General features: G+C 66.1%; 49 protein-coding genes, 1 other RNA gene and 3 pseudogenes (2 of these 53 running past the window's edge). 29 read left to right on the top strand and 24 right to left on the bottom strand.

Annotation, left to right across the window (positions count from 1 at the left end):
• Together ASE52_RS10135 and ppa are read right to left on the bottom strand one after the other, a co-directional pair.
• On the bottom strand, positions 1-365 hold part of the coding region annotated (locus ASE52_RS10135; RefSeq protein ID WP_140426207.1) for an MCP four helix bundle domain-containing protein (this coding region is incomplete at its 3' end). Its footprint begins 538 nt before the window's first position; 365 of 903 annotated nt are visible.
• Positions 366-644: 279 nt separating this feature from the next.
• Positions 645-1,181, bottom strand: coding sequence for an inorganic diphosphatase (gene ppa, locus ASE52_RS10130; protein WP_010458012.1), 537 nt, complete (start codon positions 1,179-1,181; stop codon positions 645-647).
• 265 nt (positions 1,182-1,446) lie between these two features.
• Between ppa and ASE52_RS10125 the strand changes: the two genes are divergently transcribed.
• On the top strand, positions 1,447-3,528 hold the full coding sequence (locus ASE52_RS10125; protein WP_057225827.1) for a sodium-translocating pyrophosphatase: 2,082 nt from the start codon (positions 1,447-1,449) through the stop codon (positions 3,526-3,528).
• A 106-nt stretch (positions 3,529-3,634) separates the two neighbouring features.
• A complete protein-coding gene (locus tag ASE52_RS10120) occupies positions 3,635-5,998 on the top strand; it encodes a DUF1631 family protein (RefSeq protein ID WP_057225825.1) in 2,364 nt (787 codons plus the stop codon).
• Positions 5,999-6,307: 309 nt separating this feature from the next.
• Here ASE52_RS10120 and ASE52_RS10115 read toward each other — a convergent pair whose 3' ends face one another.
• Genes ASE52_RS10115 through ASE52_RS10105 form a run of 3 tightly spaced genes read right to left on the bottom strand, consistent with a single transcriptional unit; the run spans position 6,308 to position 8,817 of the window.
• Positions 6,308-7,735 carry a sensor histidine kinase gene (locus ASE52_RS10115; RefSeq protein WP_057225823.1) on the bottom strand — a complete coding sequence of 476 codons (1,428 nt, stop codon included), beginning with the start codon at positions 7,733-7,735 and terminating at the stop codon, positions 6,308-6,310.
• Positions 7,732-8,415 (bottom strand): response regulator transcription factor, encoded by a 684-nt coding sequence (locus tag ASE52_RS10110; protein WP_057225821.1) that lies wholly within the window; start codon positions 8,413-8,415, stop codon positions 7,732-7,734. Before ASE52_RS10110 ends, ASE52_RS10115 begins: the two co-directional genes overlap by 4 nt.
• A gap of 6 nt (positions 8,416-8,421) precedes the next feature.
• A complete protein-coding gene (locus ASE52_RS10105) occupies positions 8,422-8,817 on the bottom strand; it encodes a PepSY domain-containing protein (RefSeq protein WP_057225819.1) in 396 nt (131 codons plus the stop codon).
• Positions 8,818-8,929: 112 nt separating this feature from the next.
• Between ASE52_RS10105 and ASE52_RS10100 the strand changes: the two genes are divergently transcribed.
• From ASE52_RS10100 to ASE52_RS10080, 5 genes are all read left to right on the top strand, one after another.
• Positions 8,930-9,334 (top strand): DUF1924 domain-containing protein, encoded by a 405-nt coding sequence (locus tag ASE52_RS10100; protein WP_140426206.1) that lies wholly within the window; start codon positions 8,930-8,932, stop codon positions 9,332-9,334.
• 11 nt (positions 9,335-9,345) lie between these two features.
• Positions 9,346-9,870, top strand: coding sequence for a diheme cytochrome c (locus ASE52_RS10095; RefSeq protein ID WP_057225817.1), 525 nt, complete (start codon positions 9,346-9,348; stop codon positions 9,868-9,870).
• Positions 9,871-9,915: 45 nt separating this feature from the next.
• Positions 9,916-10,683: a cytochrome b/b6 domain-containing protein gene (locus ASE52_RS10090; RefSeq protein WP_057225815.1), complete on the top strand. Its 768-nt coding sequence runs from the start codon at positions 9,916-9,918 to the stop codon at positions 10,681-10,683.
• Between the two features lie 32 nt (positions 10,684-10,715).
• Positions 10,716-10,880 (top strand): rubredoxin, encoded by a 165-nt coding sequence (locus ASE52_RS10085; protein ID WP_082606832.1) that lies wholly within the window; start codon positions 10,716-10,718, stop codon positions 10,878-10,880.
• A 383-nt stretch (positions 10,881-11,263) separates the two neighbouring features.
• Positions 11,264-13,780, top strand: coding sequence for a cation-translocating P-type ATPase (locus ASE52_RS10080; protein WP_057225811.1), 2,517 nt, complete (start codon positions 11,264-11,266; stop codon positions 13,778-13,780).
• Here the strand turns inward: ASE52_RS10080 and ASE52_RS10075 are convergent.
• A complete protein-coding gene (locus tag ASE52_RS10075) occupies positions 13,777-14,391 on the bottom strand; it encodes a TetR/AcrR family transcriptional regulator (protein ID WP_057225809.1) in 615 nt (204 codons plus the stop codon). The genes ASE52_RS10080 and ASE52_RS10075 overlap by 4 nt on opposite strands.
• Before the next feature lie 136 nt (positions 14,392-14,527).
• On the opposite strand from ASE52_RS10075, the gene ASE52_RS10070 reads away from it, so the two are divergent.
• Positions 14,528-15,349, top strand: coding sequence for a metal-dependent hydrolase (locus tag ASE52_RS10070; protein ID WP_057225807.1), 822 nt, complete (start codon positions 14,528-14,530; stop codon positions 15,347-15,349).
• Positions 15,350-15,376: 27 nt separating this feature from the next.
• Here ASE52_RS10070 and ASE52_RS10065 read toward each other — a convergent pair whose 3' ends face one another.
• The 3 genes from ASE52_RS10065 to ASE52_RS10055 form a co-directional block, all read right to left on the bottom strand.
• Complete coding sequence (locus ASE52_RS10065) at positions 15,377-16,387, bottom strand: MBL fold metallo-hydrolase (protein WP_158004152.1); 1,011 nt, start codon at positions 16,385-16,387, stop codon at positions 15,377-15,379.
• Positions 16,388-16,395: 8 nt separating this feature from the next.
• The gene (locus tag ASE52_RS10060) at positions 16,396-17,277 is read right to left on the bottom strand and encodes a bile acid:sodium symporter family protein (protein WP_057225803.1); all 882 of its coding nucleotides are present in this window, start codon (positions 17,275-17,277) and stop codon (positions 16,396-16,398) included.
• A 147-nt stretch (positions 17,278-17,424) separates the two neighbouring features.
• Positions 17,425-17,949, bottom strand: a complete 525-nt coding sequence (locus ASE52_RS10055; protein WP_057225801.1) for an Mpo1-like protein — start codon at positions 17,947-17,949, stop codon at positions 17,425-17,427.
• A gap of 176 nt (positions 17,950-18,125) precedes the next feature.
• On the opposite strand from ASE52_RS10055, the gene ASE52_RS10050 reads away from it, so the two are divergent.
• The 6 genes from ASE52_RS10050 to ASE52_RS10025 all read left to right on the top strand — a co-directional run bounded on the left by ASE52_RS10050 (position 18,126) and on the right by ASE52_RS10025 (position 23,913).
• Positions 18,126-18,830, top strand: coding sequence for a Crp/Fnr family transcriptional regulator (locus ASE52_RS10050; RefSeq protein WP_057225799.1), 705 nt, complete (start codon positions 18,126-18,128; stop codon positions 18,828-18,830).
• Between the two features lie 104 nt (positions 18,831-18,934).
• Complete coding sequence (locus ASE52_RS10045) at positions 18,935-20,368, top strand: aldehyde dehydrogenase family protein (protein WP_057225855.1); 1,434 nt, start codon at positions 18,935-18,937, stop codon at positions 20,366-20,368.
• Between the two features lie 88 nt (positions 20,369-20,456).
• Positions 20,457-21,086 carry a DUF2889 domain-containing protein gene (locus tag ASE52_RS10040; RefSeq protein ID WP_057225797.1) on the top strand — a complete coding sequence of 210 codons (630 nt, stop codon included), beginning with the start codon at positions 20,457-20,459 and terminating at the stop codon, positions 21,084-21,086.
• Between the two features lie 55 nt (positions 21,087-21,141).
• The gene (locus tag ASE52_RS10035; RefSeq protein WP_057225795.1) at positions 21,142-21,903 is read left to right on the top strand and encodes an SDR family oxidoreductase; all 762 of its coding nucleotides are present in this window, start codon (positions 21,142-21,144) and stop codon (positions 21,901-21,903) included.
• 355 nt (positions 21,904-22,258) lie between these two features.
• The gene (locus ASE52_RS10030) at positions 22,259-23,233 is read left to right on the top strand and encodes a polymer-forming cytoskeletal protein (RefSeq protein ID WP_082606833.1); all 975 of its coding nucleotides are present in this window, start codon (positions 22,259-22,261) and stop codon (positions 23,231-23,233) included.
• Positions 23,230-23,913, top strand: coding sequence for a hypothetical protein (locus ASE52_RS10025; protein ID WP_057225792.1), 684 nt, complete (start codon positions 23,230-23,232; stop codon positions 23,911-23,913). Before ASE52_RS10030 ends, ASE52_RS10025 begins: the two co-directional genes overlap by 4 nt.
• 27 nt (positions 23,914-23,940) lie before the next feature.
• Here ASE52_RS10025 and ASE52_RS10020 read toward each other — a convergent pair whose 3' ends face one another.
• A complete protein-coding gene (locus ASE52_RS10020) occupies positions 23,941-24,792 on the bottom strand; it encodes a type IV pili methyl-accepting chemotaxis transducer N-terminal domain-containing protein (protein ID WP_057225790.1) in 852 nt (283 codons plus the stop codon).
• A gap of 169 nt (positions 24,793-24,961) precedes the next feature.
• On the opposite strand from ASE52_RS10020, the gene moaA reads away from it, so the two are divergent.
• The 6 genes and pseudogenes from moaA to ASE52_RS09990 all read left to right on the top strand — a co-directional run bounded on the left by moaA (position 24,962) and on the right by ASE52_RS09990 (position 29,694).
• Entirely contained in the window at positions 24,962-26,101 is a 1,140-nt protein-coding gene (gene moaA, locus ASE52_RS10015; protein WP_057225851.1) for a GTP 3',8-cyclase MoaA, read from the top strand.
• Between the two features lie 126 nt (positions 26,102-26,227).
• Positions 26,228-26,585 (top strand): annotated as a pseudogene (locus ASE52_RS26460) (DUF6713 family protein); the annotation flags it as partial.
• Between the two features lie 25 nt (positions 26,586-26,610).
• Complete coding sequence (gene mobA / locus ASE52_RS10005) at positions 26,611-27,258, top strand: molybdenum cofactor guanylyltransferase MobA (RefSeq protein WP_057225785.1); 648 nt, start codon at positions 26,611-26,613, stop codon at positions 27,256-27,258.
• 17 nt (positions 27,259-27,275) lie between these two features.
• Positions 27,276-27,842 (top strand): GNAT family N-acetyltransferase, encoded by a 567-nt coding sequence (locus ASE52_RS10000; protein WP_057225783.1) that lies wholly within the window; start codon positions 27,276-27,278, stop codon positions 27,840-27,842.
• Positions 27,839-29,194 carry a gephyrin-like molybdotransferase Glp gene (glp, locus tag ASE52_RS09995; RefSeq protein WP_057225781.1) on the top strand — a complete coding sequence of 452 codons (1,356 nt, stop codon included), beginning with the start codon at positions 27,839-27,841 and terminating at the stop codon, positions 29,192-29,194. The genes ASE52_RS10000 and glp overlap by 4 nt, the downstream gene beginning before the upstream one ends.
• Positions 29,195-29,361: 167 nt before the next feature.
• Positions 29,362-29,694 carry a thioredoxin family protein gene (locus tag ASE52_RS09990; RefSeq protein WP_057225779.1) on the top strand — a complete coding sequence of 111 codons (333 nt, stop codon included), beginning with the start codon at positions 29,362-29,364 and terminating at the stop codon, positions 29,692-29,694.
• An 85-nt stretch (positions 29,695-29,779) separates the two neighbouring features.
• On the opposite strand, the gene ASE52_RS09985 is transcribed toward ASE52_RS09990, so the two are convergent.
• The 4 genes from ASE52_RS09985 to ASE52_RS09970 form a co-directional block, all read right to left on the bottom strand.
• Complete coding sequence (locus ASE52_RS09985) at positions 29,780-32,935, bottom strand: efflux RND transporter permease subunit (protein WP_057225777.1); 3,156 nt, start codon at positions 32,933-32,935, stop codon at positions 29,780-29,782.
• 22 nt (positions 32,936-32,957) lie between these two features.
• Positions 32,958-34,403 (bottom strand): efflux RND transporter periplasmic adaptor subunit, encoded by a 1,446-nt coding sequence (locus ASE52_RS09980; RefSeq protein WP_057225775.1) that lies wholly within the window; start codon positions 34,401-34,403, stop codon positions 32,958-32,960.
• Between the two features lie 204 nt (positions 34,404-34,607).
• The gene (gene rnhA, locus ASE52_RS09975; protein ID WP_010457945.1) at positions 34,608-35,057 is read right to left on the bottom strand and encodes a ribonuclease HI; all 450 of its coding nucleotides are present in this window, start codon (positions 35,055-35,057) and stop codon (positions 34,608-34,610) included.
• Positions 35,054-35,923 carry a methyltransferase domain-containing protein gene (locus tag ASE52_RS09970; protein ID WP_241776973.1) on the bottom strand — a complete coding sequence of 290 codons (870 nt, stop codon included), beginning with the start codon at positions 35,921-35,923 and terminating at the stop codon, positions 35,054-35,056. The genes rnhA and ASE52_RS09970 overlap by 4 nt, the downstream gene beginning before the upstream one ends.
• Between ASE52_RS09970 and gloB the strand changes: the two genes are divergently transcribed.
• Positions 35,922-36,698 (top strand): hydroxyacylglutathione hydrolase, encoded by a 777-nt coding sequence (gene gloB, locus ASE52_RS09965; RefSeq protein ID WP_057225772.1) that lies wholly within the window; start codon positions 35,922-35,924, stop codon positions 36,696-36,698. The two genes, ASE52_RS09970 and gloB, sit on opposite strands and share 2 nt — an antisense overlap.
• Positions 36,695-38,230, top strand: a complete 1,536-nt coding sequence (locus tag ASE52_RS09960; protein WP_057225770.1) for a transglycosylase SLT domain-containing protein — start codon at positions 36,695-36,697, stop codon at positions 38,228-38,230. Before gloB ends, ASE52_RS09960 begins: the two co-directional genes overlap by 4 nt.
• 42 nt (positions 38,231-38,272) lie before the next feature.
• Here the strand turns inward: ASE52_RS09960 and ASE52_RS25055 are convergent, their stop codons facing one another.
• The 7 genes and pseudogenes from ASE52_RS25055 to dnaX form a co-directional block, all read right to left on the bottom strand.
• Positions 38,273-38,425: a DUF3096 domain-containing protein gene (locus ASE52_RS25055; RefSeq protein WP_010457938.1), complete on the bottom strand. Its 153-nt coding sequence runs from the start codon at positions 38,423-38,425 to the stop codon at positions 38,273-38,275.
• Between the two features lie 199 nt (positions 38,426-38,624).
• Positions 38,625-39,677 (bottom strand): ABC transporter substrate-binding protein, encoded by a 1,053-nt coding sequence (locus tag ASE52_RS09955; protein ID WP_029412782.1) that lies wholly within the window; start codon positions 39,675-39,677, stop codon positions 38,625-38,627.
• A gap of 176 nt (positions 39,678-39,853) precedes the next feature.
• Positions 39,854-40,050, bottom strand: a pseudogene (locus ASE52_RS26275) (MAPEG family protein); the annotation flags it as partial.
• Between the two features lies 1 nt (position 40,051).
• A pseudogene (locus ASE52_RS26270) lies at positions 40,052-40,240 on the bottom strand (glutathione metabolism protein); the annotation flags it as partial.
• Between the two features lie 100 nt (positions 40,241-40,340).
• Positions 40,341-40,931 carry a recombination mediator RecR gene (recR, locus tag ASE52_RS09945; protein ID WP_010457933.1) on the bottom strand — a complete coding sequence of 197 codons (591 nt, stop codon included), beginning with the start codon at positions 40,929-40,931 and terminating at the stop codon, positions 40,341-40,343.
• 292 nt (positions 40,932-41,223) lie between these two features.
• On the bottom strand, positions 41,224-41,556 hold the full coding sequence (locus tag ASE52_RS09940; protein ID WP_010457931.1) for a YbaB/EbfC family nucleoid-associated protein: 333 nt from the start codon (positions 41,554-41,556) through the stop codon (positions 41,224-41,226).
• A gap of 68 nt (positions 41,557-41,624) precedes the next feature.
• The gene (gene dnaX, locus ASE52_RS09935) at positions 41,625-43,643 is read right to left on the bottom strand and encodes a DNA polymerase III subunit gamma/tau (RefSeq protein ID WP_057225767.1); all 2,019 of its coding nucleotides are present in this window, start codon (positions 43,641-43,643) and stop codon (positions 41,625-41,627) included.
• 98 nt (positions 43,644-43,741) lie between these two features.
• Here dnaX and ffs point away from each other — a divergent pair.
• Both ffs and ASE52_RS09930 read left to right on the top strand, forming a co-directional pair.
• Positions 43,742-43,838, top strand: an RNA gene (gene ffs / locus ASE52_RS25050) — signal recognition particle sRNA small type.
• Between the two features lie 230 nt (positions 43,839-44,068).
• Positions 44,069-44,770, top strand: a complete 702-nt coding sequence (locus ASE52_RS09930; RefSeq protein ID WP_241776972.1) for a hypothetical protein — start codon at positions 44,069-44,071, stop codon at positions 44,768-44,770.
• Positions 44,771-44,888: 118 nt separating this feature from the next.
• Here the strand turns inward: ASE52_RS09930 and ASE52_RS09925 are convergent, their stop codons facing one another.
• From ASE52_RS09925 to ASE52_RS09915, 3 genes are read right to left on the bottom strand one after another with little or no spacing between them, the layout of a single operon-like run.
• Positions 44,889-46,244 (bottom strand): TIGR03862 family flavoprotein, encoded by a 1,356-nt coding sequence (locus ASE52_RS09925; protein ID WP_057225765.1) that lies wholly within the window; start codon positions 46,242-46,244, stop codon positions 44,889-44,891.
• A 39-nt stretch (positions 46,245-46,283) separates the two neighbouring features.
• Entirely contained in the window at positions 46,284-49,754 is a 3,471-nt protein-coding gene (locus tag ASE52_RS09920; protein WP_057225764.1) for a UvrD-helicase domain-containing protein, read from the bottom strand.
• A complete protein-coding gene (locus tag ASE52_RS09915; protein ID WP_057225763.1) occupies positions 49,751-52,297 on the bottom strand; it encodes a PD-(D/E)XK nuclease family protein in 2,547 nt (848 codons plus the stop codon). The genes ASE52_RS09920 and ASE52_RS09915 overlap by 4 nt, the downstream gene beginning before the upstream one ends.
• 109 nt (positions 52,298-52,406) lie before the next feature.
• Between ASE52_RS09915 and trxA the strand changes: the two genes are divergently transcribed.
• The 5 genes from trxA to ASE52_RS09890 form a co-directional block, all read left to right on the top strand.
• Positions 52,407-52,739 (top strand): thioredoxin TrxA, encoded by a 333-nt coding sequence (gene trxA / locus ASE52_RS09910; RefSeq protein ID WP_008906761.1) that lies wholly within the window; start codon positions 52,407-52,409, stop codon positions 52,737-52,739.
• A 261-nt stretch (positions 52,740-53,000) separates the two neighbouring features.
• Positions 53,001-54,263, top strand: coding sequence for a transcription termination factor Rho (gene rho, locus ASE52_RS09905; RefSeq protein WP_010457918.1), 1,263 nt, complete (start codon positions 53,001-53,003; stop codon positions 54,261-54,263).
• A 261-nt stretch (positions 54,264-54,524) separates the two neighbouring features.
• Positions 54,525-54,779 (top strand): type B 50S ribosomal protein L31, encoded by a 255-nt coding sequence (locus ASE52_RS09900; protein WP_008906759.1) that lies wholly within the window; start codon positions 54,525-54,527, stop codon positions 54,777-54,779.
• 106 nt (positions 54,780-54,885) lie between these two features.
• Positions 54,886-56,586: a hypothetical protein gene (locus ASE52_RS09895; protein ID WP_057225762.1), complete on the top strand. Its 1,701-nt coding sequence runs from the start codon at positions 54,886-54,888 to the stop codon at positions 56,584-56,586.
• A gap of 21 nt (positions 56,587-56,607) precedes the next feature.
• Positions 56,608-56,649, top strand: partial view of an MATE family efflux transporter gene (locus tag ASE52_RS09890; RefSeq protein WP_057225761.1) — the 5' portion only. It continues 1,326 nt past the right edge of the window; the window shows 42 of its 1,368 coding nt (coding positions 1-42); the start codon lies at positions 56,608-56,610; its stop codon lies off the right edge, out of view.

Genomic DNA, 56,649 nt, shown 5'->3' with positions numbered 1-56,649 from the left:
TTGCGCTGCTTGTACAGATCGAAGGCCTCGCGCTCGCGGGGCGTATCGACCAGGGGCGCCAGGGTCCCCTCGACCCGCTCCACATCCTTGTGCCGCGCCAGCACCTGTTCGGAAAACGCCTTCACCTCGGGGGCATTTCGCGCCGTGGCCAGGCCTCCCTCTGAGCGGCGCATGCGGTTGAGCAGCACCCGCAGCTCGCCCACCTGCGCGACGGTGGGCAACAGGTTCGTGGCCAGGTTGTCCGCGTTGCTGTGAATGCGCGACATCTGGACGAGCGCGGTCACGCCCAGCAGCGTGGTGAACAACACCATCAACAGAAAACCCGCCCCCAGCTTGACGCCGATGCGCATATCGGAAACTTTCATGAATCACCCTTCACATTGCGTTGCCCACACAAGGCACTTCGACGCATGCCAATCCGTATTGCTCAGCACCACATATTTGTAACCAAATGCAGTCTAACAGTGTCACAAGTCCTGCAAAGCGGGCTTTCCCCCTACAGCGAGGCACCACGCGGCCATAAAAAAAGCATGCGGGTTGTGACCCGCATGCTTTTTCGAGGGAACCCCTTGATGCTATATTATTTATAGCTACAAATTAACTCCCGTCAAGCCATAGAGGCTATTTTTTATGCCAAACCACCTTCAGGCGTGGGCCTTCTTGTAGCTTTCAATGCCGTCGACGATTTCCTTCTTGGCGCCGTCAATGCCTTCCCAGCCCAGCACCTTGACCCACTTGCCCTTTTCCAGGTCCTTGTAGTGCTCGAAGAAGTGGGCGATGGCGTTGCGGCGCATGGCGTTCACGTCGTCAATGGTCTTCCAGTGGTCGTACATGGGCAGGATCTTGGACGTGGGCACGGCAATCACCTTGCCATCCACACCGGCCTCGTCTTCCATCATCAGGATACCCAGGGGGCGGCAGGTCACGACCACACCGGGGTGCAGGGGGTAAGGCGTGATCACCAGCACATCCACTGGGTCGCCGTCGCCCGACAGCGTCTGCGGCACGTAGCCGTAGTTGGTCGGGTAATGCATGGCCGTGGTCATGAAACGGTCCACAAAAATGGCGCCCGATTCCTTGTCCACTTCGTACTTGATCGGGTCGGCGTTCATCGGGATTTCGATGACGACGTTGAAGGCATCGGGAACGTTCTTACCTGGGGGGACGTTGTTGAGGGACATGTCTTTGGAGAGTGGTTTGTTGACGGTAACCCGCGAGGCATCCGGCGCTGATGCAGCGCAATGAAGCGTCGGGATTAACCCTGATTTTAGGCGCACGCCCCTTTCTGCCCGCTTGCAAACCAGCGTTTGCCTGTAAATTGGGCCTGTTGGCCAATCGACTCCTGCCGCGAAATGCACAGGGAGCACGAGGAAGCAACGCAACGGAAGCACCACCGTCCTGCGTTGTGTTTCCTTCCGTGCAACTGAATATTTCAAGGAGTGACGAATGGCTGGAAATACAGCGCTGACTGCCCCCCTGATACTGGCTCTGGTTTGCGGATTGATTGCGGTGGCCTACGGCATCTGGGCGCGGGGATGGATCCTCGCCAAGGACCCCGGCAACGCCCGCATGCAGGAGATTGCCGCCGCCATCCAGGCCGGTGCCGCCGCCTACCTCGCCCGCCAATACAAGACCATCGCCATCGTTGGCGTGGTGCTGGCGGTTCTCATCGGCATCTTTCTCGACGGCACCACGGCCGTGGGCTTTGTGGTGGGCGCGGTGCTCTCGGGCGCCTGTGGCTTCATCGGCATGAACGTATCGGTGCGCGCCAATGTGCGCACGGCACAGGCAGCCACACAGGGCATTGGCCCCGCGCTCGATGTCGCGTTTCGCGGCGGGGCCATCACCGGCATGCTGGTGGTGGGGCTGGGGCTCCTGGGCGTCACGGGCTTTTACTGGTTCCTGGCGGGCAATGGCAACCTCACGCCCACGGCCAACCTGGCCAATCTGCTCAACCCGCTGATCGGCTTTGCGTTTGGCTCGTCGCTCATCTCGATCTTTGCGCGGCTGGGCGGCGGCATCTTCACCAAGGGCGCCGACGTGGGTGCCGACCTGGTGGGCAAGGTGGAGGCCGGCATCCCTGAAGACGATCCGCGCAACCCCGCCGTGATCGCCGACAACGTGGGCGACAACGTGGGCGACTGCGCCGGCATGGCGGCCGACCTGTTCGAGACCTATGCGGTGACGCTGATCGCCACCATGGTGCTGGGCGCGCTGCTGGTGGTGAGCGCGCCGGTCAACGCCGTGGTGTACCCGCTGGCGCTGGGCGCCGTGTCCATCGTGGCGTCCATCATCGGCTGCTTCTTTGTGAAGGCCTCGCCCGGCATGAAGAACGTGATGCCGGCGCTGTACAAGGGCTTGGCGATTGCGGGCGTGCTCTCGCTGATCGCGTTCTACTTCGTCACGATGTGGATCATGCCGGACAACTCCATCCTGGCCAGCGGCAGCCAGATGCGCCTGTTTGGCGCCTGCTTCACCGGGTTGGCGCTGACGGCTGCGCTGGTCTGGATCACCGAGTTCTACACCGGCACACAGTATTCGCCCGTGCAGCACATCGCGCAGGCATCCACCACCGGGCACGGCACCAACATCATCGCGGGCCTGGGCGTGTCCATGCGATCCACCGCCTGGCCGGTGATCTTCGTGTGCCTGGCCATCCTCTCGGCCTACCAGCTCGCGGGCCTGTACGGCATTGCGGTGGCGGCCATGTCGATGCTGTCCATGGCGGGCATCGTGGTGGCGCTGGATGCCTATGGCCCCATCACCGACAACGCCGGCGGCATTGCCGAGATGGCCGAGCTGCCCAGCAGCGTGCGCGACATCACCGACCCGCTGGACGCCGTGGGCAACACCACCAAGGCTGTGACCAAGGGCTACGCGATTGGCTCGGCCGGCCTCGCCGCCCTGGTGCTGTTTGCCGACTACACGCACAAGCTCGAGAGTTACGGCCGCGCCATCACGTTCGACCTGTCCGACCCGCTGGTCATCGTGGGCCTGTTCATCGGCGGCCTGATCCCCTACCTGTTCGGTGCCATGGCCATGGAGGCCGTGGGCCGCGCCGCCGGTGCCGTGGTGGTGGAGGTGCGCCGCCAGTTCCGCGACATCCCCGGCATCATGGAAGGCACGGCCAAGCCCGAGTACGGCAAGGCCGTGGACATGCTGACCACCGCCGCCATCAAGGAGATGGTGATCCCCAGCCTGCTGCCCGTGGTGGTGCCCATCGTGGTGGGCCTGGCCCTGGGGCCCAAGGCACTGGGCGGTTTGCTAATGGGCACCATCGTCACCGGCCTCTTCGTGGCCATCAGCATGTGCACTGGCGGCGGCGCCTGGGACAACGCCAAGAAGTACATCGAAGACGGCCACCACGGCGGCAAGGGCAGCGAGGCCCACAAGGCCGCAGTGACCGGTGACACCGTGGGCGACCCCTACAAGGACACGGCCGGCCCCGCCATCAACCCGCTGATCAAGATCATCAACATCGTGGCCCTGCTGATCGTGCCGCTGGTGGTCAAGTTCCACGGCGGATGAAGCGCACGGACCCGGCCTGACAAGCCGGAAATCCAGGTAAACAAGGGGCCTCAGGCCCCTTTTTGCCGCGTACCATGGCAGGCACCGGTTCCCGTCCTCCCAGAAGATGGCCTTGAAACACACCACACCGTCGGCCCCCGCGCCCTCCGCCAGCCATACCACGCCCTACCAGCACATCGTGCACGACGTGCTGGCACAGGCCCGGCCCTTGATGGAGCGCGTCGCCGAGGCCACGCGCATGGCCCTGCAGGCGCGCCAGGACCAGGCCCGCACACCGGGCGAACACCACGCCATGCAGGAAGCGCGGCAACAGCTGTCGCGGCTCACGTCCGTGATGGGCGAGCGTTACCCCGACGCACTGCGCAAGGCACTCGACCAGGAAGCAGCACAGAACGAGGAAAAACCCACGCGCTCCCTGTTCAGCATCCATTTCGACGACCTCGAACTGATGGACGAGGCACAGATCAACGACAGCGTGGAGCGCGCCCGCGCCCGGCAGGTACTGATCTCTGCAGTGGAGGGGCCACTGGCCGACCTCGACGCCCTGGTGTGCGCGGCCCTGGGCCTGCCCCGCGTGCAGCCCGAGCACAACCCCCTGCGCCCCGAAGTTTTCCTGCAGGCATTGCAGACCGTGGTGTCACAGATGCAGGTCACAGACCAGGTTCGGCACGACTGGATGGGACCCATGGCCCAGGCGCTGGGCGCTGAGCTGCGTGGGCTCTACCTGGCGCAGACGGATCGGCTCAAGCTCAGCGGCGTGCAGCCTGTGGGCTATGCGATGCGCCAGGCCGACGGCCAGGTGGTCTACGTTGCGCCGGCCGAAGGCGGCGTATCCCCCGGCTTTGCATCTGACAACGACCTGTCCACAGCGGAAGCCCACGCCGACCCCCTGCTCACACTCGACCGCCTGCGCCGCCTGCTGCTGGGCGAGTTCAGCGAGAACCCCGCGCTGGCGCAAGCATCTGCCACGACATCGACACCCGAGTCCGAAGAGAACTTCGCGGACCGGTTTGCCCGCGAGTTCGAGAACCCGGACCAACTTCCCCGCATCGACCCGCCCGCCACGGATTTCGCAGCCACCGTGCCCGCCGCCTTTGAGGCGCTGCAGGAGATGAACCAGGTTAGCCACATGATGGAGCGACTGGGAGGCCAGCGCTCCCAGGCAAGCGGCAATGCAGGCGCCAACCCCGCAGCCCCGCCACGCAAACATTCCGGCGGGCTGGGAGAAGCCTTGAGCATGGAGGTGGTGGCGCTGATGGTGGACAACATCGCGCGCGACAGCCGGCTGCTGTGGCCCGTGCAGCAATTCATCCGCGCGCTGGAGCCCGCCTTGATGCAGCTGGCACTGGCCGACCCCCGGTTCTTCAGCCACAAGGAGCACGCCGCGCGCCGCTTGCTGCAGGACATCACCGACCGCAGCCTGGCCTTCAGCAGCACCGAGGCCCCCGGTTTCCAGAGCTTCATGCGATCGCTCATGAACATTGCAGGCCCGCTGGCCACGGCCACCATCGAGGGGCCCGACGACTTCGAGCACGTCCTGCAGCAATTGCACGCCAAATGGGCAGAGAAGGACCAGCAGCGCAAGCAGGAGCGCCAGCGCGCCATCGAAACCCTGCAGCATGCCGAGCAGCGCCACCTGCTGGCCGCCCGGATATCGCGCGACCTTTGGCTGCTGCCTGATTTCGGCAAGGTGCCCGACGAAATCTCCCGCTTCCTGCTGGGCCCCTGGGCCCAGGTCATGGCCCAGGCGCGCCTGACCACCACCACCGGCCGCGCCGACCCGGGCCGCTACGAGGAACTGGTGGACGCCCTGATCTGGAGCGCGCAGCCCGAGCTGACCCGTGCAAACACCGGCCGGCTCGCGCGCCTGCTGCCCAAGCTGCTGGCCAAGCTGCGCGAGGGCCTGGCGTCCATCGACTACCCCGCCACCCGGACCGAGGCCGTCTTCGATCTGCTGATGGAGCTGCACCAGCAGGCCTTCAAGCCCGGTCCCAGGGTTGCCACCCAACCCCCCGCACCGCCACCCGAGGCGCAGGCGGTGGCACCGCCAGTCCCCCTGGACGATGACGACCCGTGGGTGGCCCCCTCCGAGGCCAAGGAATCCGGCTACGTGGATATCTCGCAGTCCCCCGAACTGGAGAGCGTGGTACCGGCGCCAGAGTCCGCCTCCAGCGATGCCACCGCGGTGCCCCACCTGGTGCCATTGGCGCCCTTGGCTATTGGCACCTGGGTGAACCTGCAGGTGGCAGGCCATTGGGAGCGCACCCAGTTGTCCTGGATCGGCTCACAAGGCAACCTTTTCCTCTTCACCAGTGCCTCTGGCCGAACCCAATCGATGACCCTGCGCCTTCTGGACAGGCTCTTCCAGCAAGGCGCAATGCAGGTGCTGACCGAACAGACCGTGGTGGACGAAGCCCTGGACGCCGTGGCGCAGGCGGCCATGCGCAACAGCGTGGAGAGCAGGTTGTAATTTGCTCCTGAAAGAAGAGCACCTAGCGCTTTATGGATAAGCGCCAGGGGTCATTTTTATCCCAAACATATCCTGAAAACCTGGCGCAGAACCCTGGGGGGCGGGCCCGTCACGGTCGCCGCGCTGCCTATCGTTCCTCTGGTAGTCAAACGCCATCCGGAGTGATACGCTGGGGGCGTCCAGTCCAAGGCTTTGCGACATTCGAGAGATCGAGGGGATTTGTCAGGGCCTTAGCCCGCTTCGGCGGGCTTTTTTACGCCTTCTCCGTTACGGCGGGCTATTTTTCGTCTTTTCAGCTCTGGCGGTTTTTCACACCGACTCTCCCGCAGCGGGCAACACAAGCACCACCCTGAGGCCGCCAAGGTCGGCGGGTTCCAGGTCCAGCCGCCCTCCGTACATGGCCGCCAGGTCCTGCACGATGGCAAGGCCCAGTCCCGTGCCCGGCACCGTTTCGTCCAGCCGCACGCCGCGCTCCAAGGCCTGCGCGCGCTGCGCGGCACCGATGCCGGGGCCGTCGTCTTCTACCTTGATCAAAAGCTGGCGCAACGGTCCCTCAGCGTCCTCACCCTGCGCGTGCGCTGTCAGCCGCACGGTGGACTGTGCCCATTTGCAGGCGTTGTCCAGCACGTTGCCGAGCATTTCCTGCAGATCCTGCGCCTCGCCCGCAAAGAACAGCGGAGCATCGGGCAGTGCAATGGTGATGTCTACGCCCTGCCCGGCATGCACCTTGTTCATGACACGCACCAGTCCACCCACCACCGGCTCCAGCGCCGTGCGCTGGCCGGGCAGGTGCGCCGAGGCGGCCACGCGTGAGCGTGCTAGGTGCCAGTCGATGTGGCGCCGCGCGACCTGCACCTGGTCGTGCACCAACGCAGCCAACGCTGCGCCATCACTGGGTGCCGGCGCGCGGGCCGCGTTCTCCAGCACGGTGAGCGGTGTTTTCAAGGCGTGCGCCAGATTGCCCGCCTGGGTGCGCGCACGCTCTACCACCTCGGCATTGCGGCCCAGCACGGCGTTGAAGTCATCCACCAGCGGCTGCACCTCGGCAGGGAATGCGCCCTGCAACTGGGTGGCGCGCGCCTGTTGCACATCCTGCAAGCCCCGCTGCAGCGCCTGCAAGGGCCTGAGCCCCACCGCCACCTGGGCCCAGGCGGCGGTTGCCAGCAGCACCAGCAGCGCCGCCAGCGACAGCACCAGCACACGCGTGAACCGCGCGGTGGCCGCCTGGGTGGCCTGCAGGTCGGCCGCCACGATCAGGCGCCAGCGCGCCGCATCCATGCCTTCGGCACGCACGGTGCGCTCCAGCACCAGCAAGGGCGCGCCCTGAGGGCCTGCCACCTCATGCACATGCACCGCGCCATCGGCCAGGGCATCCACCTGCAGGGCCAGGCTGGTGTCCCACAACGAGCGCGAGCGCAGCATGCCGGCACGGCCGTTACCATCGGGCGCCATGGCGTCCACCTGCCAATACAGGCCGGAATAGGGTTTGAGCCAGCGCGGGTCCGACAGCGCCTGCGCAGCGATCACCGGCTGGCCCTGGGCATCAAACCCCAGCCGCGCCGTGACCTGGTCCAGCTGCTGCACGAGGGCCGCCTCGAACTGGCGCTGCACATGCTCGCGGAACAGCCCGCTGAGCACAAAACCAGCCAATACCACGGCCACAGCCACCCCCGCCACCGTCACGGCCAGCAACCGAAACCGCAGGGAGCGCGACCAATGCAACCCACCCCGGTTCATGGTGGCACCAGGCGGTAGCCCATGCCACGCACTGTCTCGATGCGGGCAGAGTGGTTCGGGTCTTGGGAGAAAGCTTGCAGTTTTTTGCGCAGGCGCCCCACAAAGACTTCGATGGTGTTGGAGTCCCGGTCAAAGTCCTGCGCATAGATGTGTTCGGTCAGCTCGCTGCGCGACACCAGCACGCCCGGCCGGTGCATGAGGTAATCGAGCACCTTGTATTCATGCGCCGTGAGCGCCACGGGCTGGCCCGCGCAGGTCACGCGGCCACTGCGGGTGTCCAGCGACCAGTCGCCACACTGCAGCACCGCCGACGCCTGCCCGCTGGCGCGGCGTATCAGTGCGCGAAGGCGTGCCAGCAGTTCTTCGAGGTGAAAGGGCTTGGTCAGGTAATCATCGGCACCGGCGTCGATACCCGCCACCTTTTCGTGCCAGTTGTCGCGCGCGGTCAGGATCAGCACCGGCATGTTGCGCCCCTCGGCCCGCCAGCGCTTGAGCACCGTGAGCCCGTCGACCACCGGCAGGCCCAGGTCCAGGACCACGGCATCCACCGCCTCGGTGTCGCCCAGAAACTGGGCGTCGCGCCCGTTGTCGGCCTCGTCCACGGTGTAGCCCGCGCCGTGCAGCGCAGTGCGCAACTGGGTGCGCAGCAGCGTGTCGTCTTCTACCAGGAGGATGCGCATGGGTGGCTAATTGCGAGGCTGCTCTCGCCGGTGTTCTCGGCCGGTTCGTTGATCGTCGCGCGATTTGATGCGCAGCACCTCGGCCGTGCGTGCGTCCAGCTTGACCTTGGTCAACTGCCCGGCAGGTGTGAGCAGCTTGATCTCGTAAATCCAGCGATCCCGCTCCTGCTCCAGCTCCACTTCCAGCACCTGGCCGGGCACTTCGCGCTGCAGGCGCTCCAGCACTGCGGGCAAGGGCAGCACCTGGCCTGCCTGCACGGCCTGCCGGGCGCGGTCATGGTCGTCATGGCCGCTGGCCGCAGCGGACGGCGCGACCAACGCCGTGCCCCACAGCGCCCACGCAGCCACCGCCAGGCGTGCGGCGTGGCGGCGAGTGGGTGTGCGGCAGCTCGTCGAAAACATGGGCCATTGTCCTGCGCAGTTTCTGAACGGCCGATGAACGGCTCTTTCACGCGCCGTTCAGGCCGCCGTTTCAACAATGGCAACACACGAAGACACTCAAAAGGACCCCACGATGACAACCGTTCGCCACCTGGCACTTGCAGCACTGTTTGCTTGGACAGTAGCCAGCCCGAGCCATGCCGCAGACACCACCGCCGCCCAGCAGCTCGCCCACTGGAGCGCACAGGCCGGCAGTCCGGGCAACGCCGACAAGGGCCAAGTGCTCTTCACCACCCGCCACGGCGGCGAGTGGTCCTGCGCCTCGTGCCACGGCACGCCGCCCACCGCGCAAGGCAAACACGCCAGCACTGGTAAATCGATTGCGCCCTTGGCCCCGGCGTTCAACCCCAAGGCCTTCACCGACACCGCCAAGGTCGAAAAATGGTTTCGCCGCAATTGCAACGACGTGCTGAGCCGCGAATGCACGGCCGTCGAAAAAGCCGACGTGCTGGCCTACCTCAACGCCCTCAAGCCTTGAACTGCAGCACCATGAAAAAACTTTCCCAACTCCGCCCCGCTGCCATGGCCGCCGTCCTCTGCGTGCTCACCACGATGACGCTGTCCGACGCCCATGCAGACAGAGGGCGCGCCATGCCCCGCAACGTGCCCAGCGCCTACACGCAGGAATGCGCCGCCTGCCACACCGCCTACCCGCCCGGCCTGCTGCCCGCAGCGTCGTGGAACCGCGTGATGACGGGCCTGGACAAGCACTACGGCACCGACGCATCGCTGGATGCCGCCACCGTGCGGCAGCTCAACCAGTGGCTGCAGACCCACGCAGGCACCTACAAGCGCGTGAAGGAAGAGCCGCCGGAGGACCGCATCACCCGCTCGGCCTGGTTTGAACGCAAGCACCGAAAGATCGAACCCGCCACCTGGAAGCTCGCCAGCGTGAAAAGCGCCGCCAACTGCGCGGCCTGCCACACGGGCGCGGACCAGGGGCAGTTTGACGACCACGACCTGCGCACGCCGGCGGGGCTGGATGCCCGCTCACGCCGCGCCTGGAACGACTGACCGCCACGCACGGCCCTCCTCCGGAGCCCCTACAAAGAGAACACGATGAACAACACACCCACCCTCCATCCCGCCGACGCAACGGCGCAACCCACTCTGGCCAAAGTGCCCAGCCGCCGGGTCATCGACGCACCCACACGCATGTTCCACTGGCTTTTTGCGCTGTGCTTTGTGGGCGCCTACGCCACGGCCGACGGCGAGCACTGGCGGCTGCTGCACGTGACGCTGGGCTACACCATGGCGGGGCTTCTGGGCTTTCGCTTGCTGTACGGCATCTTCGGGCCGCGCACCTCGGGCCTGGGCCTGCTGTGGCGCAAGCTGGCGGGGGCGCCCGCATGGCTGCGCGCCCTGCCCCAGGCCCCATCGGTCACGCAGATCAACTGGCGCCAGGGCCAGAACCTGCTGATGGCGCTGGCCATCGTGTTGCTGCTGGCGCTGGTGGTGCCCCTCACGCTCAGTGGCTACGCCACGTACAACGACTGGGGCACTGCGCTGGGTGGCCACTGGATGGGAGAAGTGATGGAAGAGGTGCATGAGTTCTTCGGCAACGCCCTGCTGTTTGTGGTGCTGGCCCACATCGCGCTGATTGCAGGCTTGAGCGTGCTGCGCCGCAAGAACCAGGCACTGCCCATGCTCACCGGCCGGGTGGAGGGCAAAGGGCCGGACCTGGTCCCAAAGAACCGCACCTGGCTTGCAGCCCTGCTGCTGATCGCGACACTGGCCTTCTGTGCCTGGCAGTGGCAGCAGTCACCCAGCGGCTGGGTTGCCAGCGGCATATCAGCCGAACGCCAACGGCCCCACGATGACGACTGAGTCATAGCCACCGACCACGAAAGAAACACCCCATGACAATCTACATGTGTGCCGTTTTCGGCTGGATCTACGACGAGGCTGCGGGCCTGCTCGACCACGGGATCGCGCCCGGCACCCTCTGGGCCAACGTGCCCGCCAACTGGCGCTGCCCGGAGTGCAATGTCGGCAAGGCAGACTTTGTGATGTGCGAGGTGTAAGAACCTGTTCAACGTCTTTTTGGAGTTGCACAAGTACCTTGCCGGGATGGGATGCTAGGCGCGGTGCGCAGCCAATAGCTCGGCTATTGGCAAGCGCCGCAACACCGCAGACCGCCCGGCAAGGCACTTGCCCGAAGGGTTGGAGTGAAATCGGGCGATTGGGCGCCTCTGCTGCTTGCATGGGCACGAGCCCATGCGGCGCATCCGAAGCATCCACTCATCCCGATTGCACTCCAATGCAATCTCCAAAAAGACATTGAACAGGTTCTAAGGAAAGGACCCCGGGTGCGGCCCACTGCGCTGCATCAGGGCTGCAGACACCAGCGCGCGGTATAACGGTTGCACCGTTGCGACCCTCCTTGCAACGCAGCTTCACGGTCCACATGCCCACTACCGACTCCACTACCGGCCTCGACCCAGCCGTTGCCGCCCAGCGCCTGCGCGAGGAAGGCCCCAACGAACTGGGCATCAGCCAGCGCCGCACGCTGCGCGACATGGCCTGGGACGTGGTCACGGAGCCCATGTTCCTGCTGTTGCTGGGCGCAGGCGCCATCTACCTCGCGATGGGGGATGCGCACGAGGCGCTGATCCTGCTGGGCTTTGTGGTCATCATCATGGCGATCACGGTGCTGCAGGAGCGCCGCACCGACAACGCGCTGAATGCCCTGCGCGACCTCTCCAGCCCCCGCGCGCTGGCGTTGCGCGGCGGCACCCTGGTGCGCATTGCGGGCCGCGAGGTGGTGCGCGAAGACCTGCTGATGATTGCCGAGGGCGACCGCATACCGGCCGACGGCACGCTGCTGCAAGCCCACGAGCTGGCCGCCAACGAGTCGATGCTGACCGGCGAATCCGAGCCCGTGGCCAAACAACCTGCCGACAAGGTGTTTGCAGGCACGCTGGTGGTCGGTGGCCAGGGCCTGCTGCGGGTGACTGGCGTGGGACGCCACACCGAACTGGGCCGCATTGGCCAGTCGCTCGACACCATTGCGCTGCAGGCCTCGCCCTTGCGCGACGAGATGACCCGGCTGACCCGCAAGCTGGTGGTCATCGGCCTGTCGCTCTGCGCACTGCTGGTGTGCCTGTTCTGGGCGCTGCGGGGTGATGCACTGCAGGCCGTGCTGGCTGGCATCACGCTGGCCATGGGCATCCTGCCGCAAGAGCTGCCAGTCATCATGATCGTCCTCCTGGCCCTGGCCGCGCGGCGGCTGGCGGCACAGCAGGTGCTCACGCGGCGGCTCAACGCCATCGAAACGCTGGGGCAGACCACGGTGCTGTGCGTGGACAAGACCGGCACGCTCACCCAAAACCGCATGGCGGTGGCGGCGCTCTGCATTGCAGGCCAGGAGCTGGATGTGCAACACCTGCCTGCCGCAGCCGACGGCAGCGCGCTGCCCGATGCCTTCCACGAGCTGCTCGAATACGCCGTGCTGGCCAGCGAGATCGAACCGCACGACCCCATGGAGCAGGCCTTTCACCGCATGGCTGCGGACCACCTGGTGGACACCGAGCACCTGCACCCCGCATGGTCGCTGGCACGCGAATACGAGCTCTCGCCCCAATTGCTGGCCATGAGCCACCTGTGGCGCGACGGCATCTCGGCGCACGACACGGTAGCCACCAAGGGCGCGCCCGAAGCCGTGGCCGACCTCTGCCACCTGCCCGACGCCGAACGCGCCGCCGTCAGCGCCCAGGCCGCGCGCCTGGCCGACCGGGGCCTGCGGGTGCTGGGCATGGCCAAGGCACGGCACCACACACAAGACACCTGGCCCGACGCCCAGCACGACTTTGACTTTGAATGGCTGGGCCTGGTGGCCCTGGCCGACCCACTGCGCCCCGAGGTGCCCCAGGCCGTTGCGCAGTGCCGCCAGGCGGGCATCCGCGTGGTGATGATCACTGGCGACCACCCCCGCACCGCGCGCGCCATTGCAGCCCAGGCGGGCATCGCCAACGACCGCGTAATCACCGGCGACGAGCTGGCCCACATGCCACCGCAGGTGCTGGCCGAGCAAGTCCGGCAGGTCAGCGTGTTTGCGCGCATCAAGCCGCACCAGAAGCTGGCGCTGGTGGAAGCCCTCAAGGCCCAGGGCGAGGTGGTGGCCATGACGGGCGATGGTGTGAACGACGCCCCCGCCCTCAAGGCGGCACACATCGGCATCGCCATGGGCCAGCGCGGCACCGATGTGGCGCGCGAGGCCGCAGCCCTGGTGCTGCTGCACGACGACTTCGCGGCCATCGTGCTGGCGATTCACCGGGGGCGGCAGACCTTTGCCAACCTGCGCCAGGCCATGGTCTACACACTGGCAGTGCACGTGCCCATCATTGGGCTGGCGCTGCTGCCAGTGCTGTTCGGGCTGCCGCTGGTGCTGGCACCGCTGCACATTGCGTTTCTGGAGCTGGTCATCGACCCGGCCTGCTCGATCGTTTTCGAGGCCGAGGAAGGCGCTGCCGACCTCATGCAGCAGCCGCCGCGCGAGGCGAACGAGCCTCTGCTGTCATCCCGCCACATCCTGCTGAGCCTGCTGCAGGGCAGCGTGGTGACAGCAGCCGTGGTGGGTCTGTATGCCTGGCTGCTGGGCCAGGCGGCACATGCCGCCACCGCCAGCACGGCCGCGTTTGTGGTGCTGGTGGCGGCCAACGCCGCACTCATCCTGCCCAGCCGCAGCAGCCAAACCAGCTGGCGCAGCCTGTGGGCAGGCCTCACGCCCGTCAGCCTTTGGGTGCTGGGTGGCACGCTGGCGGGGCTGGCAGCTGTCACCACGGTGCCATGGCTGGCTGCACCGTTCAAATTTGCGCCGCTGTCAGTGCTGCAGTGGCTGGCCGCACTGGGTGCCGGGTGGGCCACGGTGGCCGTGTTACAGGGCTGCAAACGCTGGCTCCGTGTCGCAGCCACACCCCCTTAGAAATCTGCAGAAATCGCGGCCCGAAGCAGCGCCGCAGACGGCGCTACAAGCTCCTGCAGGGCCCCAGCCCGACCCTGCTCGATGGACTGCAGCACCATTTCATTGATGCCTCCCACCACCGCCACGGCCATCGCGGGATGCAAAGGAGCCCCCCGGCTCTCGCCAGTGCGCTGGTTGATCACTTCCAGCATCAGGTCCACCAACTGCTGATTGACCCGCCTCCGCGCGGCCAGGCCGGGCATGCCCAGGCCCAGGATTTCAATGAACAGGGTGCGCAGCAAGACCGGGTTGCAGGCCAGTGCACCGAAATACGCCGAAAGTGCCTGCTCCAGCTGTGCCTGCCAGTCGCTTTGGCGGTCGATGGCGCCGCGCAGCACCGCCAGTGCGTTACCGCTGGCGGATTCGTACAGCGCCGTGAGGCATTCGGCCTTGTCGGCAAAGTTCTCGTAGAAGGTGCGGCGCGACACGCTGGCCTCGCGCACGATGTCGGCAATGGTGGTGTCGGCATAGCCTTTGGCCGCCACGGCGCGGGCCATGCCCTCCAGCAGGCGGGCGCGGTGCTCGGCGCCCACTGCGGCGCCTGCTCGGGTGGTTTCTTGCACGGCAGTCATGGCTTGCGGATTCCCTCGTTGATGCCAGGTACTTGACAGTACCACATACACACCCCATGATTCCAGCCATCGGTACCACGAAGTACCAACAGCCCAAGACTTCCTCTTTTCACTGTGCTCCCGGAGACCCTTTCTCATGACCGAACTCGTCGTGCGACGCCTGCTCATTGATCTGGAAACGCCCTTTGACCGCCACTGGTGCGGTGGCGATGCGTTTCGCACGGCGTTCTTCAATGCGCTGTCGATGAGTTTTCCGGTGGGCGAACAATTCTTCATCGACGCGGTGAAGGGCGGGCACAAGGCCATGCCGCCCGAGCAACACGCGCAGTTCGCTGACGAGGTCCGGGGCTTCATCGGACAAGAGGCTACCCACCGCCGCATCCATGCGCTGTTCAATGGGCACCTCGAAAAGCAGGGCCTGGTCAACGAATGGGCATCCCGCGCGCAGGAACGCATGCAGCTTTTCGCCGGAGCCGACCCCCGCCACCCCCTGGCCGTGACGGCTGCCAACGAGCACTTCACCGCCCTGCTGGCTGAATGGCTGCTGGCCCACCCCGAGACCCTGCGGGGGGCGGAGCCGCGCCTGGCCACCATGTGGCAATGGCATTGCGCCGAAGAGTCCGAGCACAAGAACACGGCCTTAGACATTTACCAGGCCCTCGGCGGCAATCACGAGTGGCGCATCACCTGGTTTCGCCGCATCACCATGGTGTTTGTGGGCGATGTGCTGCGCCAGACGGTGGGCAACCTGCGCCGCGATGGCACGCTGTGGCACTGGCGCACCTGGTCCAGCGCCGCACGCACGCTGTTTGGCAAAGGGGGGCTGGTGCGGGAGACATGGCGCCCTTGGCGCGAGTACCTGCGGCGCGACTTCCATCCCAGCCAGCACGGAACCGATCTCTCGCAGCGCTGGCTGGCCGAGCACAGCGAGCAGTACGTGCCGGTTGGCGCGCAGTGAGCCGCCAAGATCGGTAGGGACTTGCCTTTAACGGCTCTGCGCCAACCCGGCCCACACATCCATCGGCAGCCATTCCAGCGGCAACCGCACGTCCACCCCCTCGCGGCTCCCGCGAGCGCGCAGGTAGGCCATGGACGCATCAAAGTCGTCGAGCGGCGGCGGCATGGGCTGCATGGGTTGGCCGGGCGGCTGCCAGAAGTCGTCCCAGTGGATGGGGATGACGCGCCGGGCACCCACGGCAGCGATCACCTCGGTCCACAGCGCATCGCGGTAGCTCTCGGGCCGCGGACCCAGGGCACCGATGCCCTGCATCACCACGTCGGCGTGCACGCCCCGCAGGGCCCCGGGCTCAAAGCCCGCGCTGCCCACGATGAGCAAGGTCTTGCCCCCATGTTCGATGTGCAGCGCATAGCTTTGGCCTTCCTTGTAGTCGCTGGCACGCACGGGCGGGTGCAAGGGCTCCGTGATCTCGCCGCCGGTGAAGCCGGTGGGCGCATGCCGGCTGGGGTACAGCGTGGCGGTAAAGCGTCCAAAACGCAGGGGCTCCCCCAGCTTCGCGGTGTGGATCTGCGCCTCGGGCAACCCCGCGCCCCGGCCCACGTTGGCCGTGGACGGCGAGCCCAGCAGCAACGCACCCGTGCGCCGTGCGACCTCTGGGGCATCCATGGCATGGTCATAGTGCGAATGCACGGGGATCACCGCTGCGAGCCTGCCGTTCTTGCCGGTAAGCCCGGCACGCTCCAGGCCCTGGGCGATGGCCTGCAGGTCGGGCTCCACCTTGCCAAGGAAGGTCTGCAGCTTGCCGGGGCGCGAGAAAAAGCCGTCGGTGAGCAAGGCCGTTTCTCCATCGTCCAGCAGCACGGTGGAGACCCCGAGGAAAGTCACCTTCAGCGGCGCCGGCGGCCCACTGCCAACGGGAGCCTTCCAATGCAGGTCCGCGTAAGGTGCGAGCGATGGATGCTGCTGCAGCGCCCACCAGATCGCAGCCAGCGCCAACAGCAGCAGGGCCAGCACCGCCAGCAGTGCCCTCTTGAACACCGTCCGCACTATGGCACCGCCCTCACAAGGGCCTTGGCCTGCCGCCGCAGCACCAGCGTGCCAAACAGCGTGGCCAGGACGTACATGCTGACCGAGTAGATCGCCGCAGGCAGTGCCAGCTGGAAATTGCCCAGCACCGACAGCGCGATAAAAATCGCCAACGTGGAGTTGTGGATGCCGATCTCAAAGCTGATGGCCGTGGCCATCGATTTATCCAGCCCCGCCGCGCGCGAAAGGTAGTAGCCCGACGCGAGGCTGATGGCGTTGAACAGCAACACGGCCGGACCGATGACCGCGAAGGATTCGACCAGCGCTGTCCATTCCTTGGCAATCGCAATCAGCGCAAACGCGGCCAGCACCACGGCGCTGAAGATCTTCATGGGCTTTTCCATGCGCGCGCTGAAAGCCGGCGCGCGCCGGTGCACCGCCATGCCCAGCACCACGGGCACCAGCACGATGATGATCACCTCGACCACCTTGCCAAACTGCAGCGGCACCACCTGGCCGGTATGGGCAAAGGTGTTGATGGCCCAGTTGGTGATGACCGGCAGGCTCACGATGGACAACACGGTGTTGATGGCGGTGAGCGAAATGTTCATCGCCACGTTGCCGCCAAACAGATGGCTGAACAGATTGGCCGACACACCGCCCGGTGATGCAGCCAGCAGCATCAGCCCCACCGCGTAGAGTGGCGCCACACCCAGCAGCACGATGAGGGCATAGCACGCCGCAGGCAACACCAGCACCTGCAGCAACAGGGCCAGCACCACGGCACGTGGGTGGTGCATGAGGCGCTTGAAATCCCCCACCGTGAGAGAAAGACCCAGGCCGAACATGACCAGCCCCAGGGCGATGAACAACAAGGTGGGAAGTACGGAAACAAAGCTCATGGGTCACACACGGTCAGACGGCTGCCGCGCTCCATTCATGCAGAAACCAAAACGACAAAACCCATGGCACCGCTGAGATGCCATGGGTCTGGCAGGGCAGATCCACCCTGACAACAAGGGAACACGGTGAAGGGAAACCGGCCTGGCTTACGCGGCTGCCTGGCTGGTGCGCAGCCGCACCGGGCCGCTGCGCTGCTCAATCGCCGCCTGCACTTCCTTGCGCAAACCCAGCGCAAAGGCCCACTCGGCCACCACAAACAGCGGGCCGACGATCAGGCCCACCAGGTCGTCCACAAACGCGGGCTTGCGCCCTTCGTAGTAGTGGCCCACGAACTGAATCACCCAGCCCACGGCAAACAGCCCGATGCCCGTGGCCAGCCACACCGCCAGGCTTTGCATTGCCACCCATTGGCCGCCTGCCAGCATGGCGGCCAGCAGCGCCGCCATCACCAGGCCAAAACGCGCATCCAGCCGGAAGTAAAAAACACAGCTGGCCACCGCGCCAAACAGCGCCGGGCTCAGCGGCAACTCGCCCACCATCCACGTGGGACGCGACAGCAGGATGACCACGGCCAACATGATCATGGGCACGCCCACAAAGTGGGTGTGGATGTTGCGCGGGTCGCGGTGGTAATCGGCGTACTGGGCCAGGTGGTCGATCAGGGTTTTCATGGGTGTCTCCTGGTATTGTTTTGAGCAGGATCAATGGTCGCCCTGCGACGGCGCCTGCGTCTGTCGGACACACGACAAAAGAAAGTCAAAGCCCGCAAGCCCAAGACCCTTCCCGTACACACGCTGGCGGACTTCCCTCGCCGCTCCCTTTGTTGTTTGCGCCCCTTCTTTCCCGCATGACCGACCCTGCCGCCTATCTGCCCGTGCTCCAGTCCGGACGCTGGTTTGCCCACCTGCCACCCGACTTTTCCCAGCCGCTGCTGGCCATGGCACAGCTGCGCCATCTGCAGACAGGCGAAGTGCTGTTCCTGCGCGGCGATGCGCCGTGCGGGCTGTACGCGGTGGTGCGCGGCGCGGTCAGCATCTCGGGCACCGGGGGCCGGGCCGACGAGGCACGGGCCGCGCTGCTGATCCGCCTGGAGCCGCCGCAATGGTTTGGCGAGATCTCGGTGTTCGACAACTCCGCACGCACCCACGACGCGCAGGCCACCGAGCCGACCACGCTGGTGCACATCCCGCACGAGCGGCTTCAGCACTGGCTGCAGGCCCACCCGCAGCACTGGCATGCGCTGGCCCTGCTGCTCACCGACAAGCTGCGTTCGGCGTTTGTGGCCATGGAAGAGCTGGCGCTACTGCCCGCGCCGCAGCGCCTGGCGCGGCGCCTGGTGACGATGGCCGAGGGCTATGGCCAGTGGACGGCCGAGGGCCAGTCGCGCCGCGTGATTGGCATCTCGCAAGAGCAGTTGTCGCTGATGCTGGCCATCTCGCGCCAAACCACCAACCAGATCCTCAAAGACCTGGAATCGCGCCACCTGGTGCGCGTGCAGCGCGGCGAGGTGGAGATCCTGGACCTGGCAGCGCTGCGCGCCACCTGCTATTGAATTGCTATCAACTATGTAGCTGCTAGCGCTTTACCAACAAGCGCCAGAGGCATTTTTTACTCAAATAATAAGCACACATTCCATTTCCGGGCAAAATGATGACCATGCAACTGAACTACATCGCCAACGCCTCGGTTCCGTCCGCCTCGGGCCGCACGATTGCCATGATCGACCCGTCCGACGGCCAGCCCTTCGACGAGATCCAGCGCAGCAACGCCGACGACATCGATGCGGCGGTGCATGCGGCGCGCCAGTGCTACCACGCGGTGTGGCAAAAGATGGCGCCCGTGGACCGGGGCCGCCTGCTGCAAAAGCTCTCGGCCAAGATCCTGGAGCATGCCGACGAGCTGACCGCGCTGGAACAGCGCGACTGCGGCAAGCCCACCAAGCAGGCACGCGCCGATGCGATTGCGCTGGCGCGCTACTTCGAGTTCTATGCCGGCGCGTGCGACAAGTTCCACGGCGAGACCATCCCCTACCCCGATGGCTACAGCGTGCTGACCTGGCGCGAACCCCATGGCGTCACGGGCCATGTGATCCCCTGGAACTATCCCATGCAGATCTTCGGCCGCAGCGTGGGCGGCGCGCTGGCGGCGGGCAACGTGTGCGTGGTCAAGCCGGCCGAAGACGCCTGCCTGTCGTTGATCCGCGTGGCGCAACTGGCGGCCGAGGTGGGCTTTCCGTCCGGCGCGCTGAACATCGTCACCGGCTACGGCCACGAGGTGGGCGACGCACTGGCGCGCCACCCCGGCATCGACCACATCAGCTTCACCGGCAGCCCCAAGATCGGCACGCTGATCCAGCAGGTGGCCGCCGAGCGCCACTGCCCCGTGACGCTGGAGCTGGGCGGCAAGAGCCCGCAGATCATCTTTGCCGATGCGGACCTCGATGCCGCCATCCCCATGGTCATCAACGCCATCGTGCAGAACGCCGGGCAGACCTGCTCGGCGGGCTCACGCGTGCTGATCGATTCGCTGATTTATGAACCACTGCTCGAACGCCTGGGCAAGGCGTTTGAAAAGCTGCGCGTGGGCCCCGCCGCCATGGACCTCGATGTCGGCCCGCTGATCCGCCAGACCCAGCAACAGCGCGTGTGGGACTTCCTGTCGGACGCCCAGGTGGCCGGCATCCCCATGGTGGCCCAGGGCGTGGTGGTGGACGAAGCCCCCGAGACCGGCTACTACCAGGCCCCCACCCTGCTGCGCGATGTGCCCGTGGGCCACCGCCTGGCGCAGGAAGAAGTGTTTGGGCCCGTGCTGTGCGCCATGGCCTTTCAGGACGAAGACCACGCCGTGGAGCAGGCCAACGCCACGCAGTTCGGCCTGGTGGCCGGCATCTGGACGCGCGACGGCGCCCGCCAGTTCCGCATGGCCAAGCGCGTGCACAGCGGCCAGGTGTTCATCAACAACTATGGCGCTGCCGGTGGTGTAGAGCTGCCGTTTGGCGGCGTCAAGTCCAGCGGCTACGGGCGCGAAAAGGGTTTTGAGGCGCTGTACGGCTTTACCACCCTCAAGACAGTCGCCATCAAGTACGGTTGATGGCGCAACGGCAGCGTCTGTCGCGCCCGCGCGCGACGGCTCGGCTGTGCACCGCTAACCTTTGCCTTTTTGCACGACGCTTTTCCCCATGCCCCTGAGCCCTCCCGCCCCCCGCACCTTGAAGCACGTCCGCCGGGTGAACTACCAGGGCTTTGAACGCAACGATGGCCTGTGGGACATCGAAGGCGAGCTGCACGACAGCAAGGCCTACGACGCGCCCTCCTTCCGCGACGCAACCCAACAGCGTCTGGCGGGCGAGGCGATCCACCACATGTGGCTGCGCGTCACGGTCAACCGCCAGTTGGTGGTGCAGGCCATCGATGTGGCCATGGATTCGCACCCGCTTAAAGGCTGTACCGAAGCCCAGGCCGCGCTGCAGCAGATGGTGGGCTGCAGCATGGCACGCGGCTGGCGCCAGGCGATTCAAAAACACCTGGGCGGCGTGGCCAGTTGCACCCATCTGCGCGAGTTGCTGTTCAACCTGGCCACGGCGGCCTTTCAGTCGGTGCCCGCCGTTTTTTCGTCCAGCAACCCCGACGAACCGCCACGCCACCTGGGCCAGTGCACGGGATGGGACTTCAACGGCAGCGGCGTGAAGGAATACTTTCCGCAGTTCTATGGCGGGGTGCCGCAGGCGCCTGCCGCCGTGGCCGCAGACACCTCCCCGCAGTCACCCACCCCCGAGATATCCGTCAAATCTGCCTCTAGCGCTTTATAGACAAGCGCTAGCAGCTATCAAATTTGATACCCCCAACAAACCCATCGGAGAGCCCATGCGCGTACAGAACAAATCCATCATCGTCACCGGCGCCGGCAACGGCATTGGCGAAGGCATTGCCAAGCGCCTGGCCGCCGAGGGCGGCAAGGTCATCGTCAACGACATCAACGAGGTCGGTGGCCAGCGCGTGGTGGCCGAGATCACGGCAGCGGGCGGCACGGCGGCCTTCTTCAAGGCCGACGTGACCAAGTCCGCCGAGGTCAAGGCCCTGGTCGATGAAGCCGTGCGCCTGTATGGCCAGCTCGATGTGGTGGTCAACAACGCCGGCTGGACGCACCGCAACCGCCCCATGCTCGAGGTGAGCGAAGACGAGTTCGACAAGGTCTATGCGATCAACATGAAGAGCATCTACCTGTCGGCCATCCACGCCGTGCCCGCGCTGCGCCAGGCGGGCGGCGGCAGCATCATCAACATCGCCTCCACCGCCGGCCTGCGGCCCCGCCCGGGGCTGACCTGGTACAACGGCTCCAAGGGCGCCGTCATCATCACCAGCAAGTCCATGGCGGCCGAGCTGGGCCCCGACAACATCCGCGTGAACTGCATCAACCCCGTGTTCAACCCCGACACGGGCCTGGCCGCCGAGTTCGCGGGTGGCCCCGTGGACGAGGCCCGCCGCGCCAAGTTTTTGGCCACCATTCCGCTGGGCCGCTTCTCTACCGCGCTGGACGTGGCCAACGCAGCGCTGTACCTCGCCAGTGACGAGGCATCCTTCATCAGTGGCGTGTGCATCGAGGTGGATGGCGGACGCTGCGTGTAAAGGCTCCAAGCGCGCTCGCAAGCCACTATCACTTGCGTTTGCGCGCGCCCAATCCGCACCAAGGCAGTGCGGATTGATTTGACGGTCTTGAAGCCGCTGCCTATAGTGCCGCCGATGTTTGCGAGCCACTCCCACGACACAGCCGCCAGCGCGACCGCGCCGCTGCGCCGTGCCGCGCGCTCGCAGGCCACGCTCCAGGCCGGTGACCGCCAAGTCTGCACGCTCGCTGCAGATTCCTGAGCCCGGCGACACCCCTCCCTCCGCATTCTTTTCGCGCACCTCCTGTCGCCGGGCCCCTCGCCCAGCGCCAGCTTGCGCCTTGGTAGCAGCCAGGGCGCGAACGTCAGGAGTGTCCATGCCCCCGTTTCCTTCGGGCGAGATTTCGCTCGCCCCGTGCGCCCCTGCGCTCAGCCTTCCCGCCGATGAGGCAATCGCCAACACGGCCGTCGCCACCGACATCACCCGCCAGTTCATCCGTGCCAAGCGGCCCTGCGCCGACGGCTACCGCTGGTACCTGCGCCGCCAGGAGGGCGCCAGCAACTACCAGGCCCTGCTGGACGACCTGGTGCGCGAAGGCCGCGTGGAAGACGCCTGCTGGATGCTCGACCAGTTCGGCCCCACCAACGATGTACTGGAGGTGGAGCATCTGGGGGCCGATGCGCTGGTGTTTGCCGGCAGCGTGCGGTGCGGGGGCAGCGCCGATGTGGATGGTGTGCTGCGCACGGGCCGCAGCCTGAGCGTGCGGGGCGGCCTGCGGGTCGGCGGCGCACTGCGGGTTGGGGAAGACCTGCGCGTCTCGGGCGCGCTGCGCTGCGATGGCAGCGTGCGGTTGCACGGCGATGCGCGCGTGGGCGGGTCCCTGGTGGTCGCGCAGCGCCTGCAATGCACGGGCAGCCTGCGGGTGGGCGGTGAGCTCGATTGCGGCACCTCGGCCCACATCGGCGGCCCATGTACGGTAGGTCAGGACCTGCGAGTCACCGCCGATCTGGACTGCGGCAGCGGCATCAAGGTGGGCGGCCACCTGCTAGGCGGTGCCTCCGTGCACGCCGTGCGTGGACTCCTGGTGGCGGGCGACGTGGACTGCCAGAGCCACCTGCAGGTGGGCTGGGGCGTGCATGCGGGTGGGCACATCCACGCCGGAGGGGCCATCCGCGCGGGTGAAAGCCTGTGGGCGGGCGAGACCATTGCAGCGGGTGAGGCCTATGGCGTGTATGCGGGCCTGGTGGTGCCCCTGCCGGACTGGCCGAACAGTGCCAGGGTATGCGCCCGCGAACGGCCAGCGCGGTTGTTGAGCGGCTGCTGGACCGAGGGCCATGGGGAAGCGCCATGATGCCCGGAGTCAGCGCCCTGCCCCTCGCGCCCCGCATAGCCTCCGGTACCCCGTCCGCAGGCGGCTGGCTGGGCCGGCTGGGGGCGGTGGGCCACCTGCTGACCGAACTGCGCATCGACGTGGACCTGTCGGGCCGCGATATCCAGCGCGAGTTTGACGCCCTGTACGACCGCATCCGCACCAACCCTCGCACCCGCGATGCAATGCGCCCGCTGGCCCTGCCCCTGCCCGGGCTGGAGTTCCGCCTGCGCGAGGCCGACGGCGAATATTTTGTGTATGCCATCGACCCGCTGCGCAACCGCATCGTGGCGTACACCGTGTTCAACCGGCTGGTCGAGGTGGACCGCCACACCGACCGCCACCTGCGCGCCCCCCACGCCAAGGTGGTGGACGGCTACCGCCGCATGGGCATTGCATCCGCCATCTACCGCTGGTGGCTGGACTCGGGGAGGAGCCTGATAACAGGCGCACGCCAGTCGGCCGGCGCCCATGGCCTGTGGATGGCCCTGGCCCGCGACTACGAACTGGCGGCGGCGCGCATCGACACCCACAAACGCGTCCAGCAGCTACCGCTTCCACCACCCCCGGGGTTTTTCAACGCGCTGGACACCCGGCTGGTGCTGGTCGGGCGCGATTGCCGCCTGGCGGACTTCATGCAGCACGGGGCCTGGGGCGGCTGATCGGGTGACCCTGCCGTTCCCAGCCTCTCAGCCCAGCACCTCGCGCAGGGCAGCGTCGTACAGGCCGGTGAGCTTGTCCATCACCCCCAGCAGCCGCTCGCTGGTGGTGGCCACGGCGTTCAGCCCCGTGTCATCGGCAGGGCGGCGCAGTGCGGATTCAAAAAACAGCCACTGCGAATCGGCCAGCTCCAGCTCGTTGCGGATGGAAGGGGTGGAGACGGGCGCCGCCTTCAGCGTCTGCAGGGCCTGGCGGAAATCCATTGCGTCTGACGCCAGTTGCGCCTGCACCACCTTGGAGTCCACCTTGGCAGCACTCAAAAAGTAGTTCTTGGCCAGGCGCTGCGACAGCATGCGCTGGCGGCCCGCCAGGTTCACCAGGCGGGCACTGGGTGCCTGTGCCATCTTCTCGACGGCCTCGGTCACGGCCTGCGCAATGAGCAGCGTGCGGTCGGCCTGCTCCGAGGCCGCCACCACCAAGGCCGTGGTGGTGGCAGGCGCAGAGGTCATCTGGTTCAGCAGGGCAAACTGCTTTTGCACTTCGGCCAGCTGCCGCCCGACGTCTGCGGGCCATTGGCCTGACTGCATGCCCTTGGCCAGTTCACCGCTGCCCGTCTGCACCATCTTGCGCGCCAACCCCATCACATCCACGGCCGCACCGGGCAGCACCTGCAGGTACTGCTGGCAATAGGCCTTGGCCATGCGCTGTGAAAGGGCGCGAAACCAGCCCGCATAGTTGATGGCCCCCGACAACCCCATCTGCGCCTGGGCCCCTGTTGCCCAAGTTGCCCAGGTGGGCAGCAGAATGCCGGCCGCCACCCACTGAAGGGCCACGCGGCGCTGGCATGGCGTGGCATCGGCTGAAAATTCACGCGTCAACATGGGAATCCCCTTGAAATCGGATGTGCAGATTGTTGCAATGCAACATCCAAAGCGCACTGCGCCATGTCAAAGGAGGGCCATACCACCGCCTTCGCAAAACTTGACCGCGATCAACTCCGCGCGCAGGGGCTTGCCCCCTCTGCAGGCGCCCATGCGGCAAAATCACGCCATGGCCGAACGTGTGATTCCTCTGGTGGACCAACGCATCGCCGCTCTGGCGGCGCGGGTGCCCACGCATCCCGTGGACCCCACGGGCCTGCTCACCGACACCCGGGGCCGTCCGCTGCGCGACCTGCGCATCAGCGTGACGGACCGCTGCAACTTCCGCTGCAACTACTGCATGCCCAAGGAAGTGTTCGACAAGGACTACCCCTACCTGCCCCACGGCGCCTTGCTGAGCTTTGAAGAGATCAAACGGCTGGCGCGCCTGTTCCTCGCGCATGGTGTGCGCAAGATCCGCCTGACGGGCGGCGAGCCCCTGCTGCGCAAGAACCTGGAAGCGCTGGTGGCCCAGCTGGCCGAACTGCGCACCGTGGACGGCCAAGCGCCCGACCTCACGCTGACCACCAATGGGTCGTTGTTGGCGCGCAAGGCCCGCGCACTGAAGGATGCAGGCCTGAACCGCGTGACGGTGAGCCTCGATGGCCTGGACGACACGATCTTTCGCCGCATGAACGACGTGGACTTTCCGGTGGCTGACGTGCTGGCGGGCATCGAGGCCGCGCATGCGGCGGGCCTGTCGCACATCAAGGTCAACATGGTGGTCAAGCGGGGAACCAACGACCACGAAATCTTGCCCATGGCACGCCACTTTCGCGGCACGGGCACCACGCTGCGGTTCATTGAATACATGGACGTTGGCGCCACCAACGGCTGGCGCATGGACGAGGTGCTGCCCTCGGCCGAGTTGATCGAACGGCTGCGCGCCGAGCTGCCGCTGGTACAGCTCGACCCGAGCAGCCCCGGCGAAACCGCCGAGCGCTGGGGCTATGCCAATGCCCAGGGCCAATACGACCCCGCCCTCGGCGAGGTGGGCGTGATCAGCAGCGTGACCCAGGCTTTTTGCCACGACTGCAACCGCGCGCGCCTGTCCACGGAAGGCAAGCTCTACCTGTGCCTGTTTGCCTCGGAGGGCTACGACCTGCGCACCCTGCTGCGCGGCGGCGCCAGCGACGAAGCGATTGCCTCGGCCATCGCCCCCATCTGGCAGCAGCGCAGCGACCGCTATTCGGAACTGCGCAGCAGCCTGCCTGCGGACACCACGCAAGGCGGCGCGCGGCGGGTGGAGATGAGCTATATCGGCGGCTAGCTGTGGGGCCAGCCCCCCGTGCATCTCGATCCTGTGGAGCCCCTGCACCGCGCCAGGGTACGGGCGCCGATTGTTTTAAGGCACCATGGGTGGCTGCGGCCTTCACCCTTTCCTCACCCCCACCCCATGCCCCTTCAACCCACGCACCGCGCCCTGTTTCTGGCCAATGCCACCGTCCTGGTCACGCACCAGATCGATGCCGCGTACTGGCACGAGTGGGAGCTGTTCCACATCCCCGGCGGCAACCAGGTCAACCTGCTGCTCAACCTGCCCATCATTGCGCTGGTGCTGTATGCCCAGGCACAGGTCGCCCGCGGCGAAGGCCCGGCGGCCCTGGCGTTCTACAAGCTCATGCCCTGCCTGGGGGCCTTGACCGTGGCGATCCACGGCCTGTTTTTTGCCCTGGGGCACGAGGCGTTCGCGCAACCCGTGTCCCTGGGCCTGCTGGCCTGCACAGCCGTCCTCTCGTGCCTGCAACTGACCGNNCCCATCGCCCCCCCCCCCCCCCCATGATTGAAACCCAAGACATCACCGGCCTCGTGCTTGCAGGCGGACGCGGCAGCCGCATGGGCGGCGTCGACAAAGGCCTTCAGAGTTTTCGCGGCCTGCCTCTGGCGCTGCACACGCTGATGCGGCTGCAGATGCAGACCGGCGCCACCATGGTCAATGCCAACCGCAACCTCGCAGCCTACGAGGCGTTTGGTGCCCCCGTGTGGCCTGATGTACTGGCCGACTACGCTGGTCCGCTGGCGGGCTTTCTGACCGGGCTCGAGCGTTGCGAGACTCCCTGGCTGCTGACGGTGCCCTGCGACACCCCCCTGTTCCCACTGGACCTGGCCCAGCGCCTGGCGGCTGCGGCCGACGCCCAGGACGCCGACATCGCCATGGCCGCAGCGCCCGAGGACGATGGCACGGGCCACGCCACCGTGCGAACCCAGCCGGTGTTTTGCCTGCTGCGCGTGGACCTGCTCGAAAGCCTGGTCGCCTTCACCCAGGCCGGCGGCCGCAAGATCGATGCCTGGACGGCCCAGCACCCCTGCGCCATCGTTGCGTTTGACCAGCCGGGCGATGACCCCAAGGCCTTCTTCAACGCCAATACGCTGGCCGAGCTGCACTCGCTGGAAAACACCAGCGCCTCGCAGGCCCGGCAGACCTGACTCGCCCCACAACCACCATGAACGCGCGCCCACCCACGGCTATCAGTTCCGTACAGATCCGCCCCTTGGTCGCCGCAGATGCCGTGGCCTACAAGGCCCTGCGCGACGAGGCGCTGCGCACCGCACCGGATGCGTTCACGTCGGACTATGAATCGTCGGTGGGCCGCGACGCCAGCGAGTATGTGGCGCGCTTTGGCACCGTGGAATCGGGCCAGTTCTTCCTGGGTGCCTTCGATGCCGCAGGCCAGTTGCTCGGCTGCCTGGGCTGCGAACGCGAGCAGCGCACCAAGCAGCGCCACTGTGCAGTGCTGGTGGGCATGATGGTGTCGCCTGGTGCGCAGCGCCAGGGCATTGGCCAGCAGCTGGTGGCCGCCTGTGTGGCAGCAGCCCGCCGCGTACCTGGCCTGACCCAGTTGGTGCTGACGGTGACGGCCTCCAACACGCACGTCGTGCACCTGTACGAGCAGGCCGGGTTCCGCGCCTGGGGCCTGTTGCCCAACGCCATCAAGGTGGACGGCGTGGGCTTCGACAAGCTGCACATGGTGCGCGTACTCATCCCTGATTCCAACGACACAGATCCATGAAAACCATTGCCCAGATTGCCGCCGAGCTGCAAGGCTACGACCCGCAGGCCCTGAGCGCTGCCGATGTGAACGCGTTTCTGCAGCGGCTGGTCGAGCCCGTGACCGCCACCGAAGAGCTCCCCCTCTTCGACGCCCTGGGCCGCGTGCTGGCGCGGGACGTGGTCTCGCCCCTCAGCGTTCCCCCGCACGACAACTCGGCGATGGATGGCTATGCCTTTGCGGGCGCGCAGCTCGTTGCCGGGCAGCCCCTCTCACTGCGGGTAGTGGGCACGGCACTGGCGGGCAAGGCCTGGGTGGGCGCCGTGGCAGCGGGCGAGTGCGTGAAGATCATGACCGGCGCCATCATGCCCACGGGCCTGGACACCGTGGTGCCGCAGGAGTTCACCAAGGCCGCAGCCGATGGCCACATCACCATCGCAGCCGATGTACTGAAGGCCGGTGACAACCGCCGCTTCAAGGGCGAAGACCTGATGGAAGGCGGTCTGGCGCTGGCCCAGGGCACGCTGCTCAGCCCTGCCGCCCTGGGCCTGGTGGCCAGCCTGGGCCTGCCCTCCGTGACGGTGTTCCGCCGTCTGCGCGTGGCGTATTTTTCGACCGGCGACGAGATCCTGAGCCTAGGCGAGCCACCGCGCGAAGGCGCCGTGTACGACAGCAACCGCTACACCGTCTTCGGCCTGCTCACCCGCCTGGGCGTGGAGGTGATCGACCTGGGCGTGGTGCGCGATGAGCCGGCACTGCTGGAGGCGGCCTTTCGGAACGCCGCACAGCGCGCCGATGCCATCATCACCAGCGGCGGCGTGAGCGTGGGCGAGGCCGACCACACCCGCACGATGATGAAGAAGCTGGGCGACGTGGCCTTCTGGCGCATCGCGATGCGGCCCGGTCGCCCCATGGCGATAGGGAGCATTGCCGCTATTGAAAGTCAAGAAAAAATGGCCCCTAGCGCTTATCCATCAAGCGTTAATAGCTACCAAAATAATAGCAAACAAACCCATGGCGGCGCTGTGCTGTTTGGCTTGCCCGGCAACCCCGTGGCCGTGATGGTGACCTTCCTCGCCTTCGTGCGCCCCGCTCTGCTGCGCATGATGGGCAGCACCCACACCGCCCCGCCCCTGGTGCGCGCCACAAGCACCGAAGCCCTGCGCAAAAAACCCGGCCGCACCGAGTACCAGCGCGGCACCATCACCACCGCCGCTGATGGCACGCTGCAGGTGTGCACCACCGGCAACCAGGGCTCGGGCGTGCTCAGTTCCATGGTGCAGGCCAATGGGCTCATCGTGCTGCACCACGGCCAGGGCAATGTGGCGGTGGGCGATACGGTGGATGTGATGGTCTTTGACGGCGTCATTTGACCCCCCCCTGAGTCGCGTCGCGCCTTCCCCCCAGGGGGACGACGCCCTCACTGCGGGGGCGACCCTTGCTCGGCGTCCCTCCCAGGTGCCGCGCCCGTGGCACCCCGCGCAGGCGAAGCACCGCACAATGGGTTTTTCCTTTGCACTTGTTTGGAAATCTTGCGCCTATGCCCTACGCCGCCCGACACCTTGCCCAACCCCCATCCCGCGATGAGGTGGACCGCCTGCCCGGTGCCACCGTGGTGGAATTCGGTACCCCCTGGTGTGGCCACTGCCAACGTGCACAGCCCCTCATTGAGCAGGCACTGAAAGACTGCGCAGACGTGGCACACATCAAGGTGGAAGACGGCCCCGGCCAGCGCCTGGGCCGCACGTTTGGCATCAAGCTGTGGCCGACGCTGGTGTTTTTGAAGGACGGAAAAGAAGTGGCGCGCCTGGTGCGGCCACAAACCCTGCAGGATGTGCTGGATGCGCTACCGGCAAACCGGGCGCCAATCTGAGCCCCCAACGCCCTGAATGAAAAGAAGCCCCGGCGGGGCTTCTTTTCATTCTTCTTGCGCCAAGCTCTCTGGCTCGGGCCAAGGGCTACTTGGCTACGTAATCGTGTGGATGCAGCGGATGCCCTGGCTCCTCGGCTGCCACGGCCGTGTTGGCACCCGGCACCGCCTTGCGCGCGAACAGGGTGTACATGGTAGGCACGACAAAAATGGTGAGCAGCGTGCCCAGCGACATGCCGCCCACAATCACCCAGCCAATCTGCGTGCGCGTTTCGGCACCAGCGCCCGAAGCCAGCGCCAGCGGGATGGCGCCCAGCACCATGGCGCCCGTGGTCATCAGAATGGGCCGCAGGCGCTGGGCCGAGGCTTTGACCAGCGCATCCACCATCTCCATGCCCTGCTCGCGCAGCTGGTTGGTGAATTCCACAATCAAGATGCCGTGTTTGGTGATCAGCCCCACCAGCGTGATCAGGCCAATCTGCGAATACACGTTGATCGACCCGCCGCTCCACTTGAGTGCCAGCAACGCGCCAATCATCGACAGCGGCACCGAGACCATGATGACCAGGGGGTCGATGAAGCTCTCGAACTGCGCCGCCAGCACCAGAAAAATAAAGACCAGGGCCAGCACGAAGACGATGCCCAAGGCCCCCTGCGAGCTCTTGAACTCCCGCGAGGTGCCATTCAGGTCCGTGGTGTAGCCGGGCTTGAGCACCTTGGCGGCGGTGGTGTCCATGAAGTTCAGCGCCTCGCCCAGCGAGTATTCGGGCGACAGGTTGGCCGTGATGGTGGCCGAGCGGCGCTGGCCGAAGTGGTTCAGCTCGCGCGGGCTCACGCTCTCGCGCACCTTGACCAGGCTGGACAAGGGAATCATGGATTCATTGCGGCCCCGCACGTAGATGGTGTCAATGTTCTCGGGTGTGGTGCGGCCCCGGGCCGCCGTCTGCACGATCACATCGTATTGCTCGGCATCGCGCTTGTAGCGGGTCACGGTGCGGCCCCCCAGCATGGTTTCGATGGCCTTGGCCACCACGTCCACATTCACCCCCAGGTCCGCAGCACGCTCCCGGTTCACCTCGATGCGCAACTCGGGCTTGTTCAGGCGCAGGTCGACGTCGGGCCCCACGATGCCGGGGTTCCGCGCGATTTCGGCCATGAAAGCGTTGGTGACGGCATTGAGGTTTTCGTAGCTGTCCGAGGTCTGGATCACATAGGTGAGCGGCCGCGCCCGGAAGCCCTGCCCGAGCGATGGCGGCGTGATGAGAAAGGCGCTGACGCCCGGCAGGCCCGAAACCTTGGGCTGCAGCTCCCGCGCCAGCTCCAGGGTGGTGCGGTTGCGTTTTTCCCAATCGACGGTGCGGTAAATCACACTGCCCTGGGCAACGGTGGGGTTGCCGATGTTGGCAAAGATCCGGTCGAACTCGGGGTAGTCGCGGCCGATTTTCTCCAGCTCCAGCGCGTAGCGGTTGGTGTAGTCCAGCGTGGCGCCGTCGGGGGCGGTCACGCTGGCCAGGATGGTGCCCCGGTCTTCCAGGGGCGAAAGCTCTTGCCGCATGCTGGGGTACACCACCACCAGCGCAGCGCCACTGATGGCCATGACGGCCAGCACGATCCAGCGGGCCTGAAAGATGGCGCCGCGCACACCACCACGTTCGCTGCCCTGGCTGCGCCAGCGTGCGGTGACCAGCCACCGCAGCAGGCGGCCATAGGCATCCGACAGCGCGTTGAGCCAGCGCTCCATCGAGCGGTCGAACCAGTTGGGCTTGGGGTTGTGCTTGAGCAGCAGCGAACACATCATGGGCGACAGGGTCAGCGCCACAAAGCCCGACACCACCACAGCACCAGCCAATGCCAGGGCAAACTCCACAAACAGCCGGCCGGTGCGCCCCGGAGTAAAGGCCAGCGGGGCATACACCGCCACCAGCGTCAGCGTCATGGCCACGATGGCAAAGCCGATTTCGCGCGCGCCTTTGATGGCGGCCGAGAATGGGTCCAGCCCCTCTTCGATGTGGCGGTAGATGTTCTCCAGCATCACGATGGCATCGTCCACCACCAGGCCAATGGCCAGCACCAGCGCCAGCAGCGTGAGCGTATTGATGGAAAACCCGGCCAGCGACATCAGCGCAAAACTGCCCACCAGGCTCACCGGGATGGTGATGATGGGGATGATGGACGCGCGGAAGGTGCGCAAAAACACAAAGATCACCAAGGCCACCAGCACCACGGCCTCGGCAATGGTGCTGTACACGCTTTTGATCGAGCGGTCGATGAACAGGGAGTTGTCGTTGGCAATGTCGATGCCGATGTCCGGTGGCAGGTCGGCCTTGAGCGTGGGCAGCATGGCGCGCACACCCTGCGCCAGTTCCAGCGGGTTGGCCGTGGCCTGGCGGATCACGCCCACCGAAATGGCCTCGCGCCCGTTCAGGCGCACCCGGCTGCGGTCGCTGGCGGCCCCTTCCTCCACCTTGGCCACATCGCGGATGCGCACCGGAAAGCCGTTCACGGTGCGGATCACCACCTCGGAAAACTGTGACGGCGTCGCCAGATCGGTCTGTGAGGTGACGCTGAACTCGCGTTGCTGCGACTCGATGCGGCCTGCAGGCAGCTCCAGGTTGTTGCGGCGGATGGCGTCTTCCACATCCTGCGTAGTCAGGCGGTAGCCCGCCATGCGTTCCGGGTCGAGCCACACGCGCATGGCGTATTTGCGCTCACCATAGATGGGCACATCGGCCACACCGGTCACCGTCTGCAGCCGGGGCTTGACGATGCGGTTGATGAGGTCGTTGATCTCGAGCGGTGTGCGGGTATCGCTGCTGAAGGCCAGCCACATCACGGGCGAGGCATCGGCCTCCACCTTGGCGATCACGGGCTCGTCCACTGCGTCTGGCAGGCGGTTGCGCACCCGTGCAGTGCGGTCGCGCACCTCGGCGGCGGCGTTGTCCGCGTCTTTTTCGAGTCGAAAACGCACGCTGATCTGGCTCTGCTCGGCGCGGCTGATGGAGGTGATCACATCCACCGCATCGATACCGGCGATGGAATCCTCCAGCGGCTTGGTGACCTGCGATTCGATCACCTCGGCCGATGCGCCTGCATAACGCACGCTCACCGTGACCACGGGCTCATCGATCTTGGGGTATTCGCGCACCGAAAGGCGCGTGAAGCTCACGGCACCAATCAGCAGCACCAGCAGCGACAACACGGTCGCAAAGACCGGTCGGCGTATCGATATTTCAGCGAGTTGCATGGCAGTCCTGGAACTTCATCGATCACGCGGGATGGCGTGGGCTGCCTTGTGGTGCCCGGCTGGGCGTGCCTGCAGGCTGGCAAGGGTTGGGGCCAGGCAACGGAGCCACGACGGCATTGGGCGATGCTGCAGTAGTGGTGGTGGCGGCGGCCACGGGTGCTGCAGCCATCGGCTGCGCCGCCGCGCGGGGGCCGCTGGCGGTGTCGGCCGCCGTGGGCACCGGTGCATCGGCTGCCGCTACCGCACTGCCAGCACTGGCTGCGCCCATTGTCCCTGCCGCTCCAGATGCAGCGCGCGCAGGTGATGGCGACGGCGACGCACCATTGCCTGGCTTGCCCAGCTCCACCACACGCACCACGGTTCCGTCCTTCTGGATGCGCTGCTGCCCTGCGGTGACCACCATGTCTCCCAGGGCCAGGCCATCCACCACCTCCACAAAACCCGGGGTGCGGGCCCCCAGCTTGACGGGGGTGCGTTGGGTCGCGCGGCTGCCGGGCTCCTTGCCATCGACGATCTTGAGCACATAGGGGCTGCTGCCGTCGGGCACCACGGCCTCCTCGGGGATCACGCGGGCATTGCTGCGCTCCGAGAACACCGCCGTCACGCGCGCAAACATGCCGGGGCGCAGTTGCAGGCGCCGGTTGTCGATGCAGCCGCGAACCGCCACAGCGCGGCCGTCGGTGTCAATCTGGGGGTTGATGGCCTGCACCACGGCGCTGTAGCGCACGCCCGGCAGGGCGTCGAACACCACCTGGGCGGTCTGGCCCGTGCGGACCTTGTTCTGCAGGCGCTCGGGCAGGCGGAAATCCACGTAGACCGCGTCCAGGTCTTCGACATTGACAATGTCGGCGCCGTCTTTCAGGTAGTCGCCTACGTTCACGCCGCGAATACCAGCAATGCCGTCAAATGGCGCCACGATCTTCAGGCGCGAGGCCGTGGCCTGCGCCAGGGACAGCTTGGCCCGCGCCACTTCGAGGTTGGCAGCGCTTTCATCGACCGAACGCTGGCTGATGAAGCCCTGGGCCACCAGCTCCTGGTTGCGTTTGTGGTTGGCCTGGGCAATTGACAGTTCGGCCTGGCTCTGCTGGACCTGGGCGCGGGGCAACTGGTCGTCAAACTGCACCAGCACCTGCCCGCGCCGCACGCGCTCACCATCGCGGAAATTGAGCGCCGTGATGCGCCCGCTCACCTCGGGGCGCAGCACCACGCTTTGGCGCGATTTGAGACTTCCCACCGCTTCGGCATCGTCGCGCAGCGCCATCTGCCGCACAGCCACGGCCTCCACCGCCACGGGGCGGCCAGCGCCCCCTCCCTTGGCTGCAGCGCCAGCGGGTGCATTGCCCCCTGCACCGGCCGCTGACGACTCGCTGCGCGGGGACTGCGCCGGTTTTTGAAGCCACCAGGCAGCGCCCGATGCGGCAGCGATGCCGATGACAGCGAAAACGATGTATTTGTTCTTGGACGCCATGGGTCAATGAAAGCGGGTGGTGTGGGGAGCGCAATCAAACAATGTATCAGTGCGTGTCTTGCGCTGCATCCAACCACGGTATGACCCCAAGGGCAATTGCGGCAGATTTACGCAGGCTTTACATGCTGCAGAAACAAAAAAAGCCCCCGAAGGGGCTTGCGGCGCAGAAACGCCGCCGCGCTGCGCTTTGGCATACGCCAGCGATCACCCGCGCCCCAGGGCCTTGTCCACGCCCCGGTTGGCCAGCGCATCGGCACGCTCGTTGCCGGGATCGCCAGAATGCCCTTTCACCCACCGCCATTCGATGCGGTGTCCACCCGTGCTCACGAGGGCATCCAGCCGCTGCCACAGCTCCACGTTCTTGACCGGCTGCTTGGAAGCCGTGCGCCAGCCCTTGGCTTTCCAGCCATGGATCCACTCGGTGATGCCCTTGCGCACATATTCGCTGTCCAGGTACAACGTCACGGCACAGGGCCGCTTGAGGGCGGAGAGCGCCTCGATCACGGCCATCAGCTCCATGCGGTTGTTGGTGGTGCCCAGCTCTCCACCAAAAAGCTCTTTCTCCGTCGATCCCGAACGCAACCATGCACCCCACCCTCCGGGGCCCGGATTGCCCTTGCAGGCGCCATCTGTGTATATCTCTACCTGGTTCAAACTGTGTTCCTGTCTCTGTCATCGCTGCCTGTGAATAGGCGGGAGGTGCGGCCCGTTGCCCCCACCGGGCCGGCGCGGTTGGCAATGGGCACTGTGGCTGCGGACCGCTGCCGGGTGGACCGCCAGGCGGGTTCCAGCAAACGCATGCCATGGACCCGCTTGACCGCAACCAGAAAATAGGCCGCGCCAAAAATGGGCCACCACCGCTCGCCCAGGGGGTCCATGAAGCCAAAACGCTCCAGCCACTGGGTGCTGCGCACCGCTGGACGATAACAGCCAAACTGGGCCGACTCGACCTCGAAACTCAAAAGCCTGAGCCAGTCGCGCAGGCGCCGGTAGCCAATGAACTCGCCCACGTCGGGCAGGTACAGCGTGCCCTTGCCCATGCGCTGGTACATGCGCGCACGCCACTGGCGCAATCCCCACAGGCTCGTGGGGTTCAGCCCGCTGATGACCACCCGCCCCTCGGGCACCAACACCCGCTCCACTTCGCGCAGGGCCGCATGGGGGTCCATGCTCAGCTCCAGGGTATGGGGCAGCACCAGCAGATCAAGACTGGCCTCTGCAAACGGCAAGGCCACGGGCTCCGTCAGCAGATCCACCGCGCGGCGCTGCAGGGGGGCATCGCCGCTACCGGTCTCCAGAAAGGCGATCGAACCCTGCACCGCCTCCTGCCCCAGCGCCAGCCACTGGTGCGGCATGCGGTTGGCACGCAGGCCATCCAGCAGGGGCATTCCGAGCTGCAGGCTGTGGTACCCAAAGATATCTGCCACCGCCTCATCGAAGCGCGCCTGCTCCCACGCCAGCAGGTACCGGCCCGGCGGGGAATCGAACCAGTGGTGCAAACCTATAATTTGATCGCTCATGAACTTGCTGCCGCTACCCGCCTTTACCGACAACTACATCTGGATGCTGCATGACGGCCGCCAGGCGATCGTCGTGGACCCGGGAGATTCTGCGCCCGTGCTGCAGGCCCTGCAGCACCTTGGTGTGCAGTTGCAGGCCATTCTAGTCACGCACCACCACGCCGATCATGTCGGCGGCGTGGATGCCCTGCGCAACGCCACCGGCGCCATGGTCTATGGCCCCGCCCGCGAAAAAATCCCCGAACCGCTGCAACGCCTTTCGCACGGCGATGCGGTGGAAACGCTGGGGCTGCGCTTTGAAGTCATCGACGTGCCGGGCCACACCGCCGGCCACATTGCCTACTACTGCCCCGACATCGACGGTGCGCCCCTGCTGTTCTGCGGCGACACACTTTTTTCGGGCGGCTGTGGCCGGCTGTTTGAAGGCACGCCCGCCCAGATGCTGGACTCCCTGGACCAGCTCGCAGCGTTGCCGGGGAACACCCGCGTATGCTGCACGCACGAGTACACGCTCTCCAACCTGAAATTTGCCCGGGCCGTGGAACCCGGCAATGCGGCATTGCTCCACTACAACCACCAATGCGAGGCACTGCGGGCCAGCCAACAGCCCACACTGCCGTCGCGCATGGCCCTGGAGCGAGACATCAACCCCTTCCTGCGCGTGCGTCAACCTGCGGTGGCCCAAGCCGCCCAAGGCTACGACACGCAGGTGAATCAAGACGATGCAGTGGCGGTACTGGCCGCACTGCGCCAATGGAAAAACGAGTTTCGATGAAAATTTTGCACATCGCCTGCCTGGCTTGCGCGCTCTGGCTCACGGGCTGCGCCACCACCGGGCCTTCGCAGGACAGCGCAGCTGGCACCGCCCCTTCTTCCTCCACCGGCGCCCCACCCCGGACCTCCCACACCCCCGTCATTCCCAACGGCCCGCTCAGGCCGATTACGGCAGCGCAGGCTGCCAGTGGCGAGGTCGCATCGCTTTCGACCCCCGCCGACCTGTGGGACCGCATCCGCCGGGGCTTTGCGATGCCCGATCTGCAGCATGAACTGGTGCAGGACCGCGAGCAATGGTATGCCACGCGCCCCGACTACATGCAGCGTATGACCGAGCGCTCCAGCAAGTACCTGTTCCACATCGTTGAAGAGCTGGAGCGGCGCGGCATGCCCACCGAGCTGGCGCTGCTGCCCTACATCGAAAGCGCGTTCAACCCCCAGGCCGTCTCCAGCGCCAAGGCGGCTGGCATGTGGCAGTTCATGCCCGCCACGGGCAACTATTTCGACCTCAAGCAGAACGCGTTCCGCGATGACCGCCGCGATGTGCTCGCATCCACACGCGCCGCGCTCGACTACCTGCAAAAGCTCCACGGCATGTTCGGCGACTGGCACCTGGCGCTGGCCGCCTACAACTGGGGCGAAGGCAGCGTGGGACGGGCCATTGCCCGCAACCAGAAGCAGGGACTGGGCACCAGCTACACCGACCTGAACATGCCGGCTGAAACCCGCATGTATGTGCCCAAGCTGCAGGCCGTCAAGAACATCGTCGCAAATCCAGAGGCCTTCCGCACCGAGTTGCCCCTCATCGAAAACCACCCCTATTTCCAGACGGTGGACATCACCCACGACATCGACGTGGCCCTGGTCGCCACGCTGGCCGGCGTGCGCGAAGAGGACTTCCGGGCATTGAACCCGTCCTTCAACAAACCGGTGATCCTGGCAGCAGGCACGCCACAAGTCCTGCTGCCCTGGGACAACGCCAAGGTGTTCCAGCGCAACCTTGAAGCGCGCCGCGAGGGGCAATATGCCAGCTGGACCGTGTGGTCCGTGCCGTCCACGATGACGGTGGCTGAGGCCGCCCAGCGGGCGGGCATGAGCGAGAACGACCTGCGCAGCATCAACAACATTCCCCCGCGCATGCTGATCAAGGCGGGTTCGGCACTCATGATCCCGCGTTCGTCCGCCATTCGCCAGGATGTGTCCTCCCACCTGGCAGACAATGGTCAGGTCGCTTTCTCGCCAGAGATCGTCACCCGCCGCACGACGGTGAAGGCCGGCAAGGGCGAGACCGTGGCCAGCATTGCCCGGCGCTACAAGCTCACGGCGGCCAACGTGGCGGACTGGAACGATGTGCGCGCGACGGCGGCCTTCAAGGTAGGCCAGCAGGTGGTGGTGTATCTGCCCGTTCGGCAGGCCGCCCCGCAGGCACGGAACGCACGCACGCCGGTGGCGCGCTCCGGCGCTGCAGGCAAGCGCGCAGCCGATGCGCCGGTGCGCCGTGGAGGCACGCCCTCCAAGGTCAAGCGCCGCTGAAACGCCACAGACGAAGCGCGAGAGGCGTGCCGAGAACCAGCCTCAGAACTTCAGGGAGTGCATGCCCAGCAGCCCCAGGATGCCCATGATGATGAGATACAGCGCCACGATGGTGCTGAGCAGACGGGGCATGACGAGGATGAGGATGCCCGCGATCAAGGAGACGAGTGGGCCGACGCTGAGGGTAAAAGACATGGTGCAATCCTTGTGGGGTAGGTGACTGGTAGGCCGAGGCTACGGCAAACCGAACGCCGACGAATGTAAGCCATCTTCCCGACCCGAATGCCCGCACCGCCACCGGAAGTGCGCGGCCTCACTTCAACATCCAAGGCTCTGGCGAACCCACCGGCACGCCAGCGGCCAGCTCCAAGCGCCCCCAAGGGGCACCTCGCATTCAGACGTTGAATTTCTGCCGCGCCTTGCGCACAAAGTCGTTGGTGTAGGTGCGAGTCAGCTCCACCTTGAAATCCGCCAGCTCGGGGTGCACCCGCGACAACACGCGCAAGGCCGTGGCCGCGCCATCGTCGGGCATCATCCCATGGGTCGAATAGGTCTCGCGCACGCGGCTGAAGGCGGCCAGGTACAACCCCCGGTCTCCCATCAGATAGCCCGCGGGCACCGCCTTGACGATGTCTGCAGGTCCCGCCGTCTGCAACCACTTGAGGGCATGCACGATGCCGTTGGCCAGCGCCTGTGCCTGTGCGGCATGTTTTTGCAGGAAGGCTTGCGGTGCATAGAGGCAGCTGGCAGGCATGGCGCCGCCAAACATCTCCTGTGCGGCCTTGAGCGAACGCATGTCGCCGGCAATGCGTGTGTCTGCCTTTTGCTCCAGCAGCGTCATGATGGGGTCGGCATGGCACAGCGCGTGCACCTGGCCGGAACGCAGAGCGTTCATCGCGGCCATGCCCGAACCCACGCCGACAAATGCCACGTCGCGCGGGCCCAGGCCTGCCCGCGCCAGCACCAGGCTGGCCGCGAGGTGCGTGGACGAACCCACGGACGACACACCAAGTCGTCGCCCCCCCAAATCCGCCAGATCCTTGTAGGCAGGCAGTGAGCGCAGCGAAACCCCCAACGCCAGCTGGGGCGCACGCCCCTGCACCACCAGCGACCGATAGGCCTGGCCGCGCACCTGCTGCCGGATGGTGTGCTCGAAAGCCCCGGCACAGACATCCGCCACGCCGTCCTGCACCGCCTGCAGCGCCAGTGCACCTGCCGAAAAATCGCGCACCGTCACGTCCAGCCCTTCCGCCCGGAAGTAGCCCAGTTGGTCGGCCAGCGCCAGCGGCAGGTGGTAGAGCACACCCTGCCCACCCACGGCGATGGTGACGCTGCCCAGTGCCGCACCGTCCACCTGCGCCCGCACCATGGCAGGCGCAAACACCCCCGCCGCCGACAAGGCAGACACGGCACCAAAGGCGCGGCGAGTGAGTAAAGGACGGGTCATGAAAATCAGTGAAAATTGCAATGCTGCATTGCAACAATCGTGCCGCAGAGCCAGCAAGCCCGCATCAGGGGGAATCCCAGCGGGTTTCTACTTACCAGGGTTTAAAAATCTATAGAAACGGGACGCAACAGCCCGCAAAAAGAGCCACAGCCCATTCAAGGGCCAGCCGACGAGAGTCAGCGGTAGCCGAGAAACAGGATGCCAATGTTGACCAGCAGCGCCCCGGCCCAGACCGCACTGCGCACGGTGGGCATGTCGGACACGTACATCATGATGTAGAAGATGCGCAGCATCACATACAAAAGCGCCAGGATGTCCAGCAACGTCTGCCCCGCCCCCAGCAGGTGCGCAATGATCACGGCACCGATGAAGANGCGGGCCCGCCAGTCCGTCTGCCGGGCCATCCAGGCGCGGGGATCGTGGTTGTCAAAACCGCCGTCCTTGCGCGACTTGCCCAGGCTGCCGCTCTTGGCCAGCCAGGCGCAGCCAATGGGAAGCAGGGCCGCGATCAGCACGCACCAGTAAGCCACTGTGAACCGTGCAACATGCATGGTGGTATTCATTTTTAAGCCTTTTTGGGCTCCAGCGCTTGATACATAAGCGCTAGCAGCTATTAAATTGTGAGTATTCTAGCCGCCGTGGACCCCTGGTTCCGTGAACTGCCTACCGGCGGTCCACCAGTGCATGCGCAATCGTGCCCAGGTCCACATACTCCAGCTCGCTGCCCACGGGCACACCACGCGCCAGCCGTGTCACATGCAGCCCCCGGCTCTTGAGCGCCTCGCTGATCACATGGGCCGTGGCCTCGCCCTCGGCATTGAAATTGGTCGCCAGGATGACCTCCTGCACGGTGCCGTCGGTGGCCCGGTCCATGAGCTTTTGCAGGCCAATCTCCTTGGGGCCGATGCCATCCAGCGGACTGAGCCTCCCCATGAGCACGAAATAAAGCCCCTTGAACGCGCCCGTACGCTCCAGGGCCGACTGGTCTGCCGGCGTCTCCACCACACACAGGCGCGTGGCATCACGCGCTGGGTCCAGACAGGTGCTGCAGACCTCGGCCTCAGTGAACGTGTGGCAGCGGGCACAGTGGTGCACCGACCCCGCGGCCTCGTGCAGCGCCTGCGACAACACCTGCGCCCCCTCGCGGTCGTGCTGCAGCAGATGGAACGCCATGCGCTGCGCAGACTTGATCCCCACCCCCGGCAACCGGCGCAGCGCCTGGATCAAAACGTCGAGGGAATCGGTGGTGGACATTGGTTGGGATGGAAATCTGGAAAAACTTGGGGCACTTGTAGCGGCAGGACGGCTTCGACAAGCTCAGCCCGAACGGTTGTGTGGAGAAGAGGCTTCACCCCTCGCAAGCTCTCCACCACGAACAAACAACAAAAAGGTCTCGCTGAACCCGGTATTCACACCCCGCCTTCACGGGCGTAGCGAGCGGGATGAGCTGCTAGGCGGACGGAGCACAGGAACCAGAACGTACTTGAAGTACGTGAGGATTCCGAGCACCGCCCAACGACGCAGATCGCCCGCTCGGTAGCCAGCCTCAGAAGGGGAATTTCATGCCGCCGGGGAGGCCTGGCATCCCTTGCGTCAGCTTGCCCATCTTCTCCGCCGAAGTTTCCTCCGCCTTGCGCACCGCCGCATTGAACGCCGCCGCCACGAGGTCTTCCAGCATGTCCTTGTCTTCGGCCAGCAGGCTCGGATCGATGGTGATGCGCTTGACGTCGTGTTTGCAGGTCATCAGCACCTTCACCAAGCCGGCACCCGATTCACCTTCCACCTCGATGAAGGCCAGTTCATCCTGCGCCTTCTTGAGGTTGTCCTGCATCGCCTGGGCTTGCTTCATGAGGCCGGCGAGTTGTCCTTTGTTGAACATGGTGTGGTTTCCTTTTCAGTTTCTATCGTTGGATACAAGTACGCAATGAGAGGGCGTGCAGCGGGTCATCATGCAGGCTTGATGCTGCCCGGCACGATTCTCGCGCCGTAGTCACGCATCAGCGATTGCACAAAGGGATCGTTGTTAACGATTTCTTCTGCGCGGCGCTGGCGCTCGGCAGCGGCAGCGGCGTTGCGGCGGGCGGGGCTGTCGATGACAACACCCACTTCCACCGTGATCTGGGTGGCGTGGCCGGCAGCCTCCAGCGCGGCGCGCAGGCGCTCGCGTGCGGTGGGCTGGTTCAGGGACTCACGCTCCACACGCAGCAGCCAGTGGCCCCCGTCGCGCGCCACCAGTTGCGACTGCAGGGCCAGCTCACGCACCAGGGCGGTAATCGACTCTGCCACCACCATCTGCCGCACGGTGGCGTGCCAGACATCGCCTTCTTCCGTGGGCGTATAGCGCGCAGAAACGGGCGTGGGGGCAGAGAGCGGCAGCGGTTGCAGCCGTTCACCCGGCTCAGGCGATTCACGCACCGGAATCGCTACAAATTCAGGAGCGCCTTGCGCTTGTTGATATTGCGCTGGAGGCTGATTTCTTTCAAACCTCTCGGGTGTCCGCACCGGGAGCACCGTGGCGGCTGAACCCATAGGCGGCACGGGGCCCGGCTCGTCCGAGCCCGGCCAGGGAGGCGGTTCAGAGGAATCGGCAGGTTCGGAAGACAGGTCTTGCACCACCGGCGGTGCCAAGCCTGCAGCCGCAGCTACGGCTGCCACCGCAGCTGCGGGTGAAGCCGCTTGCGCCAGGGCCACAGGCGCAGCGCCCACCGGAAGAGCCTGCGGTGCAGGAGCCACCGCCGTTCGAACCACGGACGCTGGCACAGCGACAGCCACTGCTGCAGGTGCCGCAGAAACCGCCGTTGCAGAACCGGAAGGCGCGGTTTCAGCCCGCGTCAGAGTTTTTTTTTCAGCCGACTCGCCCGAAGGCTTGAACGCCAACAAGCGCAGCAGCACCATGGTCAGTGCCGCGTACTCATCCGGCGCCAGGCCCAGCTCACCACGCCCGTGCAGGCACAGGCTGTAGAGCAGCTGGGTTTCGTCGGCAGGCATCAACGCAGCCAGGCGGGCTGTTTCTGCCGCTTCGGGGTCATCGGCATCCACGGCCCCAGCCATCTGGGGCACGGCCTGGAACACGGCCATGCGCTGCAGCACGGCGCTCATTTCTTCCAGCGTGGAAGCGGCAGACAGGCCGTTGAGGCGCAGCGTGTCCGAGGTTTCCACCACCGTCTTGCCATCGCCCTGGGCGAGCGCATCAATGAGCCGGAACACGTAGGAACGGTCCACCGCACCCAGCATCTGCCGCACGGCGGCTTCCTGCAACTGGCCACTGCCGAAGGCGATGGCCTGGTCGGTGAGCGACAGCGCATCGCGCATGGAGCCCCGCGCAGCGCGCGAGAGCAGGCGCAGGGCCTGGGGCTCGGACGACACGTTCTCCGACGCCAGCACCTGCGTGAGGTGCGACAACACGGTCTCTGGCGCCATGGGGCGCAGGTTGAACTGCAGGCAGCGACTCAACACCGTGACCGGCACCTTCTGCGGGTCGGTTGTGGCCAGCACAAACTTGAGGTACTCGGGCGGCTCTTCCAGCGTCTTGAGCATGGCGTTGAACGCCGTGTTCGTGAGCATGTGCACTTCGTCGATCATGAAGACCTTGAAGCGCCCTTGCACGGGCTTATAGACGGCCTGTTCCAGCAGGCTCTGCACCTCGTCCACACCCCGGTTGGAGGCCGCGTCAAGTTCGGTGTAGTCGGGGAAGCGGCCGCTGTCGATGTCTGTGCAGGCCGAGCAGACGCCACACGGCGTGGCGGTGATGCCGCCCTGCCCGTCTGGCCCCTGGCAGTTGAGGGACTTGGCCAGAATGCGCGACACCGTGGTCTTGCCCACGCCCCGCGTGCCCGTGAACAGGTAGGCGTGGTGCAGGCGCTGCTGGGTGAGCGCGTTGGTCAAGGCCTGCACCACGTGCTCCTGCCCCACCATTTCGGTGAAATTGCGGGGACGGTACTTGCGGGCGAGCACGAGGTAGGACATCCGGCAGATTCTACGGGCTGGGCCGGGTGTCCTTTCGGCATCCCGGGCAACGGGGCTGTTCAGAAAAGTGCACCCGCATCCGTCGTACAATCGCAGGTGACGGGCCTCCCCGCATGGTGAAGCGGCCAACCGGGTCAGGTGGGGAACCAAGCAGCCCTAACTGTGGAGTCAGTGCCGGGGGTAAGGCTCGTCAACTTCTTTTTTCGGTGCCGTTGCGCGCCTGCGCAATGGTCCCGGCGCCATGTTCGCGCCCACCCCCTCCCCACTTTCATTCGGCCCGATATCTGTCCTGCGGGCCAGGGCAGCCTTTAGCCTTCTGTCAGCGCTGTCCGACACCGTTTTGCGGTGTGCCGGATTGCACAACCCCGGTGGAAAGCGCACACTTTGTTGCATCGCTTCATCCTTTATTTTCATCGGGTGCTGCCATGTCAACCCGCCGAATTTCGCCAGTGATTCCTTACCGCCACGGCGCGCTGGTGGTCGGTTTGAGTCTTGCAACAGCCAGTGCAGCATGGGGAGCCGATCCGCGCGGCCTGCGGTTTGCCGACGAAGCCTGGGCCAGCCTGCAACAAGAATCCAGCAGCCGGTCTTCATCCACCTATGAATTGAACAGTGTCGTGCTGCCCAGTCTGGGCGAGACGCCTTTCTGGCAGACGACGGGAGCGGTCCACAGCACACAGCAGATCGGCATGACACGCTGGTTCACGCCAGGTTCGCCCGAATCGCTCTCATCGCCCGATGCGCGGAGCAGTTTCGGGCTGCTGCTGGGCATGACCGCACCCGCCCCATCTGCTGGCGCAGCCCCCCTCACAGCGGGCGCTATGGTGCCCGCGAGTTTGGACCTGGGGGTGCGCTGGCGGTCCCGCCTCGACAGCGGGCACCATCTGGACATTACAGCCTGGGCGCGCGCGCCCCAATGGAACCAGCCCCAGGATGCCATGGGCATGATCTGGCAGTCGCAGCCGCCGATGTACGGAACCCGGATGGAGGTGCAGTGGGCATCCTCCCGCACCGGGGGTCTGGTGCCCGAGTTTGGCGCTGTGGGCGTGCAATTGCAGGGCGGATCGCGACTGGTGCTGCGGGCGCGCAAAGGCGGGCCCATGCTGTACTACCGCGCCAAGTTCTGACCCCCTGAGACGCTTCGCGCCTCCCCCCCGAAAGGGGACGCCTCCAGTGGACCGGTAAAGCCGGATCCACGGTGGCACTGGCGTTGACAGTGCGCCAGGTGCTGACGGCAGGTCTTCTTTAAGCGCCTTGCGCCAGCCAGCGCAGCGCGCCCTCGCCCGCCACGCGGCCGCTGGCCATGCTGGCCGTGATCAAGTAGCCCCCTGTGGGAGCCTCCCAGTCCAGCATTTCGCCCGCGCAGAACACGCCGGGTGCAGCGGTGGCCATGAGGTGGGCATCAAGCGCTTCAAAAGCCACGCCGCCTGCGGTGCTGATGGCCTCGTCCAGAGGGCGAGCGGCAATCACCGTGATCGGCAGTGCCTTGATCGCATGGGCCAGCGCCACGGGGTCGTTCACACCGTCCTTGCCCAGGTGTTCGTAAAGGATGCCCGCCTTGATGCCATCGAGCCCCAGGCGGCTCTTGAGGTGGCTGGACAACGAGCGTGATCCGCGCGGATGGCGCACCTCCACCAGCACACGTTCGGGCGTGTGGTCGGGCAGCAAGTCCAGATGGAACGTGGCATGGCCATGCGCCTCGATCTCGTCGCGCAGCAGGTGCGACGCGGCATAGACCAGGCTGCCCTCGACGCCCGTCGCGGTGGCCACAAATTCACCCCTGCGGCTGAAAGCACGGCCCTGGCTGTCGGTAAAGGCCAGCGCCACTGTCTTGAAGGGCTGGCCCGCAAAACGCTCGGCAAAGTGGGGTGTCCAGCCTGTAGCGGGCTCAGGCGTGCGGCCGATGAGCTCCTGCAGGAACGCGCGGCGCGTCTCGCCCGCAGGCACGTCACCACGCAGCACGTCGAAACCGCAATTGGCGGGGCGCAGCGGTGCCACGGCAATCCCGCGCTCGGCCAGAAAGGGCACCCAGGCGCCGTCCGAACCCAGGCGTGCCCAGCTTCCCCCGCCCAGCGCCAGCACCGCGGCGCGCGCATGCACCACCCTGTCGTCGCCGGATGGCGCGGCAAAGCGCAGCGCACCATCGCCCGCCCAACCCAGCCAGCGGTGCCGCATGTGGAACAACACACCCTGCCCCCGCAAGCGCTGCAGCCAGGCGCGCAGCAACGGTGCCGCTTTCATGTCAGAGGGAAAAACCCGGCCCGACGTGCCCACAAAGGTCTCCACCCCCAGCCCCTGCGCCCAGGCGCGGATCTCGGGCCCGCCAAACGCGGTGAGCCAGGGTTCAACCTGCGGCTGGCGCTCTGCAAAACGGGTGGCAAACGGCGCATGGGGCTCGGAGTGCGTGAGGTTCAGCCCCCCTTTGCCGGCCAGCAGGAACTTGCGCCCCACCGAGGGCATGGCGTCGAACAGATGGACCACCACGCCCGCTTGCGCCAGCACTTCGGCGGCCATGAGCCCGGCAGGGCCTCCGCCCACGATGGCGACATCGCAGCGCAGGTCGGCCACGGTATCGGGGGCGGGAGGAACAGCAACATTCATGGGAAAACCTTTGGAGGGGGCTAGCAATCGGAATGACCGTCAGAACAAGGAACCCTGAGACGGATCGTCAGCGCCAGACCTCTGCGGCGGGGGCGGCGATGCGGTCTTCGGTTCCTGCGCGGCGGGGGCGAGAGTATGCCGCAGAGCCGCCTCGGTGACTGGCTGCACGCCAGGCCCGGCAAGGGATATCTCCGGCACCAGCACCAGGCGCCCGTCGCCCGTGAGGAAAGCCGCGCGCACGGGTTCGCCAGGCGCCTGCCCCCGTACGGCGCTGCGGTAGCGCTGCAACTGCGCCAGCAGTGCGGGCTGGCGCTCGGGCTCGGCGGCACTTTTGTAGTCCAGCACCCACCAGCCCACACGCTCGGGTGGCTGGTGGCAGTGCACCAGGCGGTCGATGCGCAGGCTCTGGCCCTGGTAGCGCAGGGGTGCTTCATTGATGGCGGTGTCCACCACGGTGGCATCCCAGGCCCAGGCGCCTTCGCCCGCCAGGATGCGCTGTGCCGTCTGGGCCGCAACCCGCGCGGCGCCCACGGTGATGTCAAAGTCCTGCGCCAGCCGGGCCACGCGTGCCGCCGGCCAGCCCTGGGCGCGCAGTTCCACCAGCGAAACACCTGCCACGCCGGCCTGCTCCAGCAACTGGTGCATGGCCTCGCCCAGGCGCGATGCAGGGCTGGACAACGATGCCTCCAGGTCGGCCGGATCAGTGCCTTCTTCCACCACCCGGAGAGTAGTGCGCAGTTCGGCAGGAAGCACAGGCAACTCGGCCAGCGTGAATTGGTCGTGCATGCTGCCCGTCCTCGCTGCAACCCCATCGGCTTCAACGACCTCGTCCAACCCCTGCGCATCCGCAACCAAGGGCGCCAGCCGGTTCCACCAGCTGCCGGGCGCTGACACGCTGGGCAGCACGGACGACAGTGCCAGGCAATGTTTGGCGCGTGTCATGGCCACGTACAGCATGTTGAGCTCTTCGCGCTGACGGGCCTGTTGCTCGGCGGCCAGGGCGGCTTCGGCGCTGGGGGGCGGGCTGGATTCGCTGGCCAGAAAGACAAAACCCGCGGGTTCGGTCTTTTCGCCGGGCCAGTCCACCAGCACGCCCATGGTCTCGGCCTTTTGTGGGCGGGTGTCGGTGTCGAGCAGCAGCACGCAGCGCGCCTCCAGCCCCTTGGCGCCGTGCACGGTGAGCAGGCGCACCGCCTGCGCATCCACCCGGCCGGGCGCACGCACGCCGCCCTTCTTCATGGCACGCACAAAGGCATAGGGCGTGAGGTAGCGGCCACCGTCGTGCTGCAGCGCGGCCGACAGCAGCGCGCGCAGGTTGGCCAGCACCGCCATGCGCTGCGCGGCGGGCGTGGCAGCGGCAAAGCGGGCCAGCACGTCGCCATGCTGGTAGATGGCATGCAGCGCGTCGTGCGGTGGTAAGGCGTCCACCCAGGCTTTGTATTGGGCCAAATTGGCCGCTAGCGCTTGTTTATCAAGCGCAATTAGCTCACTTTTTTGTAGCAAATCGAACCAGCTAGTGCCCGCGTGCTCTGGCTGGCGGCGCAGCTTCGCCAAGGCCACCAAGGCCTCGTCGCCCAGGCCAAACAGTGGCGACTTGAGCGCACGCGCCAGCGAGAGGTCGTGCCCGGTGGAAACCAGGGCATCCAGCAGCGCCACGATGTCCTGCACCTCGGGCGCGTCGAACAGATCGGCCTTTTCGGGCTGCACACAAGGCAAATGCAAGGCGCGCAGGGCGTCTTGCATCGCCGCAAGCCGGTCGCGCTTGCGGGCCAGCACCAGCACTTCGTTCGGCGGCGTACCCGCAGCAATCTGCGCCGCCACCCAGGCGGCAGCCTGCGTGCATTCGCGCATGCGCTGGGTTTCTTCGGCCTCGTGGCGTGGCTCGGTCAGGCTGTCGCGCCAGGCCATGGGGTCGTTGCCGGGGCCATCGTCGGCATCAGCGGGCAGGATGGCCGGCAGGCGCAGCAAGGTGCCCGGGTCGGTCGACTCGGTGGTGTGGTCGCGAAAACCCGTGGTCTCGTGCTGCGCCTGCGCCGTGCCCATCACGTGGTTCACGGCGGCGATCACGCCCGTGGCGTTGCGGCGGGTGTGGTCGCAGCTGAGCAGGTCACCCCCCAGCCCATCGCGCACAAAAGCCTGCGCGGCGATGAACACCTGCGGCTCGGCGCGGCGAAAGCGGTAGATGCTCTGCTTCGGGTCGCCCACGATGAAGACGCTGGGCGGCTGCTGGCCACTGGCGCCGCCGCCCGAGCCCGCATAGCCTGACAACCAGGCATGCAGCGCCTGCCACTGCAGCGGGTTGGTGTCCTGGAACTCATCCACCAGCAGGTGGCGGATGCGTGCATCCAGCCGCTCCTGCACCCAGCCCGACAGGATCGGGTCGGCCAGCATGACCAGGGCCGTGCGCTCCACATCGTTCATGTCCACCCAGCCATGCTGCTGCTTGACGGCGGCAAATTCCGCGATCAGGCAGCGGGCCAGCCGGGCCATGCGCTGCTGGTGTTGCCAGGCGTCGTGTTGGCGGCGCGCGGTGAGCAGGCGCTGCAGCTCGGGCTCGGCCTCCTGCGCGGCGGCGAACTTTTCGAGATTCTTCGACAACCGGTCTTCCTTGGCCACGAACATGGCCTTGCGCAACACGTCCAGGCGCAGGTTCAGGTCGCCGCAGGCCAGCGCATCGATGATGGCGTCGGCCGCCTTTTGTGGCGTCTTGTTGGCCTCGGCCCCCAGGGCCTTGGCGCGGGCCAGCCAGCGCTGGTGACAAGCGTCGTCCTGCAGCGCGTCGGCGGGCTTGTTGAAAGCGGCCAGATCCGGGTACTGCACCTGGAATGGCGGCACCGAGGCATCGACCACCCCCGCCACATCGGCCAGGTCAAACTCCACCCGCTTGGCGAGCGCCGCCGCCAGCGCCTTGTGGGTTTGCGAGCGGCCATGGCGAGCGACTACCGCCTCGTAGTCGGCCCGCAGGCTGGCGCTGGTGGCGACCGTGTGCAGGAAAGGCCCCCACACCTCACGCACGGCCTCGGCATCGTCTTCGAGCAGTTCAAAGTTGGCAGGCAAGCCCTGTGCCTGCAGCAGCGCCAACGGGGCCGTGCCGAGCAGCGCTGCAAACCAGCTGTGGAAAGTGCGGATCTGTACCGGGCGGCCACTGGCCAGCATCTGGCGGTATAGATTTTGTAGCGCCTCGCGCTTGTCCAGTGCGCGCTGGGGGCTGATTCCTCTTGCAACCAGCTCCCGGGTCAGGTCATCCAGCGGTGCCTCGGCAAACGCCTCCAGCCATTCCTGCAGGCGCTGGCGCATTTCACCGGCCGCCTTCTTGGTGAAGGTGATGGCCAGTATCTCGTGCGGCGCGGCGCCGTCGAGCAAGGCCCTCAGCATGCGCGAGACCAGCATCCAGGTCTTGCCCGCGCCCGCGCAGGCCTCCACCGCCACGCTGCGCGCGGGGTCGCAGGCAATGGCGTAAAACGCCTCGCGGGAAACGGGGTGGCCGTTGTGTTCGTAGGCAGCGTTCATTCCCAGAAATCCTTGCGACACAGGCCGCGCGCAACGCAGTAGTCGCAGACCATGCCCTCACCCAGCGCGGGCATGGGGTCGCCCGCAGCGATGCGTTCGAAGTCGTGCTGAATGCCTTCCACGAGCAGGTCGCGCAGGTGCACAACCTCTTCCTGTTCGTGCATCTGCGTCTCGCCCCGCTCGCCCACGTTCACATAGGCAGCGCGCAGCGTGTCGTGGCTCAGCAAGGCGGCATAGAACGCGAGCTGGGTGTCTTCGGCGCCCGCGCCAATGCGCTTGCGTGTGACGGTGTCGTTTTCGGTCTTGTAGTCGATGACCAGTGGCGTGGGCTCGCCCGTGGACGAGACGGCGTCGATGCGGTCGATGGTGCCCACCAGCTGCAGGGCGCCCAGCGGTTGGGTGGTCTGCACCTCGGCCTGCCGGAAGTGCCCCCCAGCCTGCTCATGCTGCACAAGCCAGCGCAGATAGCCATCGCGCACCTGCGGCCAGCCTGCGGCAAACGGTAGAAAGTCGCCCTCCCCCAGGCCTTGCTGCAGCGTGACGGCCTGCGCGGCACTGTCCATGCGGGCCACCCTCGTGGCAGCGTCGTCGGTCGGGTCGGCCAGCAGCTCTTCATGAAAATGCTGGAGCACCGCGTGAAGCCAGTTGCCGAAGTCGCGTTTGTCCACTTCAGCCGCCAGTTCGTCGGCCTCTTGCAGGCCCAGCTGGCGCAGCGCAAAAAAGCGGTAGGGGCAGTGCCGCAGGTCGGAATACGCGGTGGACGACAGGCGTACCACCGGCAGCGCGCTCCCATCGGGCAAGGGACGCGCCGTGGGGTTGGCCGCCACGGTGCGCTGGCTGCGGTCGTCCGCGCCCTGGGTGGCCGCGCCATCCAGGTGCAACGCCAACACCAGCGCGCTGGCCAGCAAGGGCTCGCCGCCTTCGTCGCCCGTGCGCCACAGCACATCTACCACCGGTGTCTGCAGCGCGTGTTGCCAGGCGGCGCGCTGTGCCACCTCCAGCGATTCGCGCGTGGGCAGGCCCCAGGCCAGGCGCTGCGCCTGGGTCCAGTCACCCACGGGTTCGGGCGAGGGCTGCAGGCGTTTTTCATCGCAGCCGGGCAGCACCAAGGCGGCAAACGGCCGGGCCAGCAGCTGGGGCATGGGCAGAACGATCACGGGAGCATCACCAGGCTGGGGAGGCACGTAGCGCGCGGCCTCCAGCACTTCGTTGGTCCAGCGGGTGAATTCGGGCAGAGACATGCGGCGGCCTGCGCCATCCCAGTCCTCCAGCTCGGCCTCCTGGCCTGCCTGCAGACGCAGCGCCATCAGCACGCGGGCGCCTGCGGGGTCGTCTTCCAGCGCGGCCCACTGGCCGCTGCCCACCAACAATTCACGCAAGGCCTGCAGCCACTGCGCCAGCGGGCGCGGCGCGCGCAGGGCTTCGCGCCAGCCCTGTACCTGGGCCACACAGGCCGCCAGGGCGAGCTTGTCCGACCAGTCGCGCCCGGCAGCGCCGGACCAGGTGGCGACCGAAGCCTTGCGCAATGCGCGCTCCAGACCATTGAGTATCGAGGGGTCAAAAACCGGCGCATGTTTGAGCCAGTCGAGCACCTCATCGGCCGAGGCATTCCAGGCCGAGGCCTTGAGCGCGGCCATGAGTTGCGCCGCAGCCCGGGTGGTGGACAACGTCCAGCCGTTTTCATCGCGCACCGCTACACCGCAACTGGCCAGATGCGCGCCAATGCGGCGCGTGAGGGCGCGGTCATTGGCCGCCAGCGCCACCGGGGTGCGGCCGGCCACCACATGCGCCAGCACACAGGCGGCGGCACGCTGGGCTTCATCCTCGGCATCCTGCGCGGCGTGCAGCGCAATGTGGCCTGCGGCATGGGCGTCTGTCGCCCCAGGCGGTAAGACCAGGGCCGCGGCCTTGTCGCCCCAATGGACCTGCAGGGCCTGCGCCAGGGGCTCGACTTGAAAGCCTTGCAGCACCGCCAAAGCGTCCACCGACTGGCGCACGCCGGGCTCGAACAACACGTCGGTGGCATGGCGCGAGGCCAGCACCCATTCCAGCGCGATGCGGGCCACCACGGCCTCAAACCGCAGGGTGGAGCCTTCGTCGGGCTCAGGCATCAGGCTGCGCGCCTGAATGCCCCAGGCTTCACGCTGCACCGGGGCGATGGCCGCCACAGCCACCGCCAATTGGGCAGCAGCCTCTTGCAGAGGCACCGCCAGCACATCGCGTTGCGCGGCCAAGCCGGCGCGATCAAGCAAGGCGCGCGCAGTGAGGGTGTCGCGTGCCACGTCTCCAGCGAGGTCATCGCCCTGCGGCACAAAGGCCGCCAGCTGTCGGGCCCAGTTGCGTGTGGTTTCGAAACGGGGGGCAAATCCGTCTGCATGGTGCAAGGCCCAATAGCGCTGCACCCAGGGCATGAGCTGCGCATAGGGAACCAGCACCACGGTGCGCGCCGGGTGGGCCCGCAGCCCCCGCATATGCGCCTCTACCTGGGCCAGCACACGTTGCCACACTGCGGCGCATTGATCACTTTTCGCTATGACAGTCATAGCGTCGCAAGGCCCGGCCACACCGGTGAACGTGGGATTGGTTTCTGTCACAATGCCCTGACTTTAAACGTACACCGGTCACAACCCGCTCAAAATCAAGGAATCCGCCATGGCCAGCGAACTCATCAAACATGTCTCTGACGCCAGCTTTGAAGCCGACGTGCTCCAGCCCGGCTCCGCCGTGCTGGTGGACTACTGGGCCGAATGGTGCGGCCCCTGCAAAATGATCGCCCCCATCCTGGACGAAGTGGCAGGCACCTACCAGGGTAAGCTGCAGATTGCCAAGATGAACGTGGACGAAAACCGCGAGATCCCCGCCAAGTTCGGCATTCGCGGCATCCCCACGCTGATGCTGTTCAAGGATGGCCAGTTGGCCGCCACCAAGGTCGGCGCCATGAGCAAGGCGCAACTGACCGCCTTCATCGATCAGCAACTGGCCTGATCCACACCCACAACCCCGCGCCCGCCCATGCACGCGGGGTTGTTTGTTTTCACGACACAGATTGCAGCGCCAGACACAGACCGAATTCGGACCCCGTGAATCGCCCGCTTTATTTCCTGTCATAATTCCTTCAGATCACCGGCCTGCACGCATTGGCAGCCGGACCGAGATCCCCGGCGAGCCAGACCTGCAAACAGCAGCCCATCTGGCACCAGCCCTCCTCCCCCAAGATTCATACCAGCTCCGCCAAGGAGTCATTCCATGCACTTAAACGAACTCAAGGCACTGCACGTGTCTGAAGTCCTGAAGCAAGCCGAAGAACTCGAAATCGAAAATACCGGCCGCATGCGCAAGCAGGAGCTGATGTTTGCGATCATCAAGAAGCGCGCCAAGACCGGGGAACAGATCATTGCCGACGGCGTGCTGGAGATCCTGCCCGACGGCTTCGGCTTCCTGCGCAGCCCGGACACGAGCTTTACCGCCAGCACGGACGATATCTACATCAGTCCCAGCCAGGTGCGCCGTTTCAATCTGCACACCGGCGACATGATCGAAGGTGAAGTCCGCACACCCAAAGACGGTGAACGTTACTTCGCACTGAACAAACTCGACTCCGTCAACGGCGGCCCGCCGGAGCAGAACAAGCACAAGGTGATGTTCGAAAACCTGACGCCCCTGTTCCCCAAGGAGCAGATGCGCCTGGAGCGCGACGTCAAGAGCGAAGAGAACATCACCGGCCGCATCATCGACATCATTGCGCCCATCGGCCGCGGCCAGCGCGCGCTGATCGTCGCCCCGCCCAAGAGCGGCAAGACGGTGATGATGCAGCACATCGCCCACGCCATCACGGCCAACAACCCCGACGTGCACCTGATGGTGCTGCTGGTGGACGAGCGCCCTGAAGAAGTGACCGAAATGCAGCGCACGGTGAAGGGCGAGATCATCGCCTCCACCTTCGACGAGCCCGCCGCCCGCCACGTGCACGTGGCCGAGATGGTGATCGAGCGCGCCAAGCGCCTGGTCGAGCTCAAGAAGGACGTGGTGATCCTGCTCGACTCCATCACCCGCCTGGCCCGCGCGTACAACAACGTCGTGCCCTCGTCCGGCAAGGTGCTGTCCGGTGGTGTGGACGCCGCCGCGCTGCAGCGCCCCAAGCGCTTCTTCGGCGCCGCGCGCAAGGTCGAGGAAGGTGGCTCGCTCACCATCATCGCCACCGCATTGGTCGACACCGGCAGCCGCATGGACGAAGTGATCTTTGAGGAATTCAAGGGCACCGGCAACTGCGAAATCCACCTGAACCGCCGCCTGTACGAGAAGCGCGTGTTCCCCGCCATTGAGCTCAACAAGAGCGGCACGCGCCGCGAAGAGCTGCTGCTGGCGCCCGAGATCCTGCAAAAGACACGCATCCTGCGCCAGTTCATGTACAACATGGACGAGATCGAGTCGATGGAGCTCATGATCAAGAACATGAAGGCCACCAAGACCAATGTGGACTTCTTCGACATGATGCGAAGGGGTGGGTAAGCCCCCCCTTGAGTCGCCTTCGGCGCCTTCCACCCAGGGGGACGGCACCTGTGGCCTGGCGGAGCCAGTTCCACTGGTGGCACTGGGCTTGGGCCGCGCCGGTTTTTGCCGCTGTGACGGGTGCGCAGCGACGTTGAACAGAACACATATTTGCCCTGTGCCATAATAGAGGGCTTTTTCTGCGGAAAGTACGCTGGATGTTCCACGGCGCAAAGGTTGCACCGGGTTCAGCACGGCTCCCGCACTTGACAAGGATTGATCATGAAAGAAGGCATTCACCCCAACTACCGCGAAGTCCTGTTCTCGGACCTGTCCAACGGTTTCAAGTTCGTGACCCGTTCGTGCGTGAACACCAAGGAAATGGAAACCTTCGAAGGCAAGGAATATCCGCTGTTCAAGCTGGACACCTCCTCGGAGTCGCACCCCTTCTACACCGGTACGCAAAAGTCGGTGGACAACATGGGTGGCCGCGTGGAGCGCTTCCGCAACCGTTTCGGCAAGACCGCAGCGAAGTAATTCGTCCTTGCGTTCCCGCCAAAAAGGCAGCCCGGGCAACCGGGCTGCCTTTTTCTTTGGTTTTGCCCTTATTCTCGGTGGCTCCGCTTTTGCCGCCCTCTGACGCGTGAATCCACCAACCCCCGCCATCGTTACCCAGAACGCTGTCAGCCCCCTGCCACGCTGGGCACTGGTCCTGCTTTGTATTGCCTACGTCGTGCCAGGCTTCATCGGGCGCGATCCGTGGAAAAGTGCGGATGTCACGGCGTTTGGCTACATGCTGGAACTGGCCCACGGGCGTACGCCCTGGCTGAGCCCCCTGCTGGGCGGCATGCCCCCGGAGACCGAAGGACTGCTGCCGTACTGGCTGGGTGCATGGGCCATCCAGCTGGCGCCACAGTGGGTTTCTGCCGAAATGGCGGTTCGACTCCCCTTCGCCTTCCTGCTGGTCATCACCCTCATTGCCACGTGGTACGCCGTCTACTACCTCGCCCGCAGTCCGGGAGCGCAGCCTGTGGCTTTCGCCTTTGGCGGCGAAGCCAACCCACCCGACTACGCCCGCGCGATTGCCGATGGCGGGCTGCTGGCACTGATTGCCTGCCTGGGTCTCGCGCAGCTCTCGCATGAAGTCACCAGTTATCTGGTGCAGCTCAGTTGTACGGCGCTGATCTTCTTTGCGGTTGCAGCCATGCCACACCGCACCATGGCCCCTGCCGTGGCGCTGGTCGCGGGCCTGGTCGGGCTCACGCTGGCGGGCGCTCCCGCGCTTGCGGCATTGCTGGGGTTGGGCAGCATGGCGGTGGTGGTGTATGCGCCCGGCAGCCCGACAGACCGCCGTCTGCGCTGGGCGCTCACCCTGGCGGCGATCACGCTGGTGGCGGCATGGATCGCCTGGGGGCTGGATCTCTGGCGCTGGCGGATCGTGGGTTCCGGCTCTGGCGGCAAGGAATGGCAGAGCCTGGCGCGGCTGCTGCTATGGTTTGGATGGCCCGCCTGGCCCCTCGCACTGTGGACCCTGTGGCGATGGCGCAAGCAGATCATCAGCCGCCAGGGGCACCGGCACCTGCTGCTTCCGCTGTGGTTCTCGGCGGTTTCCATCGCTGCCACCTTCACCACCCAGCCCGCAGACAGGGCCTTGCTGCTCGGCCTGCCGGCCCTGGCCGCACTGGCCGCGTTCGCCTTGCCGACGTTGCGACGTAGCGTGGGGGCTCTGATCGATTGGTTCACACTGCTGTTCTTCACCATTTCTGCACTGGCGATCTGGGTGATCTGGATTGCCATGCAGACGGGCGTTCCCGCCAAGCCTGCGGCCAATGTGGCCAAGCTGGCCCCCGGTTTTGTGCCGCAGTTTTCGGCGCTGGCCCTCATCGTGGCCCTGGCGGCCACCGTGGGCTGGTGCAGCCTGGTGTGGTGGCGCGCCTCGCGCAACCGGGCCCCCATCTGGAAGAGCCTGGTGCTGCCCGCCAGCGGCGCGGCGCTGGGCTGGCTGCTGCTCATGACCCTGTGGCTCCCGCTGCTGGACTACGCCCGCAGCTACCGCCCCCAGGTTCGCAGCGTGATGGCCACATTGGGCCCGTCCCCGGGCTGCGTGCAGACCGTGGGACTAAACCGCGCCCAGGTGGCGGCACTGCAGTACCACGGCGGCCTTTCGCTGCAACGGGCAGGCCTGCAGGACGAGTGCGACTGGCTGGTGGCGGACATCGCTTCCTGGCCTCCGTCCGAGCGCATGGTGAATGTGGCGCGCTGGGAAGCCCGGGCCACCATTCCACGCCCCACTGACAAGAACGACCACCTCCTGGTGTTTCACCGTGCGAGGCCTGCACGCTGATGCCCGAATGATGCCGGGGTAATGTCCGAGCTTTCGACCATCTCCCGCCACGCCATCACGGTG

It is taken from the genome of Acidovorax sp. Root275 (assembly GCF_001428965.1).
GTDB lineage: Bacteria > Pseudomonadota > Gammaproteobacteria > Burkholderiales > Burkholderiaceae_C > Acidovorax > Acidovorax radicis.
The sequence above is the reverse complement of the archived record's forward strand: the minus strand, read 5'-3'. Positions and strand labels throughout refer to the sequence as shown.

Excerpts from the sequence above, each read along its gene's own strand:
- ppa (WP_010458012.1), bottom strand. The coding sequence starts at position 1,181 with ATGTCCCTCAACAACGTCCCCCCAGGTAAGAACGTTCCCGATGCCTTC.
- ASE52_RS10125 (WP_057225827.1), top strand. The coding sequence starts at position 1,447 with ATGGCTGGAAATACAGCGCTGACTGCCCCCCTGATACTGGCTCTGGTT.
- ASE52_RS10120 (WP_057225825.1), top strand. The coding sequence starts at position 3,635 with ATGGCCTTGAAACACACCACACCGTCGGCCCCCGCGCCCTCCGCCAGC.
- ASE52_RS10115 (WP_057225823.1), bottom strand. The coding sequence starts at position 7,735 with ATGAACCGGGGTGGGTTGCATTGGTCGCGCTCCCTGCGGTTTCGGTTG.
- ASE52_RS10110 (WP_057225821.1), bottom strand. The coding sequence starts at position 8,415 with ATGCGCATCCTCCTGGTAGAAGACGACACGCTGCTGCGCACCCAGTTG.
- ASE52_RS10105 (WP_057225819.1), bottom strand. The coding sequence starts at position 8,817 with ATGTTTTCGACGAGCTGCCGCACACCCACTCGCCGCCACGCCGCACGC.
- ASE52_RS10100 (WP_140426206.1), top strand. The coding sequence starts at position 8,930 with ATGACAACCGTTCGCCACCTGGCACTTGCAGCACTGTTTGCTTGGACA.
- ASE52_RS10095 (WP_057225817.1), top strand. The coding sequence starts at position 9,346 with ATGAAAAAACTTTCCCAACTCCGCCCCGCTGCCATGGCCGCCGTCCTC.
- ASE52_RS10090 (WP_057225815.1), top strand. The coding sequence starts at position 9,916 with ATGAACAACACACCCACCCTCCATCCCGCCGACGCAACGGCGCAACCC.
- ASE52_RS10085 (WP_082606832.1), top strand. The coding sequence starts at position 10,716 with ATGACAATCTACATGTGTGCCGTTTTCGGCTGGATCTACGACGAGGCT.
- ASE52_RS10080 (WP_057225811.1), top strand. The coding sequence starts at position 11,264 with ATGCCCACTACCGACTCCACTACCGGCCTCGACCCAGCCGTTGCCGCC.
- ASE52_RS10075 (WP_057225809.1), bottom strand. The coding sequence starts at position 14,391 with ATGACTGCCGTGCAAGAAACCACCCGAGCAGGCGCCGCAGTGGGCGCC.
- ASE52_RS10070 (WP_057225807.1), top strand. The coding sequence starts at position 14,528 with ATGACCGAACTCGTCGTGCGACGCCTGCTCATTGATCTGGAAACGCCC.
- ASE52_RS10060 (WP_057225803.1), bottom strand. The coding sequence starts at position 17,277 with ATGAGCTTTGTTTCCGTACTTCCCACCTTGTTGTTCATCGCCCTGGGG.
- ASE52_RS10055 (WP_057225801.1), bottom strand. The coding sequence starts at position 17,949 with ATGAAAACCCTGATCGACCACCTGGCCCAGTACGCCGATTACCACCGC.
- ASE52_RS10050 (WP_057225799.1), top strand. The coding sequence starts at position 18,126 with ATGACCGACCCTGCCGCCTATCTGCCCGTGCTCCAGTCCGGACGCTGG.
- ASE52_RS10045 (WP_057225855.1), top strand. The coding sequence starts at position 18,935 with ATGCAACTGAACTACATCGCCAACGCCTCGGTTCCGTCCGCCTCGGGC.
- ASE52_RS10040 (WP_057225797.1), top strand. The coding sequence starts at position 20,457 with ATGCCCCTGAGCCCTCCCGCCCCCCGCACCTTGAAGCACGTCCGCCGG.
- ASE52_RS10035 (WP_057225795.1), top strand. The coding sequence starts at position 21,142 with ATGCGCGTACAGAACAAATCCATCATCGTCACCGGCGCCGGCAACGGC.
- ASE52_RS10030 (WP_082606833.1), top strand. The coding sequence starts at position 22,259 with ATGCCCCCGTTTCCTTCGGGCGAGATTTCGCTCGCCCCGTGCGCCCCT.
- ASE52_RS10025 (WP_057225792.1), top strand. The coding sequence starts at position 23,230 with ATGATGCCCGGAGTCAGCGCCCTGCCCCTCGCGCCCCGCATAGCCTCC.
- ASE52_RS10020 (WP_057225790.1), bottom strand. The coding sequence starts at position 24,792 with ATGTTGACGCGTGAATTTTCAGCCGATGCCACGCCATGCCAGCGCCGC.
- moaA (WP_057225851.1), top strand. The coding sequence starts at position 24,962 with ATGGCCGAACGTGTGATTCCTCTGGTGGACCAACGCATCGCCGCTCTG.
- mobA (WP_057225785.1), top strand. The coding sequence starts at position 26,611 with ATGATTGAAACCCAAGACATCACCGGCCTCGTGCTTGCAGGCGGACGC.
- ASE52_RS10000 (WP_057225783.1), top strand. The coding sequence starts at position 27,276 with ATGAACGCGCGCCCACCCACGGCTATCAGTTCCGTACAGATCCGCCCC.
- glp (WP_057225781.1), top strand. The coding sequence starts at position 27,839 with ATGAAAACCATTGCCCAGATTGCCGCCGAGCTGCAAGGCTACGACCCG.
- ASE52_RS09990 (WP_057225779.1), top strand. The coding sequence starts at position 29,362 with ATGCCCTACGCCGCCCGACACCTTGCCCAACCCCCATCCCGCGATGAG.
- ASE52_RS09985 (WP_057225777.1), bottom strand. The coding sequence starts at position 32,935 with ATGCAACTCGCTGAAATATCGATACGCCGACCGGTCTTTGCGACCGTG.
- ASE52_RS09980 (WP_057225775.1), bottom strand. The coding sequence starts at position 34,403 with ATGGCGTCCAAGAACAAATACATCGTTTTCGCTGTCATCGGCATCGCT.
- gloB (WP_057225772.1), top strand. The coding sequence starts at position 35,922 with ATGAACTTGCTGCCGCTACCCGCCTTTACCGACAACTACATCTGGATG.
- ASE52_RS09970 (WP_241776973.1), bottom strand. The coding sequence starts at position 35,923 with ATGAGCGATCAAATTATAGGTTTGCACCACTGGTTCGATTCCCCGCCG.
- ASE52_RS09960 (WP_057225770.1), top strand. The coding sequence starts at position 36,695 with ATGAAAATTTTGCACATCGCCTGCCTGGCTTGCGCGCTCTGGCTCACG.
- ASE52_RS25055 (WP_010457938.1), bottom strand. The coding sequence starts at position 38,425 with ATGTCTTTTACCCTCAGCGTCGGCCCACTCGTCTCCTTGATCGCGGGC.
- ASE52_RS09955 (WP_029412782.1), bottom strand. The coding sequence starts at position 39,677 with ATGACCCGTCCTTTACTCACTCGCCGCGCCTTTGGTGCCGTGTCTGCC.
- recR (WP_010457933.1), bottom strand. The coding sequence starts at position 40,931 with ATGTCCACCACCGATTCCCTCGACGTTTTGATCCAGGCGCTGCGCCGG.
- ASE52_RS09940 (WP_010457931.1), bottom strand. The coding sequence starts at position 41,556 with ATGTTCAACAAAGGACAACTCGCCGGCCTCATGAAGCAAGCCCAGGCG.
- dnaX (WP_057225767.1), bottom strand. The coding sequence starts at position 43,643 with ATGTCCTACCTCGTGCTCGCCCGCAAGTACCGTCCCCGCAATTTCACC.
- ASE52_RS09930 (WP_241776972.1), top strand. The coding sequence starts at position 44,069 with ATGTCAACCCGCCGAATTTCGCCAGTGATTCCTTACCGCCACGGCGCG.
- ASE52_RS09925 (WP_057225765.1), bottom strand. The coding sequence starts at position 46,244 with ATGAATGTTGCTGTTCCTCCCGCCCCCGATACCGTGGCCGACCTGCGC.
- ASE52_RS09920 (WP_057225764.1), bottom strand. The coding sequence starts at position 49,754 with ATGAACGCTGCCTACGAACACAACGGCCACCCCGTTTCCCGCGAGGCG.
- ASE52_RS09915 (WP_057225763.1), bottom strand. The coding sequence starts at position 52,297 with ATGACTGTCATAGCGAAAAGTGATCAATGCGCCGCAGTGTGGCAACGT.
- trxA (WP_008906761.1), top strand. The coding sequence starts at position 52,407 with ATGGCCAGCGAACTCATCAAACATGTCTCTGACGCCAGCTTTGAAGCC.
- rho (WP_010457918.1), top strand. The coding sequence starts at position 53,001 with ATGCACTTAAACGAACTCAAGGCACTGCACGTGTCTGAAGTCCTGAAG.
- ASE52_RS09900 (WP_008906759.1), top strand. The coding sequence starts at position 54,525 with ATGAAAGAAGGCATTCACCCCAACTACCGCGAAGTCCTGTTCTCGGAC.